At 67.0% G+C, this 57,671-nt stretch carries 47 protein-coding genes, 1 tRNA gene and 1 pseudogene (2 of these 49 running past the window's edge); 29 read left to right on the forward strand and 20 right to left on the reverse strand.

Annotated elements, in window-relative coordinates:
- The 3 genes in view from LGY53_RS20410 to LGY53_RS20420 are tightly spaced (at most 13 nt apart) and all read right to left on the reverse strand, a layout consistent with a single transcriptional unit that may run on beyond the window.
- A protein-coding gene (locus LGY53_RS20410; RefSeq protein WP_225728283.1) for an AMP-binding protein crosses the window boundary here: on the reverse strand, positions 1-59 show its start. 1,423 nt of this gene lie to the left of the window's left edge; the window shows 59 of its 1,482 coding nt (coding positions 1-59); the start codon lies at positions 57-59; its stop codon lies beyond the left edge, outside the window.
- Between the two features lie 13 nt (positions 60-72).
- Positions 73-1,539, reverse strand: coding sequence for an aminotransferase class III-fold pyridoxal phosphate-dependent enzyme (locus LGY53_RS20415; RefSeq protein ID WP_225728284.1), 1,467 nt, complete (start codon positions 1,537-1,539; stop codon positions 73-75).
- Positions 1,508-5,701 carry a non-ribosomal peptide synthetase gene (locus tag LGY53_RS20420; protein WP_225728285.1) on the reverse strand — a complete coding sequence of 1,398 codons (4,194 nt, stop codon included), beginning with the start codon at positions 5,699-5,701 and terminating at the stop codon, positions 1,508-1,510. The genes LGY53_RS20415 and LGY53_RS20420 overlap by 32 nt, the downstream gene beginning before the upstream one ends.
- A gap of 438 nt (positions 5,702-6,139) precedes the next feature.
- On the opposite strand from LGY53_RS20420, the gene LGY53_RS20425 reads away from it, so the two are divergent.
- The 9 genes and pseudogenes from LGY53_RS20425 to LGY53_RS20460 all read left to right on the forward strand — a co-directional run bounded on the left by LGY53_RS20425 (position 6,140) and on the right by LGY53_RS20460 (position 20,512).
- Positions 6,140-7,579 carry a condensation domain-containing protein gene (locus tag LGY53_RS20425; protein WP_225728286.1) on the forward strand — a complete coding sequence of 480 codons (1,440 nt, stop codon included), beginning with the start codon at positions 6,140-6,142 and terminating at the stop codon, positions 7,577-7,579.
- Between the two features lie 17 nt (positions 7,580-7,596).
- A complete protein-coding gene (locus tag LGY53_RS20430) occupies positions 7,597-12,225 on the forward strand; it encodes a non-ribosomal peptide synthetase (RefSeq protein ID WP_225728287.1) in 4,629 nt (1,542 codons plus the stop codon).
- Positions 12,225-13,250, forward strand: a complete 1,026-nt coding sequence (locus LGY53_RS20435; RefSeq protein ID WP_225728288.1) for an acetylserotonin O-methyltransferase — start codon at positions 12,225-12,227, stop codon at positions 13,248-13,250. Before LGY53_RS20430 ends, LGY53_RS20435 begins: the two co-directional genes overlap by 1 nt.
- A 77-nt stretch (positions 13,251-13,327) precedes the next feature.
- Positions 13,328-14,476, forward strand: a pseudogene (locus LGY53_RS44445) (amino acid adenylation domain-containing protein); the annotation flags it as partial.
- Positions 14,453-15,043: a phosphopantetheine-binding protein gene (locus LGY53_RS44450; RefSeq protein WP_374111205.1), complete on the forward strand. Its 591-nt coding sequence runs from the start codon at positions 14,453-14,455 to the stop codon at positions 15,041-15,043. The pseudogene LGY53_RS44445 and the gene LGY53_RS44450, both read left to right, overlap by 24 nt.
- 51 nt (positions 15,044-15,094) lie before the next feature.
- Complete coding sequence (hppD, locus tag LGY53_RS20445) at positions 15,095-16,195, forward strand: 4-hydroxyphenylpyruvate dioxygenase (protein ID WP_225728290.1); 1,101 nt, start codon at positions 15,095-15,097, stop codon at positions 16,193-16,195.
- Positions 16,188-18,587, forward strand: a complete 2,400-nt coding sequence (locus tag LGY53_RS20450; RefSeq protein WP_225728291.1) for an aminotransferase class I/II-fold pyridoxal phosphate-dependent enzyme — start codon at positions 16,188-16,190, stop codon at positions 18,585-18,587. Before hppD ends, LGY53_RS20450 begins: the two co-directional genes overlap by 8 nt.
- Positions 18,584-19,834 carry an MFS transporter gene (locus tag LGY53_RS20455; RefSeq protein WP_225728292.1) on the forward strand — a complete coding sequence of 417 codons (1,251 nt, stop codon included), beginning with the start codon at positions 18,584-18,586 and terminating at the stop codon, positions 19,832-19,834. Before LGY53_RS20450 ends, LGY53_RS20455 begins: the two co-directional genes overlap by 4 nt.
- 72 nt (positions 19,835-19,906) lie before the next feature.
- Positions 19,907-20,512 carry a hypothetical protein gene (locus tag LGY53_RS20460; RefSeq protein WP_225728293.1) on the forward strand — a complete coding sequence of 202 codons (606 nt, stop codon included), beginning with the start codon at positions 19,907-19,909 and terminating at the stop codon, positions 20,510-20,512.
- A gap of 50 nt (positions 20,513-20,562) precedes the next feature.
- Here the strand turns inward: LGY53_RS20460 and LGY53_RS20465 are convergent, their stop codons facing one another.
- Both LGY53_RS20465 and LGY53_RS20470 read right to left on the reverse strand, forming a co-directional pair.
- Positions 20,563-21,534 carry an MFS transporter gene (locus LGY53_RS20465; RefSeq protein ID WP_225728294.1) on the reverse strand — a complete coding sequence of 324 codons (972 nt, stop codon included), beginning with the start codon at positions 21,532-21,534 and terminating at the stop codon, positions 20,563-20,565.
- Positions 21,471-21,731 carry a hypothetical protein gene (locus tag LGY53_RS20470; RefSeq protein ID WP_225728295.1) on the reverse strand — a complete coding sequence of 87 codons (261 nt, stop codon included), beginning with the start codon at positions 21,729-21,731 and terminating at the stop codon, positions 21,471-21,473. The genes LGY53_RS20465 and LGY53_RS20470 overlap by 64 nt, the downstream gene beginning before the upstream one ends.
- 216 nt (positions 21,732-21,947) lie before the next feature.
- Between LGY53_RS20470 and LGY53_RS20475 the strand changes: the two genes are divergently transcribed.
- Both LGY53_RS20475 and LGY53_RS20480 read left to right on the forward strand, forming a co-directional pair.
- A complete protein-coding gene (locus LGY53_RS20475) occupies positions 21,948-22,208 on the forward strand; it encodes a hypothetical protein (RefSeq protein WP_225728296.1) in 261 nt (86 codons plus the stop codon).
- Positions 22,209-23,070: 862 nt separating this feature from the next.
- Positions 23,071-23,802: an MgtC/SapB family protein gene (locus LGY53_RS20480; protein WP_225728297.1), complete on the forward strand. Its 732-nt coding sequence runs from the start codon at positions 23,071-23,073 to the stop codon at positions 23,800-23,802.
- 322 nt (positions 23,803-24,124) lie between these two features.
- On the opposite strand, the gene LGY53_RS20485 is transcribed toward LGY53_RS20480, so the two are convergent.
- Positions 24,125-25,027 carry a LysR family transcriptional regulator gene (locus LGY53_RS20485; protein ID WP_225728298.1) on the reverse strand — a complete coding sequence of 301 codons (903 nt, stop codon included), beginning with the start codon at positions 25,025-25,027 and terminating at the stop codon, positions 24,125-24,127.
- A 167-nt stretch (positions 25,028-25,194) separates the two neighbouring features.
- On the opposite strand from LGY53_RS20485, the gene LGY53_RS20490 reads away from it, so the two are divergent.
- The 3 genes from LGY53_RS20490 (at position 25,195) to LGY53_RS44155 (ending at position 26,647) form a co-directional block, all read left to right on the forward strand.
- A complete protein-coding gene (locus LGY53_RS20490) occupies positions 25,195-25,506 on the forward strand; it encodes an EthD family reductase (RefSeq protein ID WP_225728299.1) in 312 nt (103 codons plus the stop codon).
- Positions 25,507-25,766: 260 nt separating this feature from the next.
- The gene (locus LGY53_RS20495) at positions 25,767-26,390 is read left to right on the forward strand and encodes a helix-turn-helix domain-containing protein (RefSeq protein ID WP_308102937.1); all 624 of its coding nucleotides are present in this window, start codon (positions 25,767-25,769) and stop codon (positions 26,388-26,390) included.
- Complete coding sequence (locus LGY53_RS44155) at positions 26,387-26,647, forward strand: hypothetical protein (RefSeq protein ID WP_308102938.1); 261 nt, start codon at positions 26,387-26,389, stop codon at positions 26,645-26,647. The genes LGY53_RS20495 and LGY53_RS44155 overlap by 4 nt, the downstream gene beginning before the upstream one ends.
- Before the next feature lie 3 nt (positions 26,648-26,650).
- On the opposite strand, the gene LGY53_RS20500 is transcribed toward LGY53_RS44155, so the two are convergent.
- The gene (locus LGY53_RS20500; RefSeq protein WP_225728300.1) at positions 26,651-27,295 is read right to left on the reverse strand and encodes a response regulator transcription factor; all 645 of its coding nucleotides are present in this window, start codon (positions 27,293-27,295) and stop codon (positions 26,651-26,653) included.
- A gap of 9 nt (positions 27,296-27,304) precedes the next feature.
- Positions 27,305-28,552 carry a sensor histidine kinase gene (locus tag LGY53_RS20505; protein WP_225728301.1) on the reverse strand — a complete coding sequence of 416 codons (1,248 nt, stop codon included), beginning with the start codon at positions 28,550-28,552 and terminating at the stop codon, positions 27,305-27,307.
- 224 nt (positions 28,553-28,776) lie between these two features.
- Here LGY53_RS20505 and LGY53_RS20510 point away from each other — a divergent pair, with 224 nt between their 5' ends.
- Positions 28,777-30,426 carry a DHA2 family efflux MFS transporter permease subunit gene (locus LGY53_RS20510; protein ID WP_225728302.1) on the forward strand — a complete coding sequence of 550 codons (1,650 nt, stop codon included), beginning with the start codon at positions 28,777-28,779 and terminating at the stop codon, positions 30,424-30,426.
- Positions 30,423-31,820, forward strand: a complete 1,398-nt coding sequence (locus tag LGY53_RS20515; RefSeq protein WP_225728303.1) for a serine hydrolase — start codon at positions 30,423-30,425, stop codon at positions 31,818-31,820. The genes LGY53_RS20510 and LGY53_RS20515 overlap by 4 nt, the downstream gene beginning before the upstream one ends.
- A gap of 42 nt (positions 31,821-31,862) precedes the next feature.
- On the opposite strand, the gene LGY53_RS20520 is transcribed toward LGY53_RS20515, so the two are convergent.
- The 3 genes from LGY53_RS20520 to LGY53_RS20530 form a co-directional block, all read right to left on the reverse strand.
- A complete protein-coding gene (locus LGY53_RS20520; RefSeq protein WP_225728304.1) occupies positions 31,863-33,053 on the reverse strand; it encodes an MFS transporter in 1,191 nt (396 codons plus the stop codon).
- 59 nt (positions 33,054-33,112) lie between these two features.
- On the reverse strand, positions 33,113-33,586 hold the full coding sequence (locus tag LGY53_RS20525) for an Rrf2 family transcriptional regulator (RefSeq protein ID WP_308102939.1): 474 nt from the start codon (positions 33,584-33,586) through the stop codon (positions 33,113-33,115).
- A 70-nt stretch (positions 33,587-33,656) separates the two neighbouring features.
- The gene (locus LGY53_RS20530; RefSeq protein WP_225728306.1) at positions 33,657-34,538 is read right to left on the reverse strand and encodes an alpha/beta fold hydrolase; all 882 of its coding nucleotides are present in this window, start codon (positions 34,536-34,538) and stop codon (positions 33,657-33,659) included.
- 293 nt (positions 34,539-34,831) lie between these two features.
- On the opposite strand from LGY53_RS20530, the gene sigJ reads away from it, so the two are divergent.
- Positions 34,832-35,722, forward strand: a complete 891-nt coding sequence (sigJ, locus tag LGY53_RS20535) for an RNA polymerase sigma factor SigJ (RefSeq protein WP_225728307.1) — start codon at positions 34,832-34,834, stop codon at positions 35,720-35,722.
- A 53-nt stretch (positions 35,723-35,775) separates the two neighbouring features.
- A complete protein-coding gene (locus LGY53_RS20540; protein ID WP_225728308.1) occupies positions 35,776-36,684 on the forward strand; it encodes a ketopantoate reductase family protein in 909 nt (302 codons plus the stop codon).
- A 13-nt stretch (positions 36,685-36,697) separates the two neighbouring features.
- On the opposite strand, the gene LGY53_RS20545 is transcribed toward LGY53_RS20540, so the two are convergent.
- The gene (locus LGY53_RS20545; protein WP_225728309.1) at positions 36,698-38,176 is read right to left on the reverse strand and encodes an LVIVD repeat-containing protein; all 1,479 of its coding nucleotides are present in this window, start codon (positions 38,174-38,176) and stop codon (positions 36,698-36,700) included.
- A gap of 44 nt (positions 38,177-38,220) precedes the next feature.
- Here LGY53_RS20545 and LGY53_RS20550 point away from each other — a divergent pair, with 44 nt between their 5' ends.
- Complete coding sequence (locus LGY53_RS20550; protein ID WP_225728310.1) at positions 38,221-39,675, forward strand: ABC transporter substrate-binding protein; 1,455 nt, start codon at positions 38,221-38,223, stop codon at positions 39,673-39,675.
- 92 nt (positions 39,676-39,767) lie between these two features.
- Here LGY53_RS20550 and LGY53_RS20555 read toward each other — a convergent pair whose 3' ends face one another.
- The 3 genes from LGY53_RS20555 to LGY53_RS20565 all read right to left on the reverse strand — a co-directional run bounded on the left by LGY53_RS20555 (position 39,768) and on the right by LGY53_RS20565 (position 40,927).
- Entirely contained in the window at positions 39,768-40,184 is a 417-nt protein-coding gene (locus LGY53_RS20555) for a thioesterase family protein (RefSeq protein ID WP_225728311.1), read from the reverse strand.
- 2 nt (positions 40,185-40,186) lie between these two features.
- Positions 40,187-40,558 carry a cupin domain-containing protein gene (locus LGY53_RS20560; protein ID WP_167475354.1) on the reverse strand — a complete coding sequence of 124 codons (372 nt, stop codon included), beginning with the start codon at positions 40,556-40,558 and terminating at the stop codon, positions 40,187-40,189.
- 66 nt (positions 40,559-40,624) lie between these two features.
- Positions 40,625-40,927, reverse strand: coding sequence for a helix-turn-helix transcriptional regulator (locus tag LGY53_RS20565; RefSeq protein WP_225728312.1), 303 nt, complete (start codon positions 40,925-40,927; stop codon positions 40,625-40,627).
- 192 nt (positions 40,928-41,119) lie between these two features.
- Between LGY53_RS20565 and LGY53_RS20570 the strand changes: the two genes are divergently transcribed.
- Positions 41,120-41,557, forward strand: coding sequence for a hypothetical protein (locus tag LGY53_RS20570; RefSeq protein ID WP_225728313.1), 438 nt, complete (start codon positions 41,120-41,122; stop codon positions 41,555-41,557).
- A gap of 10 nt (positions 41,558-41,567) precedes the next feature.
- Here the strand turns inward: LGY53_RS20570 and LGY53_RS20575 are convergent, their stop codons facing one another.
- The 4 genes from LGY53_RS20575 to LGY53_RS20590 form a co-directional block, all read right to left on the reverse strand.
- The gene (locus LGY53_RS20575; protein WP_225728314.1) at positions 41,568-43,463 is read right to left on the reverse strand and encodes a histidinol-phosphate transaminase; all 1,896 of its coding nucleotides are present in this window, start codon (positions 43,461-43,463) and stop codon (positions 41,568-41,570) included.
- Between the two features lie 8 nt (positions 43,464-43,471).
- Positions 43,472-44,446: an NAD(P)-dependent oxidoreductase gene (locus LGY53_RS20580; RefSeq protein ID WP_225728315.1), complete on the reverse strand. Its 975-nt coding sequence runs from the start codon at positions 44,444-44,446 to the stop codon at positions 43,472-43,474.
- A complete protein-coding gene (locus LGY53_RS20585) occupies positions 44,443-47,196 on the reverse strand; it encodes a non-ribosomal peptide synthetase (protein ID WP_225728316.1) in 2,754 nt (917 codons plus the stop codon). The genes LGY53_RS20580 and LGY53_RS20585 overlap by 4 nt, the downstream gene beginning before the upstream one ends.
- 68 nt (positions 47,197-47,264) lie before the next feature.
- Positions 47,265-48,425, reverse strand: a complete 1,161-nt coding sequence (locus LGY53_RS20590; protein ID WP_225728317.1) for an acetyl-CoA carboxylase biotin carboxylase subunit family protein — start codon at positions 48,423-48,425, stop codon at positions 47,265-47,267.
- A 366-nt stretch (positions 48,426-48,791) separates the two neighbouring features.
- Here LGY53_RS20590 and LGY53_RS20595 point away from each other — a divergent pair, with 366 nt between their 5' ends.
- The 5 genes from LGY53_RS20595 to LGY53_RS20615 all read left to right on the forward strand — a co-directional run bounded on the left by LGY53_RS20595 (position 48,792) and on the right by LGY53_RS20615 (position 54,678).
- On the forward strand, positions 48,792-50,576 hold the full coding sequence (locus LGY53_RS20595) for a carbamoyltransferase C-terminal domain-containing protein (RefSeq protein WP_225728318.1): 1,785 nt from the start codon (positions 48,792-48,794) through the stop codon (positions 50,574-50,576).
- Between the two features lie 41 nt (positions 50,577-50,617).
- Positions 50,618-52,045, forward strand: coding sequence for an ATP-binding protein (locus tag LGY53_RS44160; RefSeq protein WP_225728319.1), 1,428 nt, complete (start codon positions 50,618-50,620; stop codon positions 52,043-52,045).
- 84 nt (positions 52,046-52,129) lie between these two features.
- Positions 52,130-53,014 (forward strand): tyrosine-protein phosphatase, encoded by an 885-nt coding sequence (locus LGY53_RS20605; protein WP_225728320.1) that lies wholly within the window; start codon positions 52,130-52,132, stop codon positions 53,012-53,014.
- A gap of 562 nt (positions 53,015-53,576) precedes the next feature.
- Positions 53,577-54,233 carry a hypothetical protein gene (locus tag LGY53_RS20610; RefSeq protein WP_225728321.1) on the forward strand — a complete coding sequence of 219 codons (657 nt, stop codon included), beginning with the start codon at positions 53,577-53,579 and terminating at the stop codon, positions 54,231-54,233.
- 360 nt (positions 54,234-54,593) lie between these two features.
- Positions 54,594-54,678: transfer RNA gene (locus LGY53_RS20615), tRNA-Leu, on the forward strand.
- On the opposite strand, the gene LGY53_RS20620 is transcribed toward LGY53_RS20615, so the two are convergent.
- On the reverse strand, positions 54,660-55,244 hold the full coding sequence (locus tag LGY53_RS20620) for a hypothetical protein (RefSeq protein ID WP_225728322.1): 585 nt from the start codon (positions 55,242-55,244) through the stop codon (positions 54,660-54,662). The genes LGY53_RS20615 and LGY53_RS20620 overlap by 19 nt on opposite strands.
- Before the next feature lie 355 nt (positions 55,245-55,599).
- Here LGY53_RS20620 and LGY53_RS20625 point away from each other — a divergent pair, with 355 nt between their 5' ends.
- The 4 genes in view from LGY53_RS20625 to LGY53_RS20640 are tightly spaced (at most 29 nt apart) and all read left to right on the forward strand, a layout consistent with a single transcriptional unit that may run on beyond the window.
- On the forward strand, positions 55,600-55,917 hold the full coding sequence (locus LGY53_RS20625) for a WXG100 family type VII secretion target (protein WP_225728323.1): 318 nt from the start codon (positions 55,600-55,602) through the stop codon (positions 55,915-55,917).
- A gap of 22 nt (positions 55,918-55,939) precedes the next feature.
- Positions 55,940-56,254 (forward strand): WXG100 family type VII secretion target, encoded by a 315-nt coding sequence (locus tag LGY53_RS20630; protein WP_225728324.1) that lies wholly within the window; start codon positions 55,940-55,942, stop codon positions 56,252-56,254.
- A complete protein-coding gene (locus LGY53_RS20635) occupies positions 56,251-57,591 on the forward strand; it encodes a polymorphic toxin type 24 domain-containing protein (RefSeq protein ID WP_225728325.1) in 1,341 nt (446 codons plus the stop codon). Before LGY53_RS20630 ends, LGY53_RS20635 begins: the two co-directional genes overlap by 4 nt.
- 29 nt (positions 57,592-57,620) lie before the next feature.
- On the forward strand, positions 57,621-57,671 hold the start of the coding sequence (locus tag LGY53_RS20640; protein ID WP_225728326.1) for a HEAT repeat domain-containing protein. It continues 345 nt past the right edge of the window; 51 of the gene's 396 nt are visible here — the first part of the coding sequence; it begins with the start codon at positions 57,621-57,623; its stop codon lies off the right edge, out of view.

The following is a 57,671-nucleotide window of genomic DNA, read 5'->3' on the forward strand; positions in this document are numbered from 1 at the left end:
AGCGCGATGTGGTCGGGATAGCGGCGGACGGACGAATCGAACCAGTCGAACAGGGACATCTGCATCGTGGTATCACCGTCCGGAGTGCGTATCCGTGGGGAGGTCGTGGGTTTTCCGCACCGTGGCGAAGACCCGGTCGAATCGGTCGAGCGCGTCGGCGACCACGCGATCACTGTGCGTCGCGCTGACGAACAGGCGGCCGGTGGCCGACAGCAGCAAACCTTCCGCGGCGCACCCCTGGATCAGCCGAATCGTCGCCGTGCGCCGGGCCGCCAACTGTTCGGCGAAATCGGGCCGGTCCACCGACAGGTGGTAGAGACCGGCGGTGTGCAGGTGCACGATCGAGCCGAAATTGTATGTCACATAAGGCAACTCGTAGTTCGCGAGCAGTCGCCGCAGGCCGGTGCGCAGCAGGTCGCCCGCATTCGCCGCGCGGGCGGGCGCATCGGTGCGCGCCATCTCCAGCAGACCGAAATAGCCTGCCGCGCAACTGAGCGGATTGGCCGAGAGGGTGCCGATGACGAGCGCGGACGACCCGGTCCCCGATCCGATCGCCGCCATCACCTCGGCGCGGCCGCCGAGCGCGCCCGCCGCCGGATAGCTGGCCGCGACGCACTTACCCAGGAGTACCAGGTCCGGATTCAGCCCGAGCTGGCCGTGCACGCCGCCGAGCCCGAGCCGGAAGCCGGTGACGACCTCGTCCACCACGAACAGCGCGCCGAACTCGCGACACAGTTCCCGAACCCCGCCGAGGTAGTCGGGGTCGAGCGGGAGGGTGCCGCTCTGCGGGCCGAGCGGCTCGACGAAAACTGCTGCGGTGCCGCCACTTTCGGCATTGGCCGCGAGCAGCGAACGCAGCGCGTCCAGATCGCCGGGAGCCACCTCGTGGGTGAGCGCTTGCACCTGAGCCGGAATCCCGCCAGCCGAACGACGTTGCGTCCCAGGGGCATTGAGTCCGTACACCAGCTGATCGGACCAGCCGTGGTATGCGCCACCGAATTTCACCACGTGCGCGGCGCCGGTATACGCCCGCGCGACGCGAACGGCCGCCATGGCCGCCTCGGTGCCGCTGGTCGTCATCCGGAATCGCTGCACGGCGGGCATGTATTCACGGACCAGCCGGGCGAGCGCGATCTCGTACCGGTGCAGCAGTCCGAGCGACGGCCCGCATTCGTCGAGGACCGATTTCACCTTCTCCCTTACCGTTTCGTCGCCGGCGCCGAGCAGCGACGCGCCCGCGGCCTGGATGAAATCGATGTAGCGGTTGCCGTCCGCATCCCATACGTGCGGCCCGGCCGCCCGATCGATGCGCAGTGGGAACGGGACGTTCACCGGCAGCGAATGGTGGGTCCCGCCCGCTATCACGTCGGCGGCCGCCGCGGCGGCGGCCCGCGAGGCCGGGCAGCGTTGCTCGAACCAGCGTTCATATGCCGCGACGGCCTCGGGTCGCGGCTGCGCGGGCGGTATCCGCACCAGCCGCGCCAGCCCGGCGCGCACCTCGTCGAGATCAGGCCGGATCAGCGCGATACGCGAGTTCATGTTCGACCTCCTCATCGCAACGTTCGGTGGCCAGTCGGCGCAGCCATACCGCGAGCACGCCGGGGTCGACACCGGGCACGGCCACCGGGACGAAGTCGGATGCCTGCGGGCGCCCGTCGCGCATGCGCCGCTCCAGACCGCGCAGTGCCGCCGCCGCGAATTCGTGCTCGACTCGATCGCCGCCCGTCATCGCGCGCTCCCAGGCCTCGTGCGGCAGGATTCGCAGGGAAAAGCCCAGTTCCTTTGCGATACGCAGGCATTCGGGCAGCGAGAAGCGGTCGGCGCTGGTGTACTGGAAGCGGCCGGAGGTGGCCGTTCGCGAGGTGGCGACGAAGGCGCGGGCGGCCCGGTCCACCGGTAACCAGACCTCACTGGCATCGATCTCGGGCGCGATGCCGACCTCCAGCATCGCGGCGATCGCGCGGTGCACGAGATCGCGCCGGTTGTAGTGCCCCGATGTGGAGTGGCCGCTGAGCCGGGGCAGCCGGGCGATCACGGCGGACAACCCGAATCGCTGTCCGTCCGTAAGGTATTGCTCCGCTTCGCGTTTGCTTTCGGCGTAACCCGACGTCGCCGCGGACACCGAGGTGGTCGAGGCGAAGTGCAGTGTCTTCGGTGGGCCGGTGCGGGCCAGCCGGGCCAGTTCGATCGTGGCCCCGACATTGGCCCGCCACAGCCGCTCCAGCGGCAGCATGCCGTTGACGTTGGCGCCGACGTGCACGATAGAATCGATCGTCTCGCCGAGCTCGCGCCAAACATCCTGGGCCAGGCCGAGATTCGGCTGTTCCAGATCGCCCGCCAGTACCAGGACCCGCTCGCTCGGACAGTCCAGCCCGTACTGTCGCAAGGTGTCGTACAGCCGGTCGCGTGCCTGCTCCGCGCTAGCCGCCCGGACCAGACAATGCACCTGTGCGCCGGTCTGCGCCAGCAGTTCGGACAGGACGAACGCGCCGAAGAAGCCCGTGCCGCCGGTCAGCAGGATATGGCGAGCGTGCTCCATGGGTTGCGCCGATGGCATTGCGGCAGTGACCTTTTCGGCATTTCGTGCGGGCTCGGCCGGATGGTCGCGGGCAACCGCGCTGTCGGTGAGACCGCGGGCGAGCGCGGCCGGATTCGGCAGGCTGAGCATCAGCCGCAGCGATATCTCCGTGCCGAGCAGGACCCGCAGTTTGCGCGTGAGGAAGACCGCGACCACCGAATCCCCGCCGAGCGCAAAGAAATCGCCGTCCGGCGGTACCTCCGCGACGCCGAGGACGGTGGCGAAGGCGTGCCGTATCACATCGACGAGCGCGGCGTTCTCGGGCAGGTCCGCGGTCTCGGCGGGACGCCAGTAGGTGGCCAACCGGCGACGGTCCAGCTTGCCGTGCGCCGTCAGCGGCATCGCGTCGACGGTCACAATGGCGGCGGGCACCAGATATTCGGGCAGCCGGGTGGCCAGTGTCGACCGCAACCGCGTCACATCGGCGCCCGGCACCGGCCGGACATAGCCGATGAGCCTGGTGGAACCCGCGGGCGTCGACTGGGCCAGCACCGCGGCGTCCGCGACCGCGGGCAGCAGTCGCAGCGCGTGCTCCACCTCGCCGAGTTCGACGCGGTGACCGCGGACCTTCACCTGATCGTCGACCCGGCCCGCAAAGACGAGGTTCCCGTCGTGGCGGCGGCGCACCAGATCACCCGTGCGGTACATGCGCGTTCCGGCGGGACCGAACGGATCGGCGAGGAAGCGGGCCGCGGTCGTTCCGGGACGCCGCCGGTAACCTCGGGCCAATCCGGTTCCGGCGACGAACAATTCGCCGATCACCCCGGGCGGGACCGGGCGCAAGCGTTCATCGAGTACGTATACCCGGGCGTCGGCGAGGGGACGGCCGATCGGCACCGGGCCGTCGGGCAGCGGTGCACCCGCGGGCAGCCGGAAATTCAGGCAGCCGACGGTGCATTCGGTGGGGCCGAAATGGTTGACGATATCGACGCCCGGATGCCCATCGCGCCACCGGCGCAGCGACTCCGCGTCCAGTGACTCGCCGCCGAACATCACTTCCCTTGTGGGAGCGCAGGATTCGGGAAGGAGCTGAAGCAGTGGCAGATGGCTCGGGGTGAGCTTCACGAAATCGACTGTCGTCGGCCGTAGTACGGACAGCTCGTCCTCGTCCAACGCCGACAGATACAGGCAGCCGCCGCAGACCAGCGTCCCGTACAGCGCGGTGATGCTGAAGTCGAACGACAGCGTGGAATGCAACACCGTATTGCCGCGCAGGCCGGGGTAGGCCGATCGGCACCAGCGCACATAGTTCGCCAGCGAACGGTGTTCTACCACAACGCCTTTGGGTCGGCCGGTGGAGCCCGAGGTGTACAGCAAGTACGCCGCGTTGCGCGGATCTATCGGGCCGAGGGCCGTGCCGTCTGACGGCTCGTCGGTGCTGTCGACGATGAGGTGGGCGGCGTCATGAGGCAGGCTCGGGGCGGTCCGCCGGTCGGTGACGACGCATATCGGCTGCGCGTCGTCGAGCATGAACCGGATCCGGTCCGGCGGATACGACGGATCGATGGGCAGATACGCCGCACCCGATTCGAGCACCGCCAGCATCGCGGTGATCATCTCCGCGGACCGGGGCAGCACGATCGCGACGACCCGCTCCGGCGCCGCTCCGGCGCGAATCAGGCGACCGGCCAGGTTGCTCGCGCGTAGTTCGAGGTCGCGGTAGGACAGCGTGCCGGTGTCGGACACGATGGCGGGTGCGTCGGGGGTTCGCCGGGCTTGCTCCTCGAACATATCGATAACGGTGTCGGAGGCAGAAGGTGTGCCCGGTGCTGCGGGCAGCAGCGACCGGATTTGTCCTGTCGACAGGATCTGCAACTCGCTGAGGTGCGACGATGGGTTCGCGACCGCGGCCTCCAGCAGCCGCACCAGATAGCCGCCGATGAGGGCGATGGTCGTGTCGTCGAAAAGGTCACGGGCGTAGTTGATCTCGATCCGCATGCCGTCCGGCACACCGTCCGCGGTCCGCGACTCTGTCACATAGAACGTCAGGGCGAACCGGCTGTGGCGCACCGGGATCGCCATGCGTTCGACGTCGACGCCCGGCAACTCCAGGCCGGGTTCGCCGAGCGTCCGGAATGCCAGCATCACCTGGAAAAGCGGATCGGATCTGGATAGATCGGGGCCGAGCGCGGCGACGACCCGGTCGAACGGCGCGCCGCTGTGCGCGAGCGCCGCGACGGTGACCTCGCGGGCGCGGGCGCACAGTTGGCGCAGATCGGGATCGCCGGAGGTGTCCAGGCGCAGCACGACGGTGTTGGTGAGGAATCCGATGATGTGCGCGAAGGCCTTTCGGGTGCGCTCGGTGACCGCGGTGCCGACCGGTATGTCGGTTCCGCAGCCCAGTTTGGTCAGCAGCGCGCCAATCATTGCCACGAAGTGCATGAACATCGTGGCGCCGGTGCTTCGGGTGAGTTCGGTGAGCGAGGCGTGCAGCGCGCGGGAGACGTCGAATCCCATGAGTCCGCCGCGATGCGAAGGACTTTCGGGTCGGGGCCGGTCGGCGGGCAGCGGTAGATCGTGCGGCGCGCCCGCGAGCGTGCGGCGCCAGAAATCGAGGTCGCGGGCGATCCTGCTTTCCGGATCGGCGGGGCTGCCAAGGGTTTTGTCTTGCCAGTCCACGTAATCCCGGTACTGGGGCGCGGGTTCGGGCCAGTGCGGTTCCGCGCCGCGCTGCCTGGCCGCGTAGGCCGTCGAGATCTCCCGGAGCAGTAGGTGCGCGGACCACTCGTCGACGGCGATGTGGTGCGGCACCAGCACCAGGACGTGGCTGCCGGGTCGGTCGGTGAGCAGGTGCGCCCGGAACGGAATGTCGCGGCGCAGATCGAATCTCGTTGTCACCGCAGTATCCAGCGCGTCCGCCAGCTCCGCCGGGGCGACGGTCCGCATTCGCAGCGGATGCTCGGGCGGCGGCAGGATCTCTTGGCGCAGTTCGCCTTCCACGTCGCGGAAGACGGTGCGCAGTGCCTCGTGCCGCCGGATCACGTCGGCGATGGCGGATGCGAGCGCCGCGCGGTCCAGCGGCCCGGTGAGCCGGAACGCGACCGGCACGTGGTAGAGCGAATCGGCGCCGTGCAGTTCGTGGAGAAACCACATCCGCCGCTGCGCGGACGATAGGGGAGGCATGGTCGGGCACCCCCTCGCTGTGCGATAGAAACCCCTCGCCGGACCTGACCGAACGCCAGCTTAGAACCTGGTCGGTTCGGCCGTCCAGGATCAGGTCGGCCGATGATCGGCTCATCCCATCCAGCAAACGATCGGACAATAATTCGGCGTCGGAGAAACCTTGTGCGCGAGCGTTCCGGAAATGCGGTCCATGGGGGTTGAATTTCCGACTCCGGTGCCCGACGTTGACATCCCATAACCGCTGTGGTAATTGTCGAGATGTGGCCTTATGGCCGCGGGGAACACGGTGTAATACAGTGGGCCACACGAAGTTTCGGTTATCTCGCCGAAATTTCGGAGGGCCGGTGACAAAAATTGCCATATTCGATCGAATGACTCCGAATTGAACCGCCGATAATAGTGCGTTGGATTGCTCAATATTTCAGGGGGGTCCAGTAGGTGACGGATTGGGCGACGGCGCTGACGGCCGCTTCGCCGAGGCAGCGCGAACGACTGACCGAGATGGTTCGAAAGTACGGCGATCCCGTCGGAGTCTTTCCGGTTTCCTCCGCGCAAAAGCGGATATGGTTCGTCGAGCGTTTCGGCGCGGCCGGAATCACCTTTCACACAACGCTTCCACTCGAAATCGACGGCCGTCTGGATCCCGAAATTCTGCGGCGCGCGGTGGGCGCGATAGTTCGTCGGCACCAGGTACTGCGTACCACCTTCCCGATCATGGGCGATACGCCGATGCAAGTAATTTGGCCCGCGCCGGACGACGGCCGAATCGATATCCCGGAAACCGATGTATCGGCCGAGAAACATTTATCCGATGCGGCGATTCACGCCCTGCTCGTCGAGGAACAGCGCCGCCCATTCGATCTCGCCGAGGGGCCGTTGTTCCGGGCCCGCCTGTTCCGCCTGGCGCCGGAGGCGTCGATTCTGCTGTTCACGGTGCACCACATCGTCTTCGACGAGCCGTCGTGCCCGGTCCTGGTCGACGAATTGGCCGAGCTGTACACGGCGTTCGCGCACGGCCGGGGCGAGCCGCTCGCGCCGCTGCCGTGGCAGTACGCCGATTTCGCCGTGTGGCAACACGATCAGCGCTTCGAACGGGAATTCGCCTACTGGCGCCGCGAACTCGGCGACGCGCCGACGACACTCGACCTGCCTACCGACCGTCCGAGGCCGCCGCTGCCCGACTTCGAGGCGGGGACGGTCGAGCTGACCGTGCCGACCAGCGCCCGAGACCGGTTGGGGCGCTTGGCCATGGCGACGAAATCGACGCCGTTCATGATCCTGCTCGCCGCATTCGGCTGCCTGCTGTGCCGGTACAGCAGGCAAGAGGAAGTGCTCGTCGGCACCCCGATGGCCGCCCGCGAGCGGGCCGAAACCCGGCGGCTCATCGGCGTTTTCGTCAATATGCTCGCACTGCGGGTCGACCTCTCCGGCGATCCGACCTTCCGGCAATTGCTCCATCGGGTGCGGGATTCGGCGCTCGGGGCCTACTCCCACCAGGGCCTGCCGTTCGAGAAGGTGGTCCAGGCGGTGAATCCGCGACGGGACAACAGCCGAGGCCCGCTACTGCAGGCGGTCATCGTGCTGTGGGGCGGGCGGCCGAAGCGAGCGGCGGTCCCCGGCGCGGTATTGCGGCCGATGCGCCTCGGCACCGGCACGGTGCAGTCCGACGTCGCGCTGCTGTTCGATGCCGAGCCGGATGCGTTGCGCGGCGAATTCCGCTACAGCCGTGCACTTTTCGAACCGGCCACGGCCCGGGGCATGGCCGGTGATCTGGAGTCGATCCTGTACGGCGCGCTCGACGACCCGGATCGTCCGGTCTCCACGTTGGCGGCGCCCGCGCTGCGGCGGCGAAGCATCGATTCCGAGCGCACATGCTGAGGGGAAGGGAGCCGCTGATGGGACACGATCGAATCGCCGACCGAGACGAGGTTGTGGCCGAACCAGTATGGGCTGTAAGGCTTTTCGAGGACCGCGCCCGCGCGGATCCGGATGCGACGGCGGTGGTGTGCGGACCCGACGGCATCTCCTACGGCGAGCTGGACCGACGGGCGACCCGGCTCGCCCGGTACCTGGCCGGTCGCGGCGTCGGACCGGACGACCTGGTCGGTGTCTGCGCGGACCGATCCATCGGCTGGATCGTCGGGCTGCTGGCCGTATGGAAGGCCGGTGGGGCCTACCTACCGATCGACCCGGTGCACCCGGCCGATCGAATCGGCTTGATGCTGAACAACTCCCGGCCGCGGGTGATCCTGGCGGAGAACCACCTCATGCGGCAACTACCCGTCGCCGCGGAGCGGATCGTCTCCCTCGACGACGCCGTCGCCGAGTTCGACGGGTGCGCCATCACGCCCGCCCGTCCGGACAATCTCGCGTACGCCATCTACACCTCCGGTTCGACAGGCGTCCCGAAGGCCGTGCTGGTGAGCCATCGCGCCTTCGCGAACCTGCTGGCCTGGCTGCTGGACGCATTCGCCTTCGCGCCGTCCGACAGATGTCTGCAACAGGCCCGAATGGGTTTCGACGCATGCCTTTTCGAGGTACTGCCGTGCCTGTGCGCGGGTGCCACCCTGCACATATTGGACGACGACACCCGATCCGGCGGGGCCGAACTGCACGAATGGTTGCGCGACGCGCGGATCACCGTCGGATTCCTGCCACCGGTGCTGGGCGAGCCGCTGTTCCGGCGCGACCTGTCCGACCTGTCGCTGCGGGTGCTGTTCACCGGCTCGGACAAGGCGAACCGGTATCCGCCGCCGTCCCTGGCCGCCTCGTACCTGAACTGTTACGGGCCAACGGAAGCCGCCGTCGTGGTGACGGCGGGCGAACTCACCGAAGCGCCGGACCGGCCGGATACCTCGCCGCCCATCGGCACTGCGCTCCCGAATACCGAGGTGTATCTCGTCGATGACGAATTCCGGCTCGCGCCAACGGGTTCCGTCGGCGAGCTGTATATCGGTGGCGTCCAGCTGGCCAGAGGATATCTGAACGCCCCCGCGCTCACCGCGCAGCGTTTTGTCGCGGATCCGTTTTCCGGCTCGCCGGGCGCGCGCCTGTATCGCACCGGAGATCTGGCCCGGCGGCGCGCCGACGGTGCGCTGGAGTTCGTCGGCCGCGCCGACGATCAGGTGAAGCTGCGCGGTTTCCGGGTGGAATTGGCCGAGGTCGAGGCGGTTCTGCGCAGGCATCCGGCGATCCGTGAGGCCGTCGTGCTGGTCACCGACGATGCGGTGCGTGGCCGGATATTGACCGCGTATCTGCTGGCGTCCGGCGAGGTGAAGGCGCTCGAGCTGCGCAGGCATATGTACGCGAACCTGCCGTACTACATGGTGCCGTCGACGTATCTGCTGGTGGACGCGTGGCCGACGAGTGCGAACGGCAAGCTGGACCGGCGGCGTCTCGCGGCGATCGGCGGCAGGCGGCTGGGCGGTGGCGGCCAGGCGGTGGCGCGCGACGCGGAGCAGACGGCGATCGCCGCCATCTGGTGCGAGCTGCTCGGTGTCGATCATGTCGGCCCGGACGACAACTTCTTCGATCTCGGCGGTCATTCACTGCTCGGCACCCAGGCCGTTTCCCGGATCCGGGCGGCGCTGGGGGTTTCGCTGCCGTTGGGCGCCCTGTTCGCCGCGCCGACGCTGGCCGACTGTGCGCGGGAGGTCCGGCTCGCAAGAGGGCGTACGGACGCGACGGCCGCACCGCCGATCGAACCGGTGCGCCGCGGCGACGATATACCGCTGTCGTTTCCGCAGAGCCGAGTCTGGTTCATGTACAAGCTTTTTCCGCGGAACCGGGCATACAACTTCCAAACGACATTGCGCATCCGGGGACGGCTGGACGTCGCCGCGCTGCGCGAAAGCCTCGCCGAGCTGACACGCCGGCACGAGGTGTACCGGACCACCTTCGCCGAACGCGAAGGCACGCCATACCAGATCGTGCACCCGGACTGCCCGCCCTGCTCGGAGCATATCGATCTCACCGCGTCGGCCGAGGCCGATCGGGCCGCGGCGGTGCGGCGGATCGTCGACGAGCAGGTGCACACGGTCTTCGACCTGTCGCAGTTGCCGCTGGTTCGATGGACGGTCCTCACCCTGGGCCCCGACGACCACCTGCTGGTGCACGTCGAACACCACATGGTGCACGACGGGTGGTCGTTCACCCTGCTCCTCTCGGAGCTGCTGCGGCTGTATCAGGCCAAGGTGGACGAGGTTGCCGCCGACCTGCCCCCGCTCCCGATCCAATTCACGGATTACGTCTCATGGCAACATCTTTGGGCCCGCACCGAGGAGGCGCGGAAGCAGCTGGAGTATTGGCGCGGGCACCTCGCCGACTGCCCGCCCGTCGTGACGATCCCCGCCGACCGCCCCCGCCCCGAAACGCCCGGCTTCCTCGGCTCGACGGTCCGCAGCGAACTGGACGAGCCGGTGGCCGCGGCGCTTCGCCGTCTGGCGCACGAGGAACGGGCGACGCTGTTCGTCGCGATGCTCGCCGTATTCGAATTACTGCTGCACCGATACACCGACCAGGACGACATCGTCGTCGGATCCACCATCGCGAACCGGCACCGTCCCGAGACGGAGCTGCTGGTGGGCATGCTGGTCAACAATGTCGCGCTGCGGGTCGATCTCTCCGGCGACCCGACCTTCCGGGAACTGCTGGGGCGGGTGCGGGAGACCGCACTCGGCGCGTACGCCAATCAGGACACGCCGTTCGAACATGTCGTGCGGGCGGTGAGCCCTGACCGGACGCTCAGCCACAACCCGCTGTTCCAGGTGGCGTTCAGCTTCCACGACGCACCGATGCCCGCACTGCGGCTGCCGGGGCTTTCGATGCACCTGCACGAGGTGATGGGCAACGGCACCGCGAAATTCGACCTGAACGTCATCGCGATTCCGCGTTTGGAACAGGGGCTCGGGCATACGCCCGACGAGGGCGGCGTGCTGGTGGTTTACGAATACTCCACCGAGCTGTTCGACGCCGCGACGATCGAACGGCTGGCCGGGCACTACACGCGCCTGGTCGAGGCGGTTCTCGCCGATCCGGATCGGCCGATATCCGCGGTGCCCATGCTCGCCGATGGCGAGCGCGGGGAATTGGTCTTCGCTTGCGGCCCAGAGGAATTCGATGACGTTCCGGAACTGCTCGATGGCGTGGTCGGTACTGTATGTGGTTGGAGCCATGAGGAATTCGAGGCGCGCGTCAACCGGCTCGCCTGGATGCTGATGCGCTCCGGTATCGGCGCGGAGGACCGGGTCGCCGTATTCCTGCCGGGGACTGCGGATCTGGCGGTTGCAGTGGCAGCGATATTGCGGGCCGGTGCCGCATGTCTGCCTTTATCCGTTGCGGATTCCGACAGCCGGGTGGCCTCGCTGCTCGCGGACACGACTCCGGCGCTCGTGCTGACGACCGGTGAGCTCGGCAAGCGGATGCCGCTCGAACATCGGATAGCGCTGGATGACGCGATCATTCGAGACGAGTTGGATCGGCTGCCGGATACGAGACCGAACCTGGCGCGGGCGTGGGCGAGCGCGGCGTGGATCGGGTACGGGGCGGACGAGCGTGCTGTTGTGCTGAGCCGACGCGAGCTGGCCGCGGCGGCTCGGTCGCTGCATCGTCGGCTCGCTACCAAATCAGACGACACATGGTGCGTGACAGGCGATTTCGCGGCGTTGGGCATCGTGTTGGCACTGTCCGGCACTGCCGGGGGTCTGGAAGTCGCACCCGACGCGCATGCGCTGTCCGGAAAGGCCACGGTGCTCTGGGCCACCCCAAGGCTGTGCCGGGAGCTGGTCGAATGCGATATCGAAGGTTCGACCGTCATATCCGTCGGTGCCGAACTCCCTGCCGAGGTGGCTACCGCCCTACTGGCGCGCGGCGCGCGGGTGCTCGACGTATCCGGTTGGCCCGAAACATCTTTCGTATCGCTCATTCGGGATCTCGGACCGGGGGACGCGGTACCGGTCGGCGCGAACGGCAAGGTGCTGTTGGGTGCGCCGATCGATGGCGGCTATGCGGTCGTACTCGACCGGCGCGGCGACCTCGCGCCCGTCGGCCTGCCGGGCGATCTGTACATCGGGGGTGCGGGCGTCGGCCGGGGATCTCTCCGAGGGGCCGCCGCCACCGCGGAACGCTTTGTGCCCGACCGGTTCTCGGGGACGCCGGGCGCTCGGCTGTACCGAACCGGCGACCGTGCCCGCCGCCGCGTCGACGGCGGCCTGGAATTGCTCGATCGCCCCCGGCCCCGGACGAACGGCGCGGATCGCGGATATGTCGCACCCCGCACGCCGATCGAGGCCGGGCTGGCCGCGATGTGGACCGAACTGCTCGGTGTCGAACGGGTCGGTGTGTACGACAGCTTCTTCGCGCTCGGCGGACATTCGATGCTCGCGATGGTGGCCATCTACCGGGCGCAGGAGGCCTTCGCCGTCGACATACCCGCGGCGACCATCTTCGACGAACCGACCGTCGCCGCACTGGCCTCGGCGATCGAACGGCTCGTCGACGGCGGGCCGGAGCAGGAGGAAACATAATGGCGGACAACGATATTCCGAGTGTCCTCGTCGACGAATACCTCACGCTGGTCGACGACAGCTGTGTGGCGCTGCTCCCGCACGTGCTGCGGATCGCCGCCGAATTCCGGCTGGCCGATCTGCTGGCCGACGGACCGATGGACGTGGCGGCACTGGCCCGGACCGTGGGCGCCGACGCCGGGGCGCTGTACCGGCTGCTGCGCGCGTTGGCGAGCGTCGGCTTCTTCGAAGAGGTGACGCCGCGGACCTTCGCGCTGTCCGCGCTGGGCCGGCGGCTGTGCTCGGACAGCGCCGACACCGTCCGCGAGTCTGTGCTGCAAAGCGATTCGTACCGCGCGTGGGCGACGGCGGCCGATGCGTTTCGCAAGGGCGCCCCGGTTTCGCTGAATGGTGACGGACAGGATTTCTTCGGCCACAAGGACTCCGACGCGTCGGCGGACCGGTCATTCACCCGGCGCATGCGGGAGCGCGCGGCGCGCTGCTATGCCGGTGTGGTGGACGCGGTCGACTGGAGCCGGTCGACGGTGGTGCTCGATATCGGTGGCGGAGACGGATTTCTGCTCGGCGGCATCCTGCGCCGGGAGCCGCGGCTGACCGGCGTGCTGTTCGACCGGCCCGCCGTCGTCGCCGCGGTGGAATCCTCTGGGCACCTGAGTTATTTGGCGGGGCGGCTCCGATTGGCGGGCGGCGATTTCTTCCGCGAGTTGCCGGACGGCGCGGACACCCATCTGATGTGCAGCGTCCTACACGACTGGACCGATGCGCAGGTCGAGCTGGTACTGGAACGCAGCCGGGCCGCGCTCGCCCCGCACGGCAGGCTGCTCATCGTGGAGATGCTGGTTCCTGACGGAAACGATTGGCACCCAAGTAAATGGAGCGATCTCGGCATGCTGGTGCTCACCGGCGGTCGCGAACGCGACGGGCGGGAGTTCACGGATCGGTTGGCGGCCGCGGGTTACGCGGTGTCGGCGATGCGGCCGGTGCCCGATTCGTATTTCACCCTGATCGAGGCGGAATCCCGTTGACGCCCAGGAACATACCCGCGCCGACACTGCCGGAGCTGTTCCGCGCGCAGGTGGCCGCGACCCCCGACGCGACCGCGGTGCTGTTCGAGGACGGGTCGCTGACCTATGCCGAACTCGACGCACGGGCAAATCGGTTGGCGCGCTTGCTGATCGAACGCGGCGTCGGTCCGGGGGACGTCGTCGCGGTGATCCTGCCGCGATCGATCGAGATGATCGTGACGATCCTCGCGGTGCTCGCGGCGGGCGGCGCCTACCTGCCGATCGATCCCGACTACCCGGCCGACCGCATCGCGTACATGATGGCCGACGCGGCGCCGGTGCTGACCGTCACGACACAGGAGCTGCCGGACGGGCGGTCGCTGGTGCCCGCGGCGTCCGCGAGCGCTATCGCCGCGCGAAATCCCTTGCCGGTCACCGATTTCGACCGCATCCGGCGGCTCGACGAACGTCATCCGGCCTATATCATCTACACCTCCGGCTCCACCGGCCGACCCAAGGGCGTCGTCATCGCGCACCGCAGCCTGACGAATTATCTGTCGCACTGTGGGCGGAGGTATCCGGGTCTGCGGGGGCGGTCGATCCTGCATTCATCGATCGCGTTCGATCTGACCGTCACCGGGCTTTTCACGCCGCTCACCGTCGGTGGCGCGGTCCGGATCGCGGCTCCGGAGGCGGTGCTGGACGCGATGGCGGATGCCCCGGCGGTATTCCTCAAGGTCACGCCGAGCCATCTGGAAGTCATCGAAACCGTTGCGCGACAATGCGAAATCTCGGGTGACTTAGTGGTCGGCGGCGAGGCGCTGTACTTCGACGCGGTCGCGCGGTGGCGCCGCACGCATCCGAATATCGCGGTCGTCAACGAATACGGGCCCACCGAGGCCACCGTCGGCTGTGTCGAATTCCGCATCGAGCCGGGCGGGGCGCAGCCGCTGGACGGGGCCGTGCCGATCGGGCGTCCGGTGGCGAACACGCGAGTATTCGTGCTGGACAAGCGTTTACGTCCGGTGCCGCATGGTGCGGTCGGGGAGTTGTATATCGCGGGTCCCGGTGTCGCGATCGGATATCTGGGCCGCCCCGCCATGACGGCGCATCGTTTCGTGGCCGACCTGTCCGGATCCGGTGCGCGCATGTATCGCACCGGTGATTCGGTGCGGTGGAACAGCGAGGGCCAACTGGTGTTCGTCGGCCGGGTCGACGATCAGGTGAAGCTGCGCGGGTTCCGCATCGAGCCGGGCGAAATCGAGGCGGCCATCGCGGCACAGGATTCGGTGAAGCAGGCGGTGGTCGTCGTCAGGGACGGTGCCACCGGAAAGCGGCTGGTGGCGTATGTGACACCGGCGGCCGGCGTGCGGGCCGACCCGGTCGCGGTGCGGAACGAAGCGGCAAAGTTGTTGCCGGAGTACATGATTCCGTCGGCGGTCGTCGTGCTCGATGCCTTCCCGTTGACGCCGAACCGAAAGATCGACCGCGCCGCGCTCGCGACATCGCAGGCCTGGGCCGAACCGGAACCGATGCCACAGCCGGTCGCCGAGCCGAGCACCGAGACGGAAGAGGAACTGGCGTCGATGACGGCCGAACTGCTGCGCCTGGATCGCGTCGGCGTCGACGACGACTTCTTCCGCCTCGGCGGCCACTCGATGCTCGCCGCGCAACTGATCATGCGCATCGAGGACCGGTTGGGCGTCGTGCTGCCGCTGCCGTTCGTATTCGACCATCCGACGGTCCGGGGCATGGCCGGGGAGGTCGACCGCCTCGTCCGGCAAGCGGGGGTATCCGGATCGGCGGGCGGGTGATGTTCGAAAACCGCCATCCAGCAAGAGATTTCTGCGTCAGATGAAAGGGGGATGCCTGTGTACATCGACGATATCGATCACGTCGAATTCTACGTCGGTGACGCTCAGCAGACCGCCTACTACATGTGCACCGCATTCGGCTTCCGGCTGTGCGGCCGGGCCGGGCCGGAGACCGGGCTGCCCGATCAACGGTCGCTGCTGCTGCGGCACGGCGGCATCGCCATGGTGCTCACCTCGGGTTTGGCCCGGGACCATCCGGCTACCGAATACGTCGCCCGCCACGGCGACGGTGTCGCCAAGATCGCCTTCCGGGTCGCCGACGCCGACCTCGCCGCGGCCGAGGCCGCCCGGCGGGGCTGCGCGGTGCTGCGCGAACCGGTGCGCTTCGCCGCCGAGGACGCGTCCGTCACGATCGCGGAGGTCGGCGGATTCGGTGAGGTAACCCATCCGCTCGTCGCGCGCGACGGATCCGGAGACCAGTTCCTGCCGGGCGCGATGGAGATGCTTCCGGCGAACGGGGAACCGGACACCGGACTGCTGCACACCGTGGATCATGTCGCCGTCTGCCTGCCCGCGGGCACGCTCGACGAGACCGTCCACTTCTACGGCCGGATATTCGACCTTCCCGAGATCTTCGCGGAATATGTGGAGGTCGGGCGGCAGGCGATGGCGTCGAAGGTGGTGCAGAGCCGGTCGAAGCGCGCCACCTTCACCCTCATCGAACCGGATACCGGCCGGGAGCCGGGCCAGATCGACGCGTTCCTGCGGGCGCACGGCGGCGCGGGCGTCCAGCATTTGGCCTTCGGCGCCGTCGATATCGCGACCGCTGTTCCGGCGCTGATCGATCGGGGAGTGCGTTTCCTGGATACCCCGTCGGCCTATTACGACCGACTCGGCGCCAGGCTCGGCCCGACGGGCGTGGATATCGACGTGCTGCGGCGCTACAACATCCTGGTGGACCGCGATCACTGGGGCGAGTTGTTCCAGATCTTCACCAGGTCGATGCATGTGCGGGGCACGTACTTCATGGAGATCATCGACCGGCGCGGCGCCGAGACCTTCGGCAGCGGCAATATCAAAGCGCTGTACGAGGCGGTGGAGCGGTCGGATGCGACGCCGCCGCGCCGGGTGGCGGTACCGGGCCGTGGCTGAGCAAGGTTATCTGCTGGCCGACTTCGAGCGGTTGGCCAAGGCCAGGATGTCCTCGGCCACATGGGATTTCATCGAAGGCGGCGCTGGGGAGGAGCGGACCATGGCCGCCAACCGGCGCGCCTTCGACGAGCTGACGCTGCGGCCGCGGGTGCTCGGTGGTGTGACCGAACCGGATTCGACGAGCCGCATCCTCGGTCGCGGTTGGCCGGTGCCGATCGCCGTCGCGCCGCTCGCCTATCAGACGCTGGTGCACGCCGATGGCGAGCTGGCGACGGTGCGCGGCGCCAATGTGGTCGGCGCGCCGGTGATCGTCAGTACGTTCGCCGGCCGCCCGTTCGAGGAGCTCGCCGCCGCGGCGTCGGTGCCACTGTGGTTGCAGGTCTACTGTTTTCGCGATCGCGAGGTGACGCGCAGGCTGATCGCCCGCGCGGAGGCCGCCGGATTCGAGGCACTGGTGCTGACGGCGGATACGCCGCGGCTCGGGCGGCGGGTGCGCGACCTGCGCAACGGCTTTCGGCTGCCGCCGGAGGTGACCCCGGCGAATCTGCCGCCCGACGACTACGCCTCGCCGTCCGAACACGGGCGGCTGGCATTGGATCCGGCGTTGGATTGGACGATCATCGACTGGATGCGGTCGGTGAGCGGGCTGCCGGTGCTGGTCAAGGGCGTGCTCGGCGCGGAGGACGCGGCGCTTGCGCTACAGGCGGGCGTCGACGGCATCATCGTGTCGAATCACGGTGGTCGTCAACTCGACGGTGCGCCCGCGACATTGCACGCGCTGCCCGCCGTGGCGGCGGCGGTCGCGGGCCGGTGCCCGGTGCTGCTCGACGGCGGTGTGCGGCGCGGCGGTGATGTGCTCGCGGCACTCGCATCCGGTGCGTCCGGCGTGCTCGTCGGCCGCCCGGTCCTGCACGCGCTCGCCGCGGGCGGCGCGGCGGGCGTCGGCGCGATGCTGCGGGTGCTGACCGATGAACTGGAGGATGCGATGGTGCTCACCGGCACCGCGTCGATCGCTGCGGCGGGCCCGGAGCTGATCGCCGGGCCGGGCGCCCAACGCCGCGCGGCGGCCGCCCCGAGCGGTGTGCTGCGGAAAGCGCAACTGCACGCGAGCCTTTCGGATCCGGTGCTGGACACCATGAATTTCCTGAACGAGATCACCAGAAGGTATCCCGCCGCGATCTCGTTCGCGCCCGGCCGCCCATATCCCGGATTCTTCGATGTCGAGCAGGTATTCACCGCGACCCGGCGCTATCTGCGCTATCTCGCCGAGCGCGGCGATACGCCGGAGGAGATCCGGGAGGCCGTGTACCAATACGGTCCGGCCGCAGGCCAGATCAGGGAGCTCATCGCGGCATCGCTGCGCGCCGACGAGGGGATCCGGGTGGCGCCGGAGGCCATCGTCGTCACGGTGGGCTGTCAGGAGGCACTGGTGCTCGCGCTGCGGACGCTGTTCGCCGGACCGGATGACGTCCTGCTGGTGGCGAGCCCCTGCTACGTCGGCATCACCGGCGCGGCGCGCCTGCTCGACATCCCGATCCGCACCGTGCCCGAAACCGAGGAAGGGCTGTCCGCGGCCGATCTCGACTCGGCGATCCGGGCCGAGCGCTCGGCGGGACGGCAGCCGAGGGCCTGCTATGTGGTTCCCGACCATTCGAATCCGTCGGGAACGATGATGTCGCCCGCGGCGCGCGAGCAACTGCTCGAGGTCGCGGCCCGGCACGGCGTACTCGTACTAGAGGACAGCCCGTACCGCCTGGTCAGTGCCGGGCAGCGGTGGCCGACCCTGAAATCGCTCGACCGGCACCGGGTTGTCGTGCACATCGGGTCGTATTCGAAGACGCTGCTGCCCGGCGCGCGGGTCGGTTTCGTCGTCGCCGATCAGGTCGTGCACGGTCCCGGCGGCAAGGTCGAGCTCCTGGCGGACGAACTCGCCAAGGTGAAGAGCATGATCACGGTCAACACCTCGTCGCTGAGCCAGATCGTGGTCGGCGGCATGCTGCTGGAGGCGGACCACCACCTCGCCGAATCGAACCGATCCGCGGCGGCCCGCTACGAAGAATGCCTGCGAACGTTGTTGGAACACTTGCGGATCCACTTCCCGCCCGTTCGGGCGGCCCGGTTGGGCGTGGCCTGGAACGAGCCGAAGGGCGGATTCTTCCTGTCGCTGCGGGTGCCGTTCCTGGCCGACAATGCCGCACTGTCCCGCTCGGCGGACCGGTACGGCGTGATCTGGACGCCGATGTCGTACTTCTACCCGGGCGGTGGCGGTGAGCGCACCATCCGGCTCGCCTTCAGCTACCTCACCCCCGCCGAAATCACCGATGGTGTGGCGCGGTTGGCGGAGTTCGTCGAGGCGGAGGCGGCCGCCGATTCGCCGGTGCCGTCGCCGTGAGGGCGCCTGGACTGTTGCGGCAGTGGGACTTTCGGCAATTGTTCCTCGCCGATACCGTCAGCCAGGTCGGCAGTCAGGTCAGTCTGCTCGCGTTGCCGCTGATGGCCGTGTGGCTGCTGCACGCGTCCAGTCTGGCGGTCGGGATCCTATCCGCTTGCAGCACAGTGGGTTTCCTCGTTGTCGGCCTGCCCGCGGGCGCCTGGGTCGATCGGTCGCGGCGGCGGCGCGTACTCATCTGCGCCGACGCCGGACGGGCGCTGATACTCGGATCCGTTCCGCTGGCATGGCTGTTCGGCGTGCTCACCATGGGGCAGCTCTATCTCGTCGCATTGCTGTCCAGCGTCCTGACGGTGTTCTTCGACGTCGCGTACCAGAGTTATCTGCCGCATCTGGTGGGTCGCGAACATCTCGCCGAGGGCAATGCCCGATTGGAAGGGGTGCGGGCCGTCAGCCAGATCGGCGGGCCGACCCTGGCCGGGCTGATGATCCAGGCGCTGTCCGCGCCGGTGGCGATCGTCATCGATGCGGTCAGCTTCCTGATCTCGGCGCTCTTCCTGGGGCGAATCCGCAAACGAGAGCAGTTGCCGGACAAAACGAACAGACATCTCGGCCACGAGGTGCGCGAGGGATTGCGTTTCGTCTTCGGCAGCCGGATATTGCGCGCCATCGCCCTATCCACCGCCTCCTACAATTTTCTGTCCGCGGCGCGCAGCGCGATGCTCACCGTGCTGTTGGCCCAGGTATTGCAGCTATCGGCCAGCGTGATCGGCGCCTTCTTCTCGATCGCCGCGGTCGGCAGCCTGATCGGCGCGCTATTCGCCCGCAAGATCGCCGAACTGGTCGGGCAGGGGCCGACGATCTGGGTGGTGGTCGCGGTATCCGCGCCGTTTCAGCTGCTCGTTCCGCTGGCGCAGCGCGGTTGGCTGCTGTGGCTGTCCGCCGCGGCCTATCTGGTGATCTGGCTCTGCGCATCGGTTTACAACATCACCCAGGTCAGCTTCCGGCAGCGGCTCACGCCGGATACCTTGCTGGGGCGGATGAATGCGACGATGCGCTTTCTGGTCTGGGGCATATCGCCGCTGGGCGCGGCCGTCGGCGGCGTCCTCGGTCAGCTCATCGGAGCGCGCACCACCCTCTGGGTGATCGCCGTCGGCGGGGTGATTCCCCTACTGCCACTGCTCTTTTCGCCGCTGCGCTCGACGCGGGAACTGCCGGACGGTCTGCTGCCGACGGAAAGGAGCCGCTGAGCCACGTCTCGCATTCGTCCAACCGGCTGGGACGAATCCTCTACGATCGTGCCGAACGACAGGGGGATCGCCGTGGCGGATAATGAAAAGTATTGGCGCACAGCCGGTGTCGGTGCCATCGTGGCGGCGTTGATCGGCGCCGTCGGGGCGATCATCGTGGCTGTCATCAATCACGACCAGGCCAAACCGTCGGCGCCGCAGACCACTGTCATCTCACCGGTCGTTCCGGCGTCGACGATTCCGGGGCCGCCACCGGTCGGGCCCGGACCGACGACCGTTCCGAAGCCGTCCGGACCCGCCGCCGGAACCACCTGGGTGACCTGCACCGTCACCGTGCCCGACGGCTCCGGAATACCGCTGCGCGCCAGCCAGGACTGTCCGGCGGCCGAAAGATTCGTCAGCGGCTTGGCATTGAGCCTCAACAACCTGTCGTATGGACTCGGCGTCGACGGCGCAGAGAACGTCGCGACCCTGAACAGCACCACACCCACCTATGACGACTGCCGGAACACCCGGCAATACATCGGCAGCAGAGTCGAGCCGAGAGACTATGTCCGCCAAACCCTTTGCATTACCGGTAAGGGACTGGTCGTCGCGGCGTCGATACTGAAGGGCGATTCCCGGTTCGAAACCGGCTATGTGACGCTCGGCCTGACAATATGGCAGGGACCCAATTGACCTGAGCCCGAGGATGATTCATCCGATGGAGCCACCCCGGGCCGATCGGATCAACTGTTCGAAACGGTGAGCGTCCTGTCCCGGCCAGCAGGCTCGTCGCCCGGGGTCCGCTTACCGACGACCGCGATCGCCGCGAGCAGTAGTCCCACCGCGCTGAGCAACGCACCGACCAAGTTCAACGCCGGATAGCCGAATCCGGCGTCGATCACCCGCCCGCCGAGCCACGCGGCAAGTGCCGCACCGGTATTGAACGCCGCGATATTGGCGGCCGAGGCCAGGGTCGGCGCGCCTTCGGCGTAGCGCAGCATCCAACTCTGCATCACCGGGACGAGGCCGAATCCGGCCGCGCCGAGCAGCGCCAGCGTGATCGCCGCCGGAATCGCGGCATGCACCGTCGCGGTGAACACCAGCAGCATCGCGACCAGCAGGGCCGAACTACCCACCAGCGCCGCTCGCGGCGACCGGTCCGCGACCCGCCCGCCGAGCAGATTGCCGACCACCAGCCCGGCCCCGTACAGCACCAGCAGCCAGGCCATGGACGATTCCGCGAAGCCGGCGGTCGTCGTCATCATCGGCGCGATATAGGTGAAAGAGATGAACAGCCCGCTGATTCCGGCCGCCGTCATGGCCAGCACCAACCACACCTGCGGGCGACGGAACACCGCGAGCTCCCGCCGCAGGCCCGCATCGGGGTCGCCGGGCGTGCTCGGCACCAGCGCGGCGATGCCGAGCAATCCGATCAGGCCGAGCAGCGCGACGCCCCAGAACACCATGCGCCAGCCGAGGTGCTGGCCTATGACGGTTCCGGCCGGAACGCCGAGCACATTGGCCAGGGTCAGCCCGGTGAACATCGCGGCGATCGCGCCCGCCCGGCGATCCGGCGTGACCAGCCCGGCGGCCACCACGGCCGCGACGCCGAAGAACGCGCCGTGCGTGAGCGCCGACACGACTCGCCCGGTCATGAGCAGGCCATACCCGGGTGCGATGGCGCAGAGGGTATTCCCGATGACGAACAGCGCCAACAGCCCGAGCAGTACGGTTTGCGGCGCATCCGAATGGTGGCGGCGGTGAGCAGCAACGCACCCGCGACCACGCCGAGCGCATAGCCCGAGATCAGCAGGCCCGCAGTGGAAATGGAGACATCGAGGTCCCGGGAGACCTCCGGCAGCAGCCCGTTCAGGATGAATTCGGTGCTGCCGAGTGCGAAAGCGCTGATCATCAGTGCGATGAGAGCAAGTGGCACAGCAGGATTCCCTTCTGATTCGGTTTTCGATCGCCGAATCAGCCTCGATCCGTTGCGCGGCGGTAACCAGAGGGCCGCGCAGCGTAGGCATCGGGTTCCTGCTACCGGCAGGGTCAGGTTGCGGATATTCTCGAACCAGGTCAGCGGCGCACTGCCTTGACAGCGGTTCTCGGTCCGGCTGAGAGTGGGTCGATGCGCCACATAGCGGAGGAACTCGACACCGAACCGTCGCAAGACTTCGACCCGGTCGGCACGGTCGAGATGGCGTTGAGTCGCTGGGGAACATATGACTTTCACGGATCGATCGATGAGATCGCCCGTGCCGCAACCGATATCGGCGGAGAGTATTTCTACGTCACCGATTCGCTCGGTGCCCGGATCACCGCCACCGCATACCGGCGCAAGAATCGCTCCCGTTCCCGATGCTGGATAGCGCGAGCGTTGCTGCACTGAGCCAGATTATTTCGACCGCCCCTCGTGCGTGACGGTCCGAACAGCGGCCACCTTCCCGTGCGCTGGAAAGCTGTGCCGGGCAACCGTTCTGGATGACCGCCTAATGCGCCCAGCCGCAAGGGCGCGGCCTACTCGACAGGAGGGGGCTGGATGAATACGACAGAGTCCGGAACAGCACCCACTCGTGGTGGAGTCCGCCGCTCGGCCTCCCGAGCGTCTGCCTCCGGTTCGGCGCTGGTGACGGATTCGTTCTCGTCGGCCGCTGGATCAGTACTCATCGGAGCTGCTTTCGCTGGTAGGACCCGTTCCCCCGCAACAAGTATCGCAGGCCCGTGGCGAAGTGACTTCGAAAACAATCGGTACGTGCGGATGTGCTGCGCCGCAGCAGATCTCGCAGCACAACGCCCACCCGGCGGAATGCCAGGACGCAGATGACTGGCAGGCATCCTGAAATCGCCGTGCATTGCTGATGTCGAGATGATCTCTGCGGGTTGATCTTTCGGGTGTGCCGGGTGACCGCCCGGCGCATACGGTTGGGCGTGAGGTCAGCCCGGCCTGCGGTTTCGCGAGCGCGGCCGCACCGATCCGCTCGGCCAGCGCTGGCGCGTCACTGTTGTTGTCGGTGATCCGCGCGGTCGCGTACATGCCGTGCCGTGACAGATCGCGCGTGGCGAACACCGTTCGCGTGGCCGATGTCGTGGCCGGTCTTGCTCCACAGCACCGTGCCGTCCGTATCGGAGTATTCATCGGCCCGCCGTCGCTGAAACACTGGGTGACCGGTGGAGATGTCGCACAGCGGTCGCCGTCGGGCCTGCCGGGATGATGAGGAGTGGACGTGGCTGGTGGCTGGTGCTGTGGGGGGATGGTTAGCCTGGAGCGGGTGGTATTGGCATATTTCGGGGAGTCGACCGGGCAGGGGCCGGTGCAGGTGGTGGAGTTGGGGCTGGCGCTGGTGTTGTCCTCGGCGATCGGGTTCGAGCGGGAGGTGCGCCAGAAGAGCGCGGGGTTGCGGACGCATACGTTGGTCGGGGTCGCCGCGGCGTTGATCATGTTGGTGTCCAAGTACGGGTTCACCGACACCCTCGGTGAGCATGTGACCCTCGATCCTTCACGCGTGGCCGCGCAGATCGTGTCCGGGATCGGATTCATCGGTGGTGGTTTGATTTTCGTGCGGCGTGATGCGGTGCGCGGACTCACCACCGCGGCCACGATCTGGCTGACCGCGGCGGTCGGGATGGCTGCGGGGGCGGGGCTGTGGCTGCTGGCGATCCTGGTCACCGCGGCGCATTTCCTGGTGGTGTTCGCCTTCACTCCGCTGGCGGCGCGCCTGCCGCGCTCGAAATACGCGCCGGCCCGGCTGCGGTTGTGCTATGTCGACGGGCGTGGGGTGTTGCGCCGAGCACTGGCCGAATGCAGTGCGCGCGATTTCACCGTCGGCGAGGTGTCGATCGAACATCCCGACGCCGATCACGAGGTGTCGGTGCGGCTTTCGGTGCACGGCGGCGGATCGGTGAGCGAACTCGCCGCGTCGCTGGCCGATATCGATGGCGTCGTAGAGGTCATCGGCGGCGAGCCGGACGCCGCTGCGGCGTGAACCCGCGCGGCGGTTCGGATCGGATCGAGTGCGATACCCGCCGAATCCGGCCGCGGTTCCTAACAGGTCCACCGGTTCCTGGCCACCACACGGGCACGATCACCCTTCCCGGCGAAACCACCAAAGGCAAGCAACCGGGCAAGCCGGTGTGGTGGGGTTACCGACAGCCACAGGACAACTCCGGCAACGTGTTCATCGCGCCTGGCGCGATCAGGCAGAGCAGGTCGTGTCGCGGCAACGCCGTCGTCGCCGCGAAGTCCGCCGGGCGCAAGGTCTTCGGCCTCACCACCGTAGACGTCCGTCTCGCGTGATTTCTTGCCCGTCAGTCCGGCAGCCAATGCTGCTCGTATGCCAGGGTTTTGGCGACGGCACGGATGCGGCGGTGTAGTGGCGACTGCTCGCGTGGGAGGACCAGGTGGATCGTCAGGCTGGGCGCGCCCCGCAGCGGTCGCCAGGTGAGACCGGTCGTTGTTGTCGTGGCCGCGGCTTCCCCGGCCGGGGCGAGTGTGCGCCCGTCGCGTAGGTCGCGCTGAGACATGTCGAAAGAGACTGCGGGCGTGTGGAATCGGGCGTGTGGTCCCGTGTCGCGGAACAGTGCGGACAGCTGATCGTGGATCACGGGATTGGCCGTACGGTGGGGGAGTCGCAGCGGGTACGCGGCCGCGTCGGCGATCTCGATCTCCGGGTGTTCGGCCAGCGGATGGTGCTGTGCCAGCTGGACCCCGACGCGCTGACGCCGCAGCAGGTACCGGCGCACGCCACGGCCCGGCTGTGCACCGCGGGTGATCCCGGCATCGATGCGGCCGTCGGCGACCGCGGGGGAGATCTCCGGTGTCGCCATCGGGACCGCGCTGACCTCGAGTCCCGGGGTGCTGCGAATGAGCCTGTCCACCAGGGCCGGTGCGGTCTCGGCCCCGGTGCTGAGGCTGTATCCCATGCGCAGCGTGCCCAATTCACCGGCCGCCGCATTCCGGGCGGTGTCCCACGCTCGGTCCAGCGCCGCGAGCGCGGGCGGCGCGGACTCCGCCAAAGCCGCACCGGCCGTGGTGAATTCGACGCTACGCGTATTGCGGACCAGCAGGCTCGTACCGAGTTCCGCCTCCAGTCGACGTATCCGGGCGCTGAGTGCGGGCTGTGCGATACCGATCCGTGCGGCGGCGCGGGTGAAGTTCAACTCCTGCGCCAGCACCAGGAAGTACCGCAGGCTCACCGTATCCGGCGCCACATGCCCTCCCCGTCGATTGATAACGATCGGTTCTGAGCCTATCGCGTACCGGTCTTTCCCTCGACCGCACATCAAGCCCTAACCTGCGCATATGACGATTCGACTGAAACCTCCTCCGCCCTCACCCGAATCCGGATGTCCCGCATCCGGCGATATAGGAGGCGGTCGTGCATAAGTTGGTGGTCCTGTATCCCAAGCCCGCCGATCCTGACCACTTCCGCGACTACTACGTGACCGAACACCTTCCGCTGATCAGGAATTGGCCCGGCCTGCTCGCGTGGCGCTACAGCTTCGACGTGGCGGCCTCCAACGGAGAAGCGCCGTATTTCGCGGTCTTCGAAGCCGACTTCGCCGACGCCGCCGCCCTGGCCGCGTCGCGGGCGTCGACGTACGGCCGGCGGGCGGCGGCAGATGTCGTCAACTACGCCACCGGTGGTGCGGTCGTCATCGACTATCCGGTGCAGGACGGCACCGACTGAGACAGGCCGGGACGCGTCCGGTCGGCCGTTGCGGCCAGGTCCGGCTATCCGGAACGCCGTGCCGGTTGGCGGTTCAGGCTGGCAGCATAAGTCCCAATGCCCCTGATAATGGCCGACATTGGGGCTTTGATCAGAAGTGACCACCGGCGATCGAAGATCCGTGGCGCAGCCGTAACCAGACGGTCGCGCAGCGTAGGCATCCAATTCCTGCTACCGGCAGGGTCAGGTTGTGGATATGTCGATCAGGCAGACTGATCGGTATGAATCAGTCCTTCGTCGCCGACCTCGGCGGCTTCCTCCGCGCGCGGCGGTCCCGCCTGCAACCTGCGGATGTCGGCCTGGTCTCCTACGGTGCCCGCAGGCGCGTGCCCGGATTGCGCCGGGAGGAGTTGGCGCAGCTGGCCGGGGTGAGCGTGGCGTACTACACCAGCCTCGAGCAGGGGCAAGCTCGCAATGCGTCCGCCGAAGTGCTCGATGCGCTGGAGCGGGCGTTGCGGCTCGATGTCGACGAACGGGCGCATCTGCACGATCTGGCGGCCGCCGCGCCGCGCCGTCGTCCGGTCGCGGTCACCGAGTCGGTGAGTCCGCAGCTGCGCCAACTGCTCGAGGCCATGGACGGCGTGCCCGCCATCGTGTACGGCCGCCACCTCGACGTGCTGGCGTGGAACGGACTCGGAGAGGCGCTGATCGGCGCAGGCCTGCCGCCGGACGCGCCCGAGCCGCCCAACCACATTCGGATGCTCTTCCTCGATGACCGGTATCGAAACCTGTTCGTGCACTGGGAAGCCGAGACCCGCCCCGCCGTCGCATTCCTCCGGTTTGGTCGCGGGCCGGTAACCCGAACGACCCGCGACTGGCCGCGCTGGTCGGCGAGCTGTGCGTGAAGAGCCCGGAGTTCGCGCGACTGTGGAACGATCACGATGTTCGCGAATGTACCTTCGGGACAAAGGAATTCCGACATCCGGAGGTTGGTAGCTTCGAATTGTCCTATCAGATGCTGCGATTGCCGGATCAGCCTGATCAGCAACTGCAATTGTTCAGTGCGGCACCGGGATCGGAGGGGCAGACCGCGCTGCGACTGCTGGGCACCATCGCCGCGACGGATCGGGCGCAGCGGAACGTTTCGGCGGACGCCCCGTAACCGTCAGGACTCCAGCCACGCGAGTACGGCGAGGACGCGGCGGTGGTCGTCGTCGGAGGGTGGCAGGTTGAGTTTCGAAAAGATCGACGAGACATGCTTTTCCACCGCGCCGTCGGTGATGGTGAGTTGTCTGCTGATGGCGCGGTTGGTGCGGCCCTGTGCCATCTGCTCCAGCACTTCCCGTTCGCGCGGGGTCAGTTCGTCGAGGGGTCGGCGTTTGCGGCCGGCGAACAGGCCCGCGACCACTTCCGGGTCGAGTGCGGTGCCGCCCGCGGCGACCCGTTCGAGTGCGTCGGAGAGTTCCTCCAGTTTGGAGATGCGGTCCTTGAGCAGGTATCCGACTCCGCCGAGCCCAGCCTGGGCGAGCAGATCGGTGGCATAGGACGCCTCGACATACTGCGAAAGCACCACCACCGCGGTGCCGGGGACGCGGCGGCGGGCTTCCAGCGCGGCGCGCAATCCCTCGGTGGTGAACGATGGCGGCATCCGCACATCGGTGATCGCGATATCGGGCCGGTGCTCGACCACCGCGTCGACGAGCGCGTCCCCGTCGCCGACGGCGGCGACGACGGTCGCACCCGCCTCGTCGAGCAATCGGATAAGCCCTTCCCGCAACAACATCGAATCCTCGGCCAACACCACTCGCACGCGGCGATGTTACCGGGTGACCGGAATCTGCGCGGTGAGCACGGTCGGCCCGCCCTCCGGGCTGTGCACGTCGAGCCGCCCGTCGACGCCGGTGAGCCGATCGGTGAGCCCGGCGAGGCCGTGGCCCTTGCCGAGGTGTGCGCCGCCGATGCCGTCATCGGTGATCTGCAACCACAGACCCGTCGTATCCAGCGTGACCTGGACGGTGGCCCGGGTGGCGCGGGAGTGCTTGGCGACATTGGTCAATGCCTCGCTGACGGTGAAGTAGGCCGCGTTCTCCACCGCCTCGGGCAGTCGCTGTCCGTCGGCCAGCTCACAGTCGAGCGTCGCCGGGACGGGGCAGCGGCCGACGGCGGCGGCGAGCGCGGCGGTGAGGCCGCGGTCGAGCAGGATCGGCGGCGCGATACCGCGGGAGACCGCGCGCAACTCCGACAGTGCCTCGTGGCTCTGCGTTATCGCCTCGTCCACCAGCGTCCGCGCCGTCTCCGGATCGTTGTCGATACGGCGGCGGACCGCCTCGAGATCCATGGTCAGCCGGGCGAGGCGCTGCTGTGGGCCGTCGTGCAGGTCGCGTTCGACCCGGCGCAACGTCTGCGCCTCGGCCTGCACCGCCGCGCTGCGGCTGACGGTGAGCTGCTCGGCCCTGGCCCGCAATGCCGCCGTCTCGTTGGTCAGCAGTTTGCGGGCGAAACTTGTGTGCAGGAAGGCCAGCGCCCGCAGCACGCGGGGCCCGGTCACCAGGAAGAATGTGCCGAGCACCACGTTCATCAGCGCGTCCCAGAAGAATCCGTGCAGCCCGATCATGTCGGGCAGGGTCTGGCTGTCCGGGTATCGGGGCACCACCCAGCCGTACAGCGGGTAGGTCAGCCCGACGATCGCACCGGTGGTCCAGATGACCGTGACGCTCCAGGTGAATACGGCCAACGGCATGACCAGAATTCCGTGCAGCACATCGCGCCAGCGCTGCGGATCGGTGAGTACGGCGGCGAACCGGCGCGGCCCGATGCCGGTGGTCGCCTTGTAATAGGTGGGCGGCAGCTCACCGGCGGTGACCGCGCGCACCCTGAGCCGTTCCAGGTCGGCATATGCCTTGGCCAGCACCAGCATGGCCACCAGCACCGGGAGACCGACCCACACCACCACCAGCGACAGACCCAGCAGCACGCCGGTGACCAGCGTGACGAAGGTGACCAGCCCGATGGCGAGGCCCGGTAGCAGATAGACCAGGTCGCGCCGGGTCTGAGCGATGTCGATCATGCGGATAAGGATTCCCGAGCCGGGGTGGGCGCCACCATCCGGTGGCCGGGACCAGCCGGGGTGGGGCTACCCCTACCCGCGATCTGGTGTCCGCTGTCGTCGCGATCCGGTTGCTCACCGGATGGGGGATGGCGCCCGGAATTCCTAACGTCATCGGTGGGCATCGGCAGTAGGCCCGTGCCAGTCCAAAAGTCCTGTACGAGAAGAGAATACGTGTGAGAGTAATGGCGCGATCCCCGGTCGAACCGATTCCGGCGCGAGTCTGGCCGACCCTGCTCGCCGTGGCGTTCGGCGTGCTGGTGGTGGCGTTGGACGGCGCCGTCGTCGCCGTCGCGAGCCCGAGCATCGCCGGTGCCCTGCGGGCCGACGCGGCGGGCATCCAATGGGTGCTGACCGCGCAATCGCTCGCGACGGTGGGCCTGGCCATCCCGGCGGGCACCCTGGCCGACAAATTCGGTCGCAAGAAGGTATTCCTTTGCGGCGTAGCCGGATTCGCGCTGTGCTCGCTGGCGTGCGGGTTCGCCGGTTCGATCGGATTCCTCATCGGCGCGCGAGTCGTGCAAGGCGCCTTCGCCGCGCCGATCTTCCCCACCGCACTGGCCATCGTCCGGGACGCGTTCCCGTCGAGCCGGCTGCCGACGGCGCTCGGACTGTTCGGTTCGGTCACCGCGCTGGCCGCGGCGGGCGGTCCGCTGCTCGGCGGTGTGCTCGTCGAATACGCGGGTTGGCACTGGGTGTTCCTGATCAGCCTGCCGTTCGGCGTGGTCGGTGTGTTGCTCGGCGGATTCGTGATTCGCGAATCCGCCGAACCCGGGTCGAAGCGGCTGGACCTGGCGGGCGCGGTCACGGCGACCGCCGCGGTGGCCGGCCTCGTCTGGGCGATCACCGGAGCGCAGGAGCACGGCTGGACGTGCGCGTGGACGCTGCGCTACCTGGCGCTCAGCGCGCTGGCGCTCGGTGGCTTCCTCGTGATCGAACGCGTCGTCGCACATCCCATGGTGCCGCCGGGTTTGTTCCGCGACCGTTCGTTCACCGCGGGCCTGGTGCTGCAGGCGCTGGCGCAGGCCGCGCTCACCGGGGTCGTCTTCGGGCTGATGTTCTATCTGCAAGGGGTGCGGGCGCTGGGCGGCACCGCGGCGGCCGTCGCGCTGCTGCCGCTCACCGTCACGGTCGTGATCGCCGCGCCGCTGGCCGGGGTGCTTACCCAAAAGTTCGGTGCCAGAACGACATTGCTGCTCGGTGCCGGGGCATTCGCCGCGGCGTTCGCATCGCTGCTGCGCCTCGCCCCGAATTCCACGATGGCGGAGCTGATCCCGTCGCTGCTGCTCGTCGCGGTCGGTGCGGGATTCCTGATGGTGGCATCGATGGAGGCGATCCTGCGCAGTACACCGGTCGGCAATGCGGGCGTCGTCGGGGGAGTGAAGCAGGCGGCGCTGGAATTGGGCGGCACCGTCGGGGTCGCCGCGACGAGTGCGCTGCTGGTGTCGGTGGTGAATTTCCGCTTTCCGAACGCGGTGCGCACCGCGTTCGGATCCGGTGACCCCGTGGGCGGGCGGATCGCCGACGATCCGCGGGTGCGTCAGGATGTGACGCTCGGATTCCCGCCGCCCGCGCGGCAGCACCTGTCCGACCAGCTCGGCAATGTCGGTGCGCGCGTGCCGAATCCCGTCGACACCGTCACCGATGCCGCGCACCACACCTTCGTCGCCGGCCTGCACGTCGTCTGCGGCGCGGGCCTCGCGATCGCCGTCGCGGCAGCGGCGCTCGCACTCCTCGTGCGCGGCCGGTCCTCGGATAGTCTTGCCGGACAGCACGATCCGGAACAAATCGTGGCGACCATCGGAACCCTGAGTAGTGAAGGAGCTGTATCATGACGAATTCCAGTCCCGCCGAGGCGATCCGGACCACATTGGATGGCGAGCACTGGCGAAAGCGACTCGCCGACATAGCCACCCGGCACGGCATTCCCGGTGCGGTACTTGCCATTTCGCACGGTGACGAGATCGTCGAGGCCGCGCACGGCGTACTAAATCTCGACACCGGCGTGGAAACCACCGCCGATTCGCTGTTCCAGATCGGCTCGATCACCAAGGTGTGGACCGCGACCGCGATCATGCGGCTGGTCGATCAGGGCAGGCTGGAGCTGGACGCGCCGTTGACCGAGGCGCTGCCGGGGCTGCGGCTCGCCGATCCGGACACCACCGCGCGAGTCACCATGCGGCACTTGCTGACTCACACCAGCGGTATCGACGGCGACGTATTCACCGATACCGGGCGCGGTGACGACTGCCTCGAACGCTATGTCGCCGCACTTGCGGATGTGCCGTCGATCTTCCCGCTCGATGCCACCTGGTCCTACTGCAATTCCGGATTCAGCCTGGCCGGGCGGGTCATCGAGGCGGTCACCGGCAAGACCTGGGATGTGGCCATGCGCGAGTTGCTGTTCGAACCGCTGGGCCTGCGCCGCACGGTCACCCTGCCCGAGGAGGCGCTGCTGCATCGCGCCGCCGTCGGACATCTGCCCGGTCCCGACGGTGCGCCGCGCCGCGCGGACCGGTGGGTGCTGCCGCGCAGCGCGGGGCCCGCCGGACTGATCACCGCGTCCGCCCGCGATCTGCTCACCTTCGCCCGCCTGCATATCGACGGCGGTGTCGCGCCCGACGGCGATCGGTTGCTGCCGGCCGACCTGGTCGAGCAGATGCGGGCCGAGCAGGCCGTGCTGCCCGGTCCGGAGATGTCGCCGAGCCTGGACTCGTGGGGGCTCGGCTGGTTCCGGCTCGACTGGGACGGCCACCGGATCATCGGACACGATGGCGGAACCCTGGGCCAGACAGCGCTTTTGCGGGTGCTTCCGGAACAACGGCTGGCGTTCGCCATGCTCACGAACGGCGGCGAGGTGGGGCCCGCGATGAACGAGGTGTGCGCCGAGGTCGCCGCGCTCGTCGGCATCGCCGTGCCGGAACCGTTCGCCCCGCCCGCAGCGCCGGCGCGGGTCGATGTGGACCGCCACGTCGGCGTCTACGAACGCGCGGGTGCGCGCTGCGAGGTGACCCTCACCGACGGCAAGCCGCGGATGCGGGTGATCGGCACCGGAGAGTTGGCGGGCGAAATGCCGGACAAGACATTCGATTTGGTCCCGGCGGCCGAGGACCGGTACCTCTGCCACGACCCGCAGCTCGGCTGGATCCCGTTGACGTTCTATCGAATTGCCGATGGCAGCCCGTTCATGCACTTCGGGGGGCGTGCCACGCCTAAACGCACGGTGTGACGGTTCGGGTGCCCGGCGGATATCGCCGGGCACCCTCGCGTGTCAGGCCCGGACGGTGGCGCGCAGGTAGATCAGGGCGAGCACCGCCAGGATCGCGCCGGTCGTGAACATGGTGGCCGCGCCGTGGCCGGTGGTGCTGCCGCCGAGCAGGGTGCCGGCGCCGATGCCGAGGTAGATGCAGGATGCGTTGAGCGCCACCACCAATCCGGATTCCTGCGGGGCCGCGCCGATGAGCCGATGCTGCTGTGGCGGGGTCTGGCACCAGCTGGCCGCACCCCACGCCGCTGCGAGTACACCGACCAGTGGCGGCGCGTAGGTGCCGGTCGCGGCGAGTACGCCCATGCCGCCGAGCGCGACGGCCATGGTCAGATAGCCCGCGGTGAGTACACGGCCCGGGCCCCAGCGGTCGGTTGCGAAGCCGGCGAACAGATTTCCCGCGACAGCGCCGATCCCGTAGACGCACAACATCAAGGCCGTTGCCGCGGAACCGATTCCGAGCGCGCCCAGCGCGGGAACGGCATAGGCGTAGACGACGTAGGCAGCGCTCATACCGAGCACCGTCAGCGGCAGCACCGTCGCGACGGTGCGGTTGCGCAGCACCGACATTCGTTCGGCCAGCGGCACTTTCGGATTGCCCGGCACGAACGGCACCCACAGCGCGACCCCGGCCGCGGCCAGCAGGCACAGCGCCGCGACCCCGGCCAGCGCCGAACGCCAGCCCAGCCACTGCCCGAGCGCATCGCCGAGCGGAACACCGAGCGCGGTCGCGATGGTCAATCCGCCGACGACCACCGCGAGCGCCCTGGCCCGCGCCTGCGGGCGCACCAGTGCCGAGGCCACCGCGCCCGCGTTGGGCGTGAAGGCCGCCGCCCCGGCCGCGGCCAGAACCCTGGTGCCGAGCAGGATCGTAAACGTCGGCGCGAGAGCCGATCCCAGATTCGCGACCGCGAGCACCGCCAATGCGGTGACCAGCAGCGCTCGGCGCGGCACACCCGCGGTCGCCGTGGCGAGCAGCGGCGAACCGAGCGCGTACGCGGCGGCGAAGACCGATACCGCCAGGCCCGCGGTCGCCGTCGAAACCTCCAGTCCGGCAGCCAGATCCGGCAGGAATCCGGCCAGGATGAACGCGTCGGTGCCGACGGCGAAGGTGCCCAGCGCCAGAATCAGCGTGCGCCGCAACCCATTCGATCGATCACCCGAGGCCCTGGGGGATTTAATCAGGATATTTGACATCCCGGTTTCCTTTCGAGAAAAACCCGGCCTGGTGGCCGGGTCGATTTATCGATGGACGCTCAGGCGGTCCGCTGCTCGTAGAACCTGCGCGCGCGGGCGGGTGCGTTCGCGGGCGCGCCCGCCAGCAGATCGGCGACGGTCTGACTCGCCAACTCGCGCCGCCATGCCAACTCGGCGCGGCGCATGGCCCTGCTGATCCCGCACGGCTTGGCGAATTCCGATTCGGCGGCGGTCTCGCCCGCGCCCCGGCGGCGAATCTCGGTGCAGCGGAACGCCCCGTTGCGGCCCTCGACCGCGGCGACGACGTCCATCAGGCTGATGCGCTCGGGTGCCTTCGCCAGCCGGTACCCGCCGCGCACACCCGGCGTCGACTCGAGAATGCCCTCGCGCACCAGCGGCTGCAGCCGCTTCTTCAGGTACTCCGGTGGCAGCTCGAATATCTCCGCGAGTCGCGCGGTGGCGATCGGCGCGCGGTCATCGAGCCAGGCCAGCACCATACAGCAGTGCAGACCCCACTCGACTCCTTCGCTCATCAACATGAATAGGGATGTTACATGTCCCGAATGAGGGTGCAAGAGAGATTTCGCGACCGAACCGTGGAGCTCAGGCGTTCGCTCGATCGTGGTCGGCCACGAACTCCAGTACCCGCGGGATCACCCGCTCCGGAATCGCCCAGAGCATGTCGTGGCCGACGCTCGGGTAGATCTCGATATCGGCCGACGGAACCGTATTGCGCACGCGCCCGGCCGCTACCTCGGCGTCGTGTACGACCGTTTCCGCGCCGAAGAGGACGAGCAGCGGGGCGGCGATGGTGGCGAACCGTGCACCGGGGATCGGGCGCGGCCACGGCAGCCCGAAGCGGAACTTCAAAGCCGCCTCTATCATTGCCCATTCGAGGTCGGATGGTTCGATACTGGGCTGGAGCCAGGCATTCAACTTCGCCAGCTTCGCGCGGGTGGGCGGCGCCCCGGCGATGGCGAACTTCAACAGCAGCTTCCACGACGGTCTGGCGAAGGTGGCCGGAGCCGGTTCCAAGAGGCTCAGGCTCGCCAGGCGGTCCGATCGGTGGATCCCGGCCACCGCCGCGAGCCACCCGCCTTGCGAATAGCCCACCAGGTGAACGCGATCCGTGCCGAGCCCGTCGAGCGTCTCGGTGATCCATCGCACGATATCGGTCTCGTCGCGCAGGGGAGCGGTCTGCTCGCAACGCCCGGCCCACCCGATGATATCGGGGGTGTAGACGACCCGGTCCCGGGCCAGCTCCTCGATGAACGGGCTCCAGAACAGGCAATTGCCCCCGATCCCCGGCAGCAGCATGAGCGGTATGCCCTGCCCCGCACCCGATTTCCGCACTCGCGTTGTCCCGAACGATGTTTCGACATCGATATCGGCCGACGGGACCGGCCATTGCGCGGCCAGCGCATCGTAGGCCCGCAGGAATTCGGCCCGCGCCGCGTCGCTCTTGAATCGCCCGATCTTCGCCATGAACTCCCCTTCGCTCTTTGGTGATACGAACGTACCATAAAGATGTTGTGCCGGGTGCAGCTACCGCGCGTTGGTGCCGAGTCCCCTTGTGCCACAACGCCAACCACTGCGACCGAAGGGCAGCTGCTGTCGGTGCGCGTTCCATGCGCACCGGCGGCGACTGCGATGATGCATCAGCTGCCGGATTCGGCTGGGTTGCGGCCCGCCATCGGGACGTTTCGCGTCGCCCCTGACAATTCAGGTCGCCGTTTCGTCGATTGGACAAACGGCAGTATCGATCCGAGGAGCACCGCATGACCGACCCGCACCCGCGCGCGGTGATCAGCGAACGTCGTCAGCTGATCAACCTCGCCTACCGGCTGCTCGGCTCGCTGGCCGAGGCCGAGGATGTCGTGCAGGAGACCTATGCGCGCTGGTACACGCTGTCCGAGCGGCAGCGCGCGGAGGTGGCCGCGCCGGGCGCGTGGTTGACGACGGTCGCGAGCCGCATCTGTCTCGATCTGCTCGGATCGGCCCGAGCCAGGCGGGAACGCTATGTGGGCGAATGGCTTCCGGAGCCGGTGCCGGATCGCTCCGAATGGCTCGGCGGTCCAGCGCCCGCCGACCCGGCCGACCGGGTGACCCTCGACGAATCGATCAGCATGGCCTTCCTCGTCGTACTCGACTCGATGACACCGGCCGAACGGGTCGCGTTCGTCCTGCACGACGTGTTCCGCTACTCCTTCGCCGAGGTGGCCGAGATCGTCGGGCGCACCCCGGCGGCGTGCCGTCAGCTCGCCTCATCCGCGCGCCGCCGCATCCGCACCTCGCAGGGCCCGTCGGGGGCCGAACGCGCCGAGGTGGTCCGGGATTTCAAACGGGCTTGGGAGACAAAGGATATCGAGGCGCTGATCGGCCTGCTGGATCCGCGTGCGATCGCGATGGCCGACAGCGGCGGCCTGACCCCGGCCTTCCTGCACCCGATCGACGGCGGCGCGCAGATCGCGCACGCCTGGATCGAAATCGCCACCCGCGCACCCGAAGTGACCCTGCTCGAACGCACCGTCAACGGCCAACCCGGCCTGGTGGCCGAACTCGACGGAACCGTCGTCTCGGTATACGCCTTCGATATCGCCGACGACCGCATCACCCGCATCTGGGTGATCCGGAACCCGGAGAAACTGCGCCCATGGACGGCAAGCTGAGCTCTGCGTTGTGCTGTGCCGCAGCGTAATTGGCTGCTGTTACGCTGCATGCCATGAGGTCAGGTAAGGCGACAGTGGCGGTACTCGGCCCCGGTGGGGTCGGCGGACTGCTCGCCGCGCTGTTGTCGCGGGCCGGGCATCGCGTCATCTGCATCGGCGGCCCACGGACCGTCGCGGCGCTGGGCGAGAGCGGAATCCGGGTGCGCAGCAACCAGTTCGGGAACTTCACCGCCCGGGTCGAGGCCGCGACCGTCCTGTCCGAATCCGTCGAGCTGTGCCTGGTGACCGTCAAACACACCGCGCTCGACGCCGCCCTGGACCGCGTCCCGCCGGAGCGCCTGCGCGACGGTCGAATCCTGCCGCTGCTCAACGGCATAGAACATATCGACCTGCTACGGGCGCGCTACGGAGTCGAGCCGGTGGTTCCCGCGATCATCCGGGTCGAGTCCACCCGCACGGCGCCGGGAATCATCGAGCACAACAGCCCGTTCGTCGAGATCGAAATGGCCGCCGCCGTGCCCGAGGATCTCGCCCCGCTGGCCGCGCAGCTGATCGCCGCGGGAGTGAACACCCGGGTCATGCCCGACGAGCACGCCGTGCTCTGGGACAAGCTGGCCCTTCTCGCGCCCTTGGCGCTGCTCACCACTCGCTATCGAATACCGTTCGGCGGCATCAGATCCGAGCGACTACCGGAGCTGCGGACGCTGGTCGAGGAGATCGCCGCGGTGAGCCGAGCCCATGGTGCGACCGTCGAAGCCGCCGACGTCCTCGCCCGCTACGAGATGTTCCCGGCGAATACGAAGTCATCGATGCAACGCGACGCGGAGGCGGGACGCCCCACCGAACTCGACGCGATCGGCGGCGCGATCGTCCGCGCGGCCGATCGGCGCGGATTACCCGTGCCGCTGACGCGACAACTGGTCGACGAGCTCGCGCGGCGGCCGAATCACGCTGGAGAGTAATCGAATTCGTTGGCTATGCGGTGAGTTGGAGGATGTCGATGCCTCGGGTGTTGTCGGCGACGTAGACCAGACCGCGGTGCCAGTAGGGCGCCCAGGAGCGGGCGTCGGCGGGGCGGTAGTAGGCGATCTGCTGGGGGTTGGTGGGGTCGCTGACGTCGAGGAATCTGGTGCCCTGCGCGTAGAACGACTGCACGAGGATCTTGTCCTGCACATCGAAGTAGTGCGCCGAGCAGTCGTCGGAGGCCGGATCGCTGCCCTCTTGACCGGCGACGCCCCAGGTGCCGACGGTGGTGAGCCGGTACGGCTGATCCGGGGTCGAACGCCAGCCCTCGCCGTCGTAGGAGCCCTCCAGTGACGCGATGACGAGGACGCCGTCGTCCGCGCAGCCGGGTGCGAAGTTCTCCTCGGTGACGTAGATCAGATCGCCGTCGGCGAACCGCCCGGCGCCGCCGCCGTCCTTCGCGCGGCTGCCGATCGGGCGAAAGCTGTTGTGCATGAACCGCGATGGCGCGGCGGTCTCCGCGATTCCGCCGCCCGCGTACGGCACGGGATCGGTCGCGGTCGCCTCACGCTGCTGACCGGTGAGGGGATCGTTGTGCGTGCCCGTAGTCCAGTACCCGCGTACGCCGCCGCGGCCGGACGCCCAGGCGATGCCGGTCTCGTCCACTTGGACATCGTGCACATAATCGGTTTTGCCGTCATTGCGCGCCAGATCGATCGGATCCGGAAAGACCTTCGGCTCACGGGGATTGCTGATATCGGTGACCCAGATCGGGCGACCGCCCCAGTCGGCGGGCTGGTCGTCCGCCTTGGCCGGGCCCTGGGTCCACAGGTATTGGCAGTCGTTGATGCATCGGGTGGTGTGACCTGCGGGCACCTTCACATAGCTGAGCGTGGTCGGATTCGCCGGATCGGCCAAATCCACGATGTAGACGCCGGATTCGCCGGTATCGGTGTTGCCGTTGAAGGCGCGCGGGTCGCGCGCGAGGAAGGCCAGCTTGTGCACCGGGTCGACCTGCGTGTCCTCGGTCTCCCACAATCCGGGCATGCTGAGCTGGCCGAGCGGTTTCGGCGCCGCCGGGTTATCGGTGAGGTCGTAGGTCCGCAGCCCGAACTGGCCGGAGACATACATGACGTCGCGGTCGCCGTATTGGAGGAATCCCAGCGAGATCGCGCCCTGCGCGTCCGGGACGTTACCCACCGCCTTGACGTTCTTTTCCGCGCCGGGCGAGCCCGTGACCTTCGGCGCCGCGCCGTCCGGGCCGTCCTCACCGCAGGCGAGGGCGGGCAGCGTGGCGGCGGCGACGGTCGCCGTCACGGTGGCCAAGAGCAGGGACGATCGGTAGAACCAGCGGCGCATGACTGCCTCCCGGACGGGATCGCCTCGGATCAGGGTGTCCTGATCATCGAGACAACTGTAGATTTCGACGCGGCGGGGCGCGAGCTCCCCAGTTGTCGCCGGTGTTTCGGGTAGTTGATCACGTGATGTCATGTGCGCAAGGGTGATTCGCGCGAGACAAGGTGGGTGATGCCGGTATGTCCTGGTTTCGAGTCGTCGCCGTACTGGCCATCGTCCTGCTCGGCGTCACCGGCTGCGGTTCGGCGCCGGAGTCGGCGAAGCCCGGCGTGCTCACGGTCGGCGTCCGCGAGCCGGGCAGTCTGTTGCCCGCCGATCTGCGCGACCAAGCCGGCCGGATGATCGTCGCAGCGCTGTGGACGCCGCTGGTCGACTACGATCCGGCGACCGGGAAGGTCACCCCGCGGGCCGCCGAATCGGTCACCAGCACCGACCAGTTGACCTGGGAGGTCAAGCTTCGCCCGGATGGGCGGTTCCACGACGGGACGCCAGTCACCGCGAAATCGTATGTCGATACCTGGCATACGGTCGCCGGTCAGCGGTGGACCGGTTCTGGCGTGCTCACGGAAGTGTTGCGCGCCAAGGAGATCGACGCGCCGGACGAGCACACCATCCGGATCGTGCTGGACCGGCCGTTCGGCCAGGTCCCCGCGGTGCTCGCGGCGCAGGCACTGCTTCCGCTACCGGAATCGGTACTGGACGGCCGGGATTGGGCCCGCTTCGCCGCTGATCCGATCGGCAACGGTCCGTTCCGGATGGCGCAGCCGTGGCGGCCGGGTTCGGGCGGGCGACTGCTGCGCGTCGCCGAGGCCGGTGGGAATGTGCGCGAAATCGAGTTCCGGGTAGGCGATTCCGCCACGCAATACGACCAGGTGCGGGCGGGCTCGCTGGATCTGGCGAGCGAGGTCCCCGGCGAGCGGCACGAGGCCATGCATCGGGACTTCGCCGACCGGCACGCGATGTGGCCGCTACCCGAGGCAGGCTATCTCGCATTTCCATTGTCCGACAAGCGTTTCCAGGATGCGGCGGTGCGCTACGCCTTCGCCATGGCGGTCGACCGCGCGGCCCTGACGTCGGGCCCGCTCGCACAGCAGGCCGATCCGGCCCGTTCGATGCTGCCGCCGGGCATCGCACCGGGCGAACGCTCCGGCCCATGCCGACCGTGCACCCACGACCAGGCCGCGGCGCAATCACTACTCGGCCAGGTCGCATTCACCGGGCCGGTCACCATGTATTACAGCGCTGGACAACAACATTGGGCAGATCAACTCGCCGAGCAATTACACACCGCCCTCGCGCTCGACGTCACCGCGAAACCGCGCGCCGACAATCCCGCCCCCTCCACGGTGACCCTGACCCCGAACACATCCAGCCCACACGAACTACTCGCCGCCATCGCCGAAACCGCGGGCTACACCGACCCCGGCTTCGCCAACCTCCTGACCGCAGCCGATACCGCCCCCACCGCCCCCGAAAGCGCCCAGCTCTACCGCCTCGCCGAAAACCAACTCCTCCGCGACCTCCCCGCCGCCCCCCTATGGTCCGCCCACGGCCACGCCATCTGGACAACCCGAGTACACAACGTCACCGCGATCCCGTTGCGCGGCATAGATCTACCCTCGATATCGCTGTGAAAAGCGTTGGCTCTCAATTTCATCAGGCCGTGGAATCTTGGCTCCGGTGCCGGACCACCGGGCCGAGTTGTGTTGGCCGGGAGCGAATCGGCTCAGGGGGTTGATCGGGTTTGTAGGCGGGCGTTGAAGCGGTCTGTGCAGATTACGGCGCGGCGGTGGGTGCCTCGGCAGACCGTCGCGTTGTCGTCGTAGGCGTGGATGGTGAAGGTGAGTCGGCGGTGGTCGATCGCGCCGAGCTCCGCATCGATGATCAGGGTGTTTCCCGGTGGGGTCGGGGCGTCGTGGCTGAGATCGACGTGGACGCCGAGAGTTTGCTCCCCGACGTCGAGATGTCCGTCCAGTACCAGCATGCAGGTCCACTCGACGAGGCCGACCAGGTATCCGGTGGCCAGTACGTCGGGCATGGCACGGAAGTGGTCCGATTCGGGGAGCAGGCTGGGCACCGTACGTTCTACGGGCACAACGTATTTCAGTTGGGCGGTCAGGCCGGGTCGCAGTGATGTCTTCATATTCAGTCTCCGGTGGCGCAGACGCCGTCCTGCTCGATCATCAATACCGCGGTGCGGACCGGGACGACGGGCCGATGCATCATGCCCGCCGGCACGGTGAATCCCTGCCGCCTGCACAGTTCGACGGGTTCGCGACCCTCCAGTTCGATGCGGAACAGCCCGTCCAGGACGAAGAAGAATTCATCCTGCTCATCGTGTTTGTGCCAGTGGAATTCGCCCTGCATGACGCCGAGGCGCACCACGACGCCGCCGAGGCGGAACAGGGTCTGGTTGTACCAGGGATCTTCGACCTCGTTGATCAGCGTCTGGATATCCATCTTCTGGAGTGCGCCGAACAGCGGCTCGTAGTGAATGGTGTACTCGGTCTGTGTCATGAACGATCCTCGATGAGAAATAACTGTAATGATCGACCGCGATGTGCCCGAACAGATTTCGCCGACTCACCAATCGTGGGAAAGTAACCGCTTCGCCTCGGCGATGCGGTCCTCGTCGCGCTGGTAGAAGACCCACTGTTTGATCTTCTTGCCGCGGACGAGTCCGGCCTGGGCGAGGATTTTCAGGTGCTCGCCGCAGGTCGGCTGGCTCACCCCCAGTTTCTCGGCGATGAACAGCGAACAGACCCCGTCCTCGACCAGGTCCCCGTCGCGCTGCGGCGGGAAGTGCGAGACCGGGTCGCGCAACCAGTCCAGGATCTGTAGTCGCTTGTCGTTGGCCAGCGCCTTGAGCAGGTCCACATCGATCACCGAGCTAATATGGCAATTAGCTAATCGCCTGTCAATACCAGGCCGGTTCCGTCGCATCCGAAGGGTGCGATGCCGTCTTCGCATTGCCGAAATCCGGTGGAGCGCTGTGCATTCCGTTATAGTCGTAATTCGTGGCCGGGGATCGGAAGCCGGATTCCGCTGGGGCACACCGAAATCGAGAGGACCCGGTTCGTGGGCAAGGATTCACCGTTCGACAATCCGCTGATCGGCACCATCGTCGCGGAGGGTTTCGCGCGCTGGAGTCCGCCGCTGCTGCGAGAATTCGGCGACAACGCACACAACGGCCGGATCGGTCAGGCGCTGGTGCGGGAGACCGATGCGCTGCGCATCTGGGAAACCCACCTCGTGCCCGGCGAGCGCGTCCCGATGCACCGGCATGTGCTGGACTACTTCTGGATCGCCCTCACCGACGGCTGGATCCGCCAGCACGGGGGCGACGGCACCTCACGGGAGATCGCCTACGTCCGAGGACAGACCCGGTACTTCCCGCTCGCCGCCGAGCGATACCACCTGCACGATATGAAGAACATCGGTGACGCACCGCTGTCGTATCTCACCATCGAGGTCAAAGACGGGGCGAACAATCCGATAGACCTACCGCAGCGGTGAAGCCCAGTGCTCAAAGTACTTGGAGCAGAAGATCGTTCGTGTCCGGGCTGCCGACGGAGATGCGGCAGGTGTCCGGAACGAGCCGACCGGTGTCGGCCACAATGATCCCGGCCCCGCGCAGCCGCGCCATCGCGCGCTCGTGCTCACGCAGGCGGACGAATAGGAAGTTGGCGTCCGAGGGAAACACCTCGCGCACGGCCGGATGCCCGGACAGCCCGGCGGCCAGTCGATCACGCTCGGCGAGGATACGCGGGACGGTATCCAGCGCAAGGTGCGCATTGCTCAGCCGCTCCCGCACGGCGCGCTGCGACGCATCGGTGAATCCGAAGGGCACCTGAACACGCCGCAGCGCCTCGATGACGCCCGGCCGGGCCAGCACGATCCCACAGCGGGCACTGGCCAGCCCCCACGCCTTCGAAAGTGTCCGCAGCACAACCAGATTCTCGTATCGATCGATCAGTGCGGCGTACGAGGGCTCCCGGCTGAACTCGACATACGCCTCGTCGATCACCACCAGCCCGTGACTCGACGCGATCAGTTCGCGAACCTGCGCCCGATCCAGCCTGGTGCCAACGGGATTATTCGGATCGCACAACACGGTCACCCGTGGTCCGGCCGCCAGTATTCGCGCGTTGTCGAGTTCGGACATGGCCGCGCCACGCAGCGGCACCTCGACGACCGGCAGCCGCTGCACCCGGGCGAAATGCGCGTAGAGCTCGAAGGTCGGCGGCGTGACGCAGACGGTTTCGCCGGGAGAGGTGAGCGCGGAGAGCAGCAAGGCGAGGCCGTCGACGGCTCCGCTGGTGAACAGCAGGTGATCCGGCGTCAATGCGCCGTCGCCGCCGGGCAGGGCCGCGATCGCCGCCAGATAGCTTCGCGCGAGTTCGGTCGTGTCGAGATCCGGATATCGGGCCTCGCGACCCAGGAACGGATTGGTATTACCGGACATATCGATGAGATCGAACTTCGGGCGCAGGCGGAAGCGGACCGGCCCAGGCGGTGCCGCCACCTCGGCGACGGGCGGCGCGGCGAAGTCCGACAATGCCGGTTCCGCCGGAGCCACCGGCGCGAGTCCGGGTGCGCGCAGCCAGTTGTCGAGCGGGATGAACAGGTCCGCGCCCAGACTCCGGGCGTCCTCGGCGTCGACCCGGCCCAGATGTATCCAGTCGAGGCCGGATTGCCATGCGTCCAGGCACAATTCGTATACGGTTGCGGCGTAGAGGTTTTCGTGATCGACAGCGGCATCGTCGACCGCGTGGGCGAGATGGTATGTGCCCCGGCCGTTTTGCGACGCCGCGATCAGCCCGACCTGAACGACCGCGCCGTCGCGACGGCGCACCAGCACCTCGACGCGCTCCGCCAGCGGGCCGCGCGCCAGGGCATCGAGGGCTCGAGCGTTGTACGAGAAATTCCCGTTGCGCGGTGGGAGTTTGACGCATGCGTCCCACGCCCACGGTGTCGCCGCCAGCTCGCGCAGGCGGATCCGCTCCCAGGTGGTGTGCTCGGCGAGGTCCCGATGCAGGCGGCGCAATTCGGCGAGCCGGTCGGCGCCCACGCGGGTACGCAGGGTCTCGTCGACCGAATCGCCCAGTCGCAGTACGCATTCGACGCCAGCGGCGAATGGCACGAAGCCGCCCGCCCGCAGCGGAGCGAGGTCGTCGGTGCGGCGCACATACGGCACGAGAATCTGTGGCGCCCGCAGTCTTTCGGCGCGGCGCAGCAAGTCCTCGATGACACCGGGGGTAGGGGCGGGGCTGGTCGGGCCGAACAGCGCCCCGCCGCCGATCAGCGTCGGACGGTCCGGACCAGTCAACCCGGCTTCGGTTGCCGCGCACACCGGTTCGGTGGATCCGAGCGCGGCGCACAGCACATCCCGCAGTGCGTCGATAGCGGTGGACGTTCGCATGGCGGCTCCTAACGCGGTGTCCGAGCGACCGGCTCGGTGTCGTGTTCCCGGATGTATTCGGCGATGTGCTCGCGGTACTCCGCGAACAGGCCCGCGAGCGTGCCCGCGATACCGCGGCGCCAGCCGACGGAGCAGTCGCCGATCAGGGCGCGACGCTCCTCGGGATCGAAAAGTGCTGTCTCCCGGCTGAATTCGCTGCGTTCCAGCCGCAGCGGTACACCGGTGAGCGCTGACATGTAGGTCAGCAGGTCGGTCCAGCCGACCTCCTCGTCACCGCCCCAGTTCACCACCAGCGCGGGCGCCTGGGCCGCCGCCCACAGCAGCGGCACCTGACGAACCACGTCATCGGTGTGCAGAAGGTTGCAGTAGTTCTGTCCTTCGAGCGGCACGGCGCAGGACTGGCCCTTGCGCATCTGGTCGAACAGGATCACCGGCACGCCGCCATTTCCGTACGGACCGTAGACGATATTGAGCCGGGCGATCACCGTCGGCAGTGCGAGCGCCTCGGCCAGGCCGCGCACCACGCCTTCCGCGGTGAGCTTCGCGACCGGATAGGTCGGCAGCCACGGCGCCTGTCCGCCGAGCGGATCACCAACCCGGTAGCGATGCGCCGGATCGGCGCGGTTGTACACCACACCGGACGAGACATACAGGAACGCTTCCGCCGTCGCGCAGTGCGTCATCAATCGCGCGGTGCCCGCGGCGTTGACGCGTGCGGTCTCCTCGAAGTCCCGGCCATTGCCGCGCCAGACCGCGGAGTGCAGCACGTGGGTGAAATCCCTTGGCACACCGGCGAGATCGTCGGTCGCCATATCCCAGACGACGGTCTCGACACCCAATTCCGCCAGCTCCGCGCGGGCGGTGGGATCGCCGAACCGGCCCAGGCAGCACACCTCATTGTCGGCCGCGAGCGCCTCGACGACCGGTCGCGCGACCTGTCCGGTGCCGCCGGTCACCAGAATTCGCGTGCCGCGCATGGTCATTCGTCCCCCGTCGGGATCGTCCGGTATGCCTCGGCGCGGGCCAGTTCGCGCCGCAGCGTGGCCTGGAAGGTCTGTACGTGTTGCGGGCTCATCAGGGTGTAGTGCTCGCCGTCGACCTCGATGAAGGTGGGCTGGGTTCGGGTGAAATCCGCCCAGCGGCTGAGCTGTCCGTCCAGCCATTCCTGCCGGGTGCCGCGCAGTGGCGTGCAGTAGAAGACCTGGACCCGCGCGACCGAACCCGACGGTTCGTAGTCGCGGCCGAGCCGCACCATGCTCTGCGCCAACTGCACCCAAGCGGTGAAACGTTCGACGGTCAGGTCGAGTTCGGTCAGTCGGTGCCGCGGCGCGTGATCGATCAAGTAGGCCAGCTGATCGGCCTCGGGCAGGGGATGCAGTGTGGCGGTGAGTCTTTCGATATCGGCTGGGTCGATCAGCTCCAGGAACAGCGCCAGGTTGATCGCGCCGTCGGTGAACCCGATCTCGTGCATCCGGCCGGAGATATGCGGCGGCAGATTGAAAATGCCGACGAAATCGACGGTTTCGCCGTCGGCCTCCAGCCGTTTGGCGATCTCGAACGCGACCGCCCCGCCGTAGGAGTAACCTGCGACCGCGTACGGTCCACGGGGTTGCGTCCGGCGGATCGCCGTGACGTAGGTGGTCACCATTTCGTCGAACGATCCGAAATGGGTTTCGCCCGTTCCGAATCCGCGGGCCCGCAGGGCGTAGAACGGCCGCTCGCCGGTGAAATACTTCGCGAGGTTGACGAAGATCAGCACCTCACCGAGGCCGGGATGGACGCAGAACAGCGGCGTGCCGTCGCCGGTGGTCTGTAGCGGTACCAGCGGATCGTAGGCGGCGTCGCCGGTGACGTCGGTCCGCTCGGTCAGGCGTGCGGCCAATGCACGCACGGTGGGAAACTGCAGCAGCGTGGCCATCGGCACCTCGTCGACGCCGATCTCGGCCTGGATCTCCAGCTTGAGCCGCAGCAATTCCAGCGAGGTGCCGCCGAGATCGAAGAAGCTGGCGGTCGCGGATACCGCGGTGGCGCCGAGCACCCTGGCGTACGCCTCGGCCAGCGCGATTTCGACGGCGCCCGCGGGCGGCACCGGAGTGCCGAGGAAGCGAGTGAGCACCGCATCGGTCCGGCGCGCCGCCGCGTCCAGGGTCCCCGCCGCCACCGCCGCGCGCAGCCGGGATCGCTGAATCTTGCCGAGGTTGCCGCGCGGAATATCGCCCGCCGCGACCGGGAGAATCAGCTGCGGGCGGAACCCCCAGTGCATCACCGTCGAGCTCCGTATCGCGACGATCGCCTGATAGAGCGCCGTATCGTCGGCCGGATCGGCGGTCGGCACGAAGGCGATGGCGAGCTGTTCGGAATCGGCGCCGGCCGGGCGGATCGGGAACGCGGCGACGGATCCCCGCCGTACCTCGTCCAGTTCGTCCAGCGCCGCCTCGAGATCGTGGCTGTAGTAGTTGACGCCGTTGACGATGATGGAATCCTTGCTGCGCCCGACGAGCGTCAACCGGCCGTCGGCGTCCAGATATCCGAGATCGCCGGTGCGCAACCATCCGTCGTCGGTGAATGCCGCCGCGGTGGCCGCCGCGTCGCCGTAGTAGCCGTCGGTGACCATCGGACCGCGCAGCTGGACCTCGCCCGGCGCTGTGTCGAGGGCCGATCCGACGCCTCCGCCAGCGGGCCTGGTCTCGGACAGCACCGTGCCGTCGTCGGCCACGATGCGAATCCGCAAGCCCCGCACCGGATTACCGAGCGGGGGGAATTCCGTCTCGCGGTCGTCGGCGGTGAAATCGCGGTTGAAGACGCTACCCGCGCACGTCTCCGTCATCCCGAAGGCGGGCACGATCGCGTCCGCGCGCAGACCGTGGCCGGACAGCGCCTCGACGAAGGTCCGCACGGTCGCGGTGACGGTGGCCTCACCGCCGGAGATGATGTACCGCACCCCGGACAGGTCGATTTCGCCCAATGCCGCGATGTGCTGATTGAGCAGCCCGAACAGGAAATTCGGCGTGAACGCCACCCGGACCCGGTGGGCGGACAGCAGCCGCAGGAACTCCGGCGGGTCGGGGAGCACCGTTTCCGGCGTCGTCATGATCTGATCGGCGCCGTTGAACATGGGCAGCAGGTGCGCCTCGAAGGCGGCGATGTGGTCGGTGGCGATCCAGTTCAGCTGGGTGTCGGCCGGTCCGAGGTCCAGGGCGTGCGCCTTACCCGCTTGTGCCGCAAGGAGATTCGCGTGGGTGAGGCGTACCGCCTTACTCGATCCGGTGGATCCGGAGGTGAGCATCAGCAGGGCGAGATCGTCAGGGGAGGGCGTTTGGCGCTGCCCGGATTGCGGCTCGGTGTTGTCGAGCTCCTCCACCAGCACCGTCCGCATTCCGATATCCGGCAGCGCGCCGTAGCCGCGCTTGGACGCGATCACCAACGGATCGTCGAGGAGTACGCGCAAGTGCTCGAGCTGTGTTTGCAGGCGCGATGATTCCGCCGCCGCGATCGGGCACGGCACCACCCCGCTCAGCACGCACCCCCAGAACGCGCGGAAGAGGCTTTCGGGATCCGGCGCGACGATCAGCGCCTTGTCGCCCGCGGTCGTGCCGTCGCGGCGCAGTCCATCGGATACCCGGCGGGCCGAATCCTGTAATTCGGCGTAGGAGAGAAAGGGGCCACCGACGAAAGTGATGCCACGGGACGCGTCGCGGGCCGCGCTCGCCAATAACTCCGGGAGCGTCGACAACTGAGAATTTTTGAGCATGGAAAACGGAACCTCTGAAAGGAACTATGAATGAGCAGCGCCGAGCCGGATTATTCGGCTTCGTTGAACCGCACGATATCCTCCAGCCTGCGCTGCAGTTTGAGCTCGTCCTGGTCGGAGATGATCGCGTGCCCCACTTTTCCGTATGGACCGGGCGGCGTCTCCGGCGAGTACTCGACCTCATCGAGTATGAATCTGCGTTCGAAGTCCTGCCGGGTCAAATCCTTGTCATTGCGGCGGCGCAGGAACGCGTATCCATGGAAGAGATTCGGCGTGATGGCGGGTATGGGGCCGGGTCGCATACCGAGGGCGAGGTCGATTTCGGCATCGAACAGGTCGACGCCGAAGGTGAGTTCGTTGATGCGCGGTGTCAGCCCGCCCGGAAGGCGGATGGCGCATTCACCGAATGTCAGTCCCGATTCCTCGACGAATATCTCCAGGTGGAATACGCAATCGGGTGCGCCGAGGCCGCCGAGCGCCTGTTCGGCGAGTGCTCGCGCCTGCCGGTACAGTTCCGTATGTTTGCGTTCGTCGAGAATATTCACGGCGATGACCCGGCCCTGCGCGGCGCTGAGCGGTGAGGTGTTGTATCGGGCCAGCGACGACCAATACAGGGCGCCACCGCACCAGATGCCATCTATGTGTATCTCCGGTGCATCGATGTGGGATTCGGCGACGATCGCCACATCAGACCTGGTCGGGAGTGGTTCGAGGGCCGCGGCGTATTCGCCGGGTGAGCGGACGATGCTGGTGCGCAGCGACCCGGCCCCATTCGCGGGTTTGACCACGAAAACGTCGCCGAGTTCGTCGGCGATATCGGCGTACGAGATTTGTGCCGACACGTATCTGACGCGTGCCCGCCGCACCTCGGGCGGCAGTGCGTTCTTTTGCAGGTATTTGTCCCGGAAATAGAGCGTTTTCTGCGGATCTCGGTGTCCGGGGAGGTCCAGCTGCCGGCGCAGATACGCCGCCCCGAAGACGCCGAATTCGTGGACGGTGAGCACCCCATCGGCATTGTCGACACCCGCGGCCAGCACCGCGCGGGACAACTCCTGGACGTTCTCGATATCGGTGACGGATATCGAGTTCCGCCCATTCGGTGGGCTCGCCGGCGCGTTCACGATGTAGTAGGGATCCACGCCCCTCCGCCGGAGCGCCTGATCCAGGTCGTCCCGATACCCGAGAACGATCAACATCGGATATTTCGCCACTGCAAATACCTCTAGCAGAGTTTTCCCGACTCACCGTTCCGGTGGCAGGCGCCATGGAATAGACAGCGACCCTGTCTATTGCCGCAGCTCTTGGTGCGGTCGATACATCCGTATCCAATCGCAGCGATGCTTGCCTACGGCAGCTTATTGCTATGTCCTGACAAAGGGGACCGTGCGCATATATGTGATCTATATCACAGTTGCTCGATTGCGGCTGTGCTGCAACGATTTCCATAACGGTGTTGATTGTTTCGATTGGCTGGATGTCAGATCGGCAAGTGCGGCAACACTTTTCGAATTGAACCCGCGCGCGTGCGAAGTAACCTGCCGTTCGCCGCCCGTGTCGCGCTGGGAGGCGGAAAATCCATGATAGTTCTCGGTTACAACGGATTCTCCAGTGGTGCACGGCTTTTCGGTGAACACTACGGAGCCGTCGGCATCGCCAGGAATCTGCTGGTCGGTCACGACGCCGCCGCAGCGCTGGTGGTCGACGGCGAGCTGGTGGCGGCCGTCGAGGAGGAGCGGCTGAGCCGGGTAAAGAAGACCTCGGACTTTCCGGCGAATGCGATCGACTGGTGCCTGGAATTCGCCGGTGTCGAACTCGAAGAGGTGGATGTCATCGCATTTCCGTGGCGCTTTTCGCCGACCGTCGCCGAGCGGATGATTTCCGAGATATGTGATTCCGGGATGTCCGTCACCGCGAAGTTCGACGCGCTGCGCCGGGCCGGCGCGGTCTACACCGGCATGTTCAGCCGCGAGGCGATCCACCGCGACTTCGTCGAGCGCACCGGCCACGAGCTCGACCCCAACAAGCTGGCCCTGGTGCCACACCATCTGGCCCATCTCATGTGCGGCGCTTACCTTTCCGGCGTCCGGGACGCCGCCTTCCTGGTCAGCGACGGTCGGGCCGAGACACTGTCGGCGGTGATGGGCGAGCTGCGCGACGGTGTGGTCCGGATCTTCGAGGAGGGCACCGTCGAGATGACCAGCTCGCTCGGCGTCGCATACGGCCGGATCACCCGCTACCTCGGCTTCGTGCCCAACAACGACGAGTACAAGGTGATGGGGCTGGCCGCGTACGGCCCGCCGCCGCGGCATAACCCGCTGCTGGAAAACGTTGTGCGGCTGCACGATAACGGCTCGTACACGATATCCATCCCGGCCGATCCGGATACCTACTACGCGCTGTTCGACCGGCTCTTCGGCGGCGACAGCGAAAAGCGCGAGGAGTTCGACTTCCGGGTCAAGGTCGCGGGCATGGCCCAGGACATGGTCGAGGCCGTCACCGCGCATCAGGTGCGGGCGCTGACCGCGGCGTCCGGGATGGACACCCTGCTGTTCGAGGGCGGCCTCGCGCTGAATTGCGTTGCCAATACCAAGATGCTGGAGCGATCGTCGTTCACCGGTATGGAGGTCAGCTTCGGGGCCAGCGACCCGGGCGTCGCCATCGGCGCGGCCGTCTACGCCGCCGGGTTGCGCAACCGGCCCGCTACCGCGGTCGTCACGCCCTACCTCGGGCCTTCCTACGATGCGGGACAGATCCGCGCGGCACTCTCCGAGCATGCCGACCAGGTGGAATGGCAGGAGGAGGCCGATCTCGCGTCCGTCGTAGCGCGGACGGTGGAGTTGCTGGCCGAGAAGAACGTCGTCGGCTGGTTCCAGGGCCGCGCGGAATTCGGGCCGCGAGCACTCGGCAACCGCAGCATCCTCGCCAACCCGGCCTTCCCGGATATCAAGGACGTCATCAACCTGCGCGTGAAACATCGGGAGCCGTTCCGGCCATTCGCTCCGGTGGTCCTCGAATCCGTTGCGCCCCAGGTCTTCCGGATGAGCAAGAAGACCTCGTCGCCGTATATGACCTTCGTCTTCCCGGTCCGCGACGAATATCTGGAGCGGATCCCCGGCGCCTGCCACGTCGACGGCACCGCGCGGATTCAGACGGTCGACGAACGGCAGCATCCGGAACTCGCGAAGCTCTTGTCCGCCTTCACCGCTCGCACCGACGTACCCTGCCTGCTGAACACGTCGTTCAACGTGGCGGGCGAGCCCATCGTGTGCTCGCCGCACGATGCGCTGGCATGCTTCCTGGCGACGGAGATCGACTATCTGATCATGGGCCGGTTCGTGGTCGGCAAGAAGAGGTCGGGATAGCCCGTTGCATTTCCGAAAGGCCCGGAGGATGCTGGCAATTCGTGGGGAGTGAAGCATTCGATGCCGATACGTTCGCGATAGATCTACAACGAATCATGCGCTCGACGGCGAATGCCGTCGCGGGGGACCGTCGGCGAAATACCTTGGTGGCCAAGGTTGTCGACCATCTCGGGGCGGATATGCCGCAGGTGACCGTCGTCGGGCAGAACTGGGACAGCTGGGAGCACGCGAATCTGCAGCGCGGTGTCGACGCCTACCTGGCCGAGCGTGCGACAGCGCCGGACTGGTTCGGCGTCGCGGGCGCCCATCGCGGGCACGAGGAGTTGGCGGGCCTGGTGTCGATGGCCCGCAAGAACGACCAATTCGAGCTCGGCACGGTCGATTTCACGACCGTCGCGATCGGCCCCGCCGAGGTCACCGAGGCGGTGCAATTGGGGTTGGTCACCACCACCGCCCCCGATGGCGCACCGGTGGTGCTCGGCATGCGCGGACCCGATATGCGCTACGGCAACACTCAACAGTGCATGCTGGAAATACTCGCCGCACAACGGGCGACCGCGGTCGCGACCCGCGACCGGATCGAGCGGCTGATGGCGCAGCGGGATGTATTCCGGGGCCAGGTACTGGCTTTCGGTGTCAGCGAGAATCGCGGTAACGACCTCGTCACCTTTCTGCCCCGGCCACGATTGAGCGCCGATCAGGTGGTGCTGCCCGACGGCGTGCTGGATCTGATCGAACGGCACACGGTCGGAATCGCGACGCACGGCGCCCGATTGCTCGATGCCGGACAGCATCTCAAGCGCGGACTGCTGCTGCACGGCGCGCCGGGGACCGGCAAGACGCATACGGTGCGGTATCTCATGGGGCGTTTGTCCGAGAGCACCGTGATCGTCTTGACCGGGCCCGCCATGCGGTTGATCGGTCGTGCGGCCAATCTGGCCCGGCGGCTGCAACCCAGCGTCGTCGTTGTCGAGGACGTCGATCTCATCGCCAAGGACCGCAGCTACGCACCGATGGGAAATCCCTTGCTGTTCAGCCTGCTCGACGCCATGGACGGCATCGGAGGCGATGCCGATGTGACCTTCCTGCTCACCACCAATCGCGTCGCCGAACTCGAGGAGGCGCTCGCGCAGCGACCCGGCCGGGTCGACCTGGCCGTCGAGATCCCGCGCCCGGATGCCGAGGGTCGGGCTGCGCTCCTGCGGCTCTACAGCCGAAACCTGCGCGTCGAAGCGGATCTCACGCCTATCGTCGCCGAAACCGCTGGGCAGACAGCGTCATTCATCAAGGAGCTGTTGCGCCGGGCCGCCCTGCGGGCCATCACCGACCGCCCCGGCGCCGAAACCGTGGTGGTGGACGCGAATCTGAGCGATGCGCTGGCCGAAATGAATTCCGCGACAAGCACACTCACTCGGTCGCTGCTCGGCGGTGGTGACTCCGAGAGCGAGGGTGCCGTCCGAGCGCGGTGACGACCCGGATTTGTTCCGCGTAGCTGTCGGATTCCCCAGTCGGATGGGCGGATTCGGTGTGTTCGGCGGCCCTACCGTCCCTTTATGAAGATTTTTCGCAGCATGCTTGTCGGCGTCGTCGTCGCCGTTACGTTCACCGTCGGTGTGGCGAGCGGCGAGCCGCCCTCGGCACCGTCGCTATCGGCCGGTGGCAAGATTGATCTGCAAGGCGCGATCAATGTTCGCGACGTCGGCGGCTACCGCACCTACGATGGTGCGACTGTCAAGGCGGACAAGGTGATTCGCGCAGATGCACTGCAGCGGCTGACCGACGCCGATGTAGCGCGTCTCGGCTCACTGAACCTGGGGACCGTGATCGATCTGCGAACTCCGGCCGAGGTTCGGATGATGGGAGCCGACAGGCTGCCCGCCGGGGTGGTCTCGGTTGCCCGCCCGATCGACGACACCGGGCTGTTCGAGCAGATGACGCAGGTGATTCAGTCCCGGGATCCGGTTGAGCAGCAGCGGGTGCTGGGAGACGGTGGGGCGGAACGGATCATGGGGGAGGTGTACCGCAGCTTCTTCACCGATGACGCGCGGACGAAATTCGGGCAGACGATCACCGAGCTCGCCGCGACCGATTCGGCGATGCTCTATCACTGCACCGCCGGTAAGGATCGCACAGGCTGGCTCACCTACGTTGTGTTACGGGCGGTCGGTGTGCCGGAATCGGTTGCGCGCCAAGACTATCTGCTGTCGAATCGGTATCGCGCCGCCGCCGATGCCGCGCTGCGCGCACAGCTGCGGCAGGCGGGTGTGATGCAGAATCCGGATCTGTTGATTCCGCTGCAGGAGGTTCGGGACGAATATCTGGATATAGCGGTGCGGCAGTTGGAGCAAACGTACGGTGGATTCGGGAAATATCTCACCGAGGGCCTCGGGCTGGATCCGCTGACCATCTTGCGGCTGCGTAAGAACCTGGTCGGCTGAAACTCCGTCGCGTCGGAGGAGATTTTTGTTTTTCACGCTTCGTAATTGCTGTTCTATTCAATAGCGGCACCGCTCGGCTTTGTATCCATTTATGCTGGTTGCGAATATTGCTGGGTAGCGATTTCTCGGCCGCGGGCTTGCGGAATCTGATCCAGGGATATGGCGGCGCTATCGCCGGGGGTTTTATTATTCGGGTAGTCGGCGCACCGACCGATCTTCATGTTTGAGCTCGATTCGGGCTGTATGGGGGCGCGTCGGGCCGCGGCGGTGCATGGCGGACGTGGGTTCGGCACCGTCCGCATCCCGATCGGAATTCAGTGTTCCATCATTGTGATCCATCATATAATTCGACAGGCGAAATTTGTGTCGACGTCACAAATATGGTGAGGTCCATCGGATGGCGACCGGATGCTCGACTGGGGAAAATTCCCCTGTTGATCGGATGTATTCGAGCGGTTGTTTTCTCGGTATGTTGATTGCTGTTCTTCGAATCGACAGCTCGATCGCATTCGATGTCGATTGCTTATCCTATACGCCTTTTCGGTTTGTCAAGGAGAGTGAAATGCTCAGCAACCCCTCACTTGCCCGGATAACGCTGGCCGCCGTGAGTTGTGCGGCGACAACGGTTCTCGTCGGCGCGGGCGCGGGCCCGGCGCAGGCGGCCGCCGGTTCGACAACGGTCACCCCGGCCGGACACAACATCACGGCCGTCAACCAGGGGCCGATGACCTTCAGCTCGGGTCCGGTGACCGGTAGCTGCAATACCGTCACCGGCACCGGAGCCGTGCCCGCGGCTCCGGGCAACGCGAACCCGAGCGGTCCGGTGTCGGTGCCGATTCAGTCGATCTCCATCCGCGACTGCACATCCAATCTGACCGGCGTGAACATCGCCGTAACCACCAGCGGCACCTGGACGGTGGCGGCGCAGAACGGCTCGCCGATCGTCGGAAGCCTGGTGATTCCGCAGGCTGGGATGACGATCCAGGTGACGGGATTGACCAATTGCACAACCGTGGTCGCGCCGGACGGGCCCTTCTCCGCCTCCGGCACCTTCACCAACGGCAGCCCGTCGACGGTCGCGATCAGCAATGTCGAGGTGCCAGTCAAGACCACCGGTGACCCGCTGTGCCCAACGGAATCCCCGACCGGAACGGTGTCGGGGACCCTCGCGTTCAACGACACCACCGACCCGACGCAGAACCTCACCGTCGGCCCCTGATGATCCGGATTCGGTTGCCGCGCAACAGATAACGGTTCCAACCCGGAGCCCGCGTTCCGCACGGAACGCGGGCTCGTTTCACGGAACCGGGAGCCCGGCTCTCCCCTCCGGTGTGTCGGGCGCCCGGCCCGTGCGACTCCAGCCCTCCCGGTTCGCCGGAGACGAGTGCACCAAAGCCTCCCACTACCTTGATCACTCAAGGTAACGATACAAACGCTTACCTCGACTTGTCAAGGTAAGGCACTCGACATCGAATCGCCTGCGCCGCCATCGATCCCCCGCAGCGGCGTCCCGAACCACCTCGAACCCAACCGATTTCATCTTTTAGCCACCCATCGGCTACTCTTGCCGAGCACACCGGTCCGGGTGGCGGAATGGCAGACGCGCTAGCTTGAGGTGCTAGTGCCCGTTATAGGGCGTGGGGGTTCAAGTCCCCCTCCGGACACAACCAGTAGGCCCACGGGCGGTTTGGCGAAGCTTCAGCCAAGACCGTCCGTTTTTCCGGGGTTGTAGGTCAGTTTCAAGTCGAGCTGACGGTACGCCTCGTGCTTGTTTGCAGTGTCCGCTTTTCAGGATCGCAAGTAGTCCGCCGAGATTGTCCACCATTTGCAGGATCTCTTGGCGGCTCATCCGGCGGCCGGTGACGGATTTCTGTTCTATTGCGGCGATTTGCGCGGCGGCCAGTTCTCGTTCCTTCCGTACCTCGCGGGTCCATTCGGCGATCAGCTCGGGGTCGGCTCCGGCTTCCAGTGCGGCCCGATGGCGGGCGAGCTTCTGGTCTTGTTCGCTCAGCAACCGCCGTGCTGCATCGAGAACCGATGTGTGCGTGGTGGGTTGGGCGTTTTCGAGCTGGGTCAGGGAGTGCTCGATGATGTGACGTGCCTCGATCAGCCGCATAGCCCACATGTCGGCCTCTCCCAGGCCCGAATCCTGGAACTCTTCGGGAAGAGTGTCGGGCATGAACAGCCCGCCAGGTGGTGGCGGTGTCACGGAGAACATGGTGTCGATCACAATGCGGATGCTTCGATTGGCGCTGTGTCTGGACCTTGCCTCAGCATTTCGACCATATGTATGACCGCTTTCTCGTAGTCCCGGTCGCCGCGCCCAAGGCTTTCGTGCCTGCCGACGCAATGCCGGCTCTTTCCGTTTCTCCACTGTGGATCCCGCCTCGTCCGTTCCCGTCCCGGCCGACCCCTACTCCTGGCAAACTCTCGAAAACCGCTCAGGCGGATGGAGGTAAGCGGCGGATGCCGGGTGAGCGTGTCCAGCTCTCATCGCCATTGGGCGTCTAGGAACAGCCGAGGTTTCCGGCCATGATCGTCGATCCGATAGGCTCGCATGGCAACGCTCTTCATCGGGGGGGACCATGTCGCAATCGTGGGACGGGAAATTCGATGTCGTCCCGGCCGAAGTCACCGACGCGGGCCGCTACGTCCAACTTGCAGCGCAGGAGTTGGTGAACGGGCTGCGCTCGATCGATTCCGATGTCAGCAGGTTGCTGGAGAGCTGGACCGGCAGTTCCGCTACCGCCTACCGTTCCGGCTGGGAGGAGACGCGCAAGGGCGCGGAAACGGTCCTGCAGGCGTTGGGCACCTTGGCGGAACTGCTTGGCGTGGTCGCTGATACCCACGTCAGTCTCGACACACAGCGCGCCGCCGATACCAGCTCGTTGGATTTGCCGTAAGGCGTTGGGGAGGGAGAAATTCGTGGCTGACGACGCGTTTCGGGTGGATCTGGAAGAACTCGACGACATCGCCAACCAGCTCAAGGGATTCGTCGGGTTCCTTACCGAAAGCGTCACCGGCGTGCAGCAGCGCACAGCCGCGTTGCAGTCCACCTGGACCGGCGCTTCCGCGGCGGCCGCCAGCGAAGCATTCACCAAGTGGGTGACCGGCGCCCAAGAGGTCGCCGAGGGCATCGAGACCATGCGTACCACAGCCATCGCCGCGAAAGAGCGCTACCAGGCCGCGGTCACCACGAATCTGCAGATGCTGGGTCGCTCGACAGGCACGCAGTCGTGACTGTCCTGGACGTCTCCGCTCAGACCTACTACGACGCCGCCGACATTTGCTCAAAGGCCTCCGCAGGCTATTTCGATGCGTTCAAGACCGCGATGAGGTCTTTCGGCGACACCACCAACATGGCCGGCAGTATCGGCGACGGCAAGAAGTGGGCCGAGTCCTACGACCAGCAGTGCAAAGACATCTACAACATGTCCATCGACCTGGTCGTCGCGCTCGACGGCTACGCCCAGGTACTCAAGCAGGCCGGCTACAACCACGCCCTCGCTGACTACCACGCGGACAGCGGGCAACCCGCACCGGCCGAACCCAACACGAACCCGTCGTTCACCCTGTCCCCGCAAGAACTCGTCTCGCTGCTCGTCCCGCCGTCCGCGGGTGGGCCGGGGCACGGACTTGTCGACGACGGACTCGAACTAGCGGCGAAGGTCGGCATCCCGATCCCCGATGGCGACACCACCAAGCTCTCCCATGCCGGTGACGTCTGGAACACCCTAGCCACCAACGCCACAGTCACCGCTACCCCTGGCGAGCTCGAACGCGCGGCCGCACTGTTCGAGCAGGTCACCTCCCCGGACGCGAACTTCATCGACGAAGACCTTCGCGAACTCAAAACGGCATGCAGCGATCTCGCCGGCGCCTACGGGGAACTCGCCCAATCATGCCGTGATCAGAAGACAGCCCATGACGAGCTACGGGAAGCGCTCAAGAAGCTCCTTGAGGATCTCGCCAAGGAAATCGCCACAGAAGTGGCCGTCGACCTCGCGCTCTCGGTCGCCGCATCGTTCGTCAGCTTCGGTGTCGGTGCCGTCGCGGTGGCCGCGAAAACCGCCGCCAAGGTCGCCAAAATCATCGACAAGTTCGCCGACCTGATCAAGACCGCCGTCAAAGCGGCGAAACTTCGCGTCGCCGTGAAGATCGAGCGCGCGACCACGAAGACGAAAGAAACCATCCAACGCATCAAAGATCTCACGACCAAACTCGCGGAGAAACTAAAGAACTGGCGTAAAGCGAAGAAGCCGCTCAAAGACCACCTTGACAACGCGCAGGTTTGCACCGACCGGACGCTGCCGACAAAAGGCCAGCCGAATACCTATATGGTCAAGAAGGACGCGAACGGCAATATCACCAACTACACGTATTTCGACGAGGACGGCATTGCCACGAAGCGCGTCGACCTGACCGGGAAAGCGCACTACGACAAGAATACAGGCCAAGAAATCCCGACACCGCATGTCGTCGAGGTGCAGAAGAACCAGAATCCGAAGACGGGGGAATACTTCGGTCAGACGAAGCCAGACACCGTTCGACCGGCCACGCCAGAGGAGATCCCGTAGTGAGCCAAGATCAACAAAGTGGGAGTGATTTGGACGAGTTGCTGGCCATGTCGCGGAGTGCCGACACGGGCAATAGAGTC

The organism is Nocardia sp. JCM 34519.1, from assembly GCF_020361265.1.
In the GTDB taxonomy this organism is placed as follows: Bacteria; Actinomycetota; Actinomycetes; order Mycobacteriales; family Mycobacteriaceae; genus Nocardia; species Nocardia arthritidis_A.

Bases quoted from the DNA above. Each gene is read 5' to 3' on its own strand.
- LGY53_RS20415 (WP_225728284.1), bottom strand. From the start codon at position 1,539: ATGAACTCGCGTATCGCGCTGATCCGGCCTGATCTCGACGAGGTGCGC.
- LGY53_RS20420 (WP_225728285.1), bottom strand. From the start codon at position 5,701: ATGCCTCCCCTATCGTCCGCGCAGCGGCGGATGTGGTTTCTCCACGAA.
- LGY53_RS20430 (WP_225728287.1), top strand. From the start codon at position 7,597: ATGGGACACGATCGAATCGCCGACCGAGACGAGGTTGTGGCCGAACCA.
- LGY53_RS20435 (WP_225728288.1), top strand. From the start codon at position 12,225: ATGGCGGACAACGATATTCCGAGTGTCCTCGTCGACGAATACCTCACG.
- hppD (WP_225728290.1), top strand. From the start codon at position 15,095: ATGCCTGTGTACATCGACGATATCGATCACGTCGAATTCTACGTCGGT.
- LGY53_RS20470 (WP_225728295.1), bottom strand. From the start codon at position 21,731: ATGATCAGCGCTTTCGCACTCGGCAGCACCGAATTCATCCTGAACGGG.
- LGY53_RS20475 (WP_225728296.1), top strand. From the start codon at position 21,948: ATGCGCCACATAGCGGAGGAACTCGACACCGAACCGTCGCAAGACTTC.
- LGY53_RS20480 (WP_225728297.1), top strand. From the start codon at position 23,071: ATGGTTAGCCTGGAGCGGGTGGTATTGGCATATTTCGGGGAGTCGACC.
- LGY53_RS20495 (WP_308102937.1), top strand. From the start codon at position 25,767: ATGAATCAGTCCTTCGTCGCCGACCTCGGCGGCTTCCTCCGCGCGCGG.
- LGY53_RS20505 (WP_225728301.1), bottom strand. From the start codon at position 28,552: ATGATCGACATCGCTCAGACCCGGCGCGACCTGGTCTATCTGCTACCG.
- LGY53_RS20510 (WP_225728302.1), top strand. From the start codon at position 28,777: ATGGCGCGATCCCCGGTCGAACCGATTCCGGCGCGAGTCTGGCCGACC.
- LGY53_RS20515 (WP_225728303.1), top strand. From the start codon at position 30,423: ATGACGAATTCCAGTCCCGCCGAGGCGATCCGGACCACATTGGATGGC.
- LGY53_RS20520 (WP_225728304.1), bottom strand. From the start codon at position 33,053: ATGTCAAATATCCTGATTAAATCCCCCAGGGCCTCGGGTGATCGATCG.
- LGY53_RS20525 (WP_308102939.1), bottom strand. From the start codon at position 33,586: ATGAGCGAAGGAGTCGAGTGGGGTCTGCACTGCTGTATGGTGCTGGCC.
- LGY53_RS20530 (WP_225728306.1), bottom strand. From the start codon at position 34,538: ATGGCGAAGATCGGGCGATTCAAGAGCGACGCGGCGCGGGCCGAATTC.
- sigJ (WP_225728307.1), top strand. From the start codon at position 34,832: ATGACCGACCCGCACCCGCGCGCGGTGATCAGCGAACGTCGTCAGCTG.
- LGY53_RS20540 (WP_225728308.1), top strand. From the start codon at position 35,776: ATGAGGTCAGGTAAGGCGACAGTGGCGGTACTCGGCCCCGGTGGGGTC.
- LGY53_RS20545 (WP_225728309.1), bottom strand. From the start codon at position 38,176: ATGACATCACGTGATCAACTACCCGAAACACCGGCGACAACTGGGGAG.
- LGY53_RS20550 (WP_225728310.1), top strand. From the start codon at position 38,221: ATGTCCTGGTTTCGAGTCGTCGCCGTACTGGCCATCGTCCTGCTCGGC.
- LGY53_RS20555 (WP_225728311.1), bottom strand. From the start codon at position 40,184: ATGAAGACATCACTGCGACCCGGCCTGACCGCCCAACTGAAATACGTT.
- LGY53_RS20560 (WP_167475354.1), bottom strand. From the start codon at position 40,558: ATGACACAGACCGAGTACACCATTCACTACGAGCCGCTGTTCGGCGCA.
- LGY53_RS20575 (WP_225728314.1), bottom strand. From the start codon at position 43,463: ATGCGAACGTCCACCGCTATCGACGCACTGCGGGATGTGCTGTGCGCC.
- LGY53_RS20580 (WP_225728315.1), bottom strand. From the start codon at position 44,446: ATGACCATGCGCGGCACGCGAATTCTGGTGACCGGCGGCACCGGACAG.
- LGY53_RS20595 (WP_225728318.1), top strand. From the start codon at position 48,792: ATGATAGTTCTCGGTTACAACGGATTCTCCAGTGGTGCACGGCTTTTC.
- LGY53_RS20605 (WP_225728320.1), top strand. From the start codon at position 52,130: ATGAAGATTTTTCGCAGCATGCTTGTCGGCGTCGTCGTCGCCGTTACG.
- LGY53_RS20610 (WP_225728321.1), top strand. From the start codon at position 53,577: ATGCTCAGCAACCCCTCACTTGCCCGGATAACGCTGGCCGCCGTGAGT.
- LGY53_RS20625 (WP_225728323.1), top strand. From the start codon at position 55,600: ATGTCGCAATCGTGGGACGGGAAATTCGATGTCGTCCCGGCCGAAGTC.